This window comes from Streptomyces sp. NPDC014891, from assembly GCF_043081085.1.
Taxonomy (GTDB): Bacteria; Actinomycetota; Actinomycetes; order Streptomycetales; family Streptomycetaceae; genus Streptomyces.
On record NZ_JBIBWF010000006.1, the window covers coordinates 397762 to 454106 of the forward strand.

Sequence of the window (56345 nt, forward strand, 5' to 3'; positions counted from 1 at the left end):
CTCGGCCTTCTACCTCGTCGTCGGCTGGTGCGTCGGCGGCTACATCTGCGCCGCGATCCTGGCGATCAGCGCCGGCTCCCGGCCCGCCAACCGGGAACGCGCGATCATCCGCCTCGGTGTGCTGGCCGTCTACTCGGTCCTCGGCGGGCTCGGCGGCGCGCTCATCGTCGGCCCGATCCTGGGCGCCCTGCCCGGCAGCGTCGCGGCCCTGTGGGGGCTCGGGACGCTGGTCGTCTTCGCCGTCGGAGCCGCCACCCTCGCCCTGCAGTCGGTCTTCGGGATCGTCGGCATCGGCCTGGCGATCCTGCTCATCGTGGTCGCGGGCAACCCGAGCGCGGGAGGCGCGTTCCCGCTGCCGATGCTGCCGCCGTTCTGGAACGCGATCGGCCCCGCCCTGCCGCCGGGCGCGGGCACCTGGGCCGCCCGCTCGATCGCCTACTTCAAGGGCAACGACATGACCGCCTCGATGCTGGTCCTCTCGGCCTGGGCGGTCGCCGGCGTGGTCGTCACCCTGGTGATGTCCTCCCTCAGGCGCAAGCCGGGATCGGAGCCGATCGCGGAGGAGGTCGGCGCCGCGGGCGGCGCGCCGACCCCCTGACCCCGCAAACCGCTGGCCCGTCCGGCCGACGGCCGCTACGTTCGCGGGGCAGACCGACCGCCCCCGAACGACAAGGCCCTCCGTGACAGTTGTGCGCCCCGCCCGTCCCGACGAACTCCCCGCCCTGGTCGAGCACCCCGACGACCCCGAGCGCAACGCCGCCACCCGCGCGTACCTCGCCCAGCTCCTCGACAGCGGGTGCACCCGGCCCGAGTGGTGCCTGGTCGCCGAGGACGGCGACGGCCGCCCCACCGGCAGCGTGGTGCTGTGGACCCTGCCGGGACAGGAGGTCCCGCTCGCCCTGGTGCTGTTCGAGGCGCCGCCGGACGCACCGGAGACGGCCGCCGCCCTGCTCGACGCGGCGGCCGCCGAGGCCGGGAAGCTGGGCGCGACGGAGCTGGAGCACGTCGTCGACTCCCCCGCCCAGGCCCCGCAGTTCCAGCGGAACCCGGAGGACCGCGGCGAGCTGCTGCGGGCGTCCGGCTTCGCGGTGGTCCGCGACGGACGCCGGTTCGTCCACCGGAGCCCCGGCGCACCGGACGCGCTGCCCGCGGACGACCCCCGGCTCACCTTCCGCTCGCTCGCCGAACTCGGCCGCGGCCCCTTCGTCGAGGCCCTCGCCGAGCTGCTCGCGGACACCGCCGACGCCCGCCTCGCGGCCGACGTGCGCCGGCACGGCGCCCGGCGCGCGGCCGAGCTGCTCTTCGAGGAGACGGCCGAGCTGAAGCACGAGCCCGGCTGGTGGGAGCTGGGTTACGCCGCGGACGGCACGGTCGCCGTGATCAGCCTGCCCGCCGAGAACCCCGCCGTCCCGGTGATCGGTTTCGTCGGCGTCACCCCCGCGCACCGGGGCAGGGGGTACGCCACCTCGGTCGTGGTCCGGGGCACGCGCATCCTGGCCGCCGCCGGGGCCACCGAGATCCGCGGCGACTGCGACGCCGCGAACGTGGCGATGGCCCGGGCCTTCACGCGCGCCGGGTACGTGAACTTCGCCGACCGCCTGGAGTTCGCCCGCGCCCTCTGAGCCGGCGTCCTCTGAGCCGACGCCCTCTGAGCCGGCGTCCCCTGAGCCCCCGCGCGCAGAGCCCCGTCTCCCGCACCACCCCTGGGCCCGGCCGGGTACACCCCGGTGCCGCCCCGCGCGTCCTCGCGCGGGGCGGCACCGTCGTACCGCGGCGCACTACCGGCCGTAGTACGCCCGGGTCATCAGCTCCTTCATCTCGTCGATCATCGGCATCCTCGGGTTCGCCGGTGCGCACTGGTCGGCGTAGGCGTTCATCGCCTGCTGCGGCAGGGCCGCGAGGAAGGCCTCCTCGTCGACGCCCTCTTCCTGGAAGGAGGCGGGGATGCCGCAGCGGGTGCGCAGCTCCTCGACCGCCCGGGCGTAGGACTCCACGCCCTCCTCGGGGGTCGCGGCCGGCAGGCCGAGCATCCGCGCGATCTCCTGGAAGCGCTCCGGGGCCCGGTAGACCTCGGCCTTCGGCCACGGCACGGCCTTGTGGGTGACGGTGCCGTTGTGGCGGATCACATGCGGGAGCAGCAGCGCGTTGGTGCGGCCGTGGGCGACGTGGAAGGTGTTGCCGAGGGTGTGGGCCATGGCGTGGACGAGGCCGAGGAAGGCGTTGGCGAAGGCCATGCCGGCGATGGTGGACGCGTTGTGCATCTTCTCGCGGGCCTCGGGCGCCCGGGCGCCCTTCGTCACGCAGGTCTCCAGGTTCTCGAAGATCAGCTTGATGGCCTGGAGGCACTGGCCGTCGGTGAAGTCGTTCGCGTAGGCGGAGACGTAGGCCTCGGTGGCGTGGGTGAGGGCGTCGAAGCCGGAGTCGGCGGTGACCGTGGGCGGCAGGTGGAGCGGCAGTTCCGGGTCGACGACGGCGACGTCGGGGGTGAGCGCGTAGTCGGCGAGCGGGTACTTCTGGGCCGCCTCCGGGTCGGAGATCACCGCGAAGGGGGTGACCTCGCTGCCGGTGCCCGAGGTGGTCGGGATCGCGACGAGCCTGGCCTTCTCGCCGAGCTTGGGGAAGCGGTAGGCGCGCTTGCGGATGTCGAAGAACTTCTCCCTGGTGTCGGCGAACTCGACCTCGGGCCGCTCGTACATCAGCCACATGATCTTCGCCGCGTCCATCGGGGACCCGCCGCCGAGGGCGATGACGGTGTCCGGGCGGAACTCCCGCATGGCGGCGGCACCGGCCCGGACGGTGGCGAGCTCGGGGTTGGGCTCGACGGAGTCGATGACCTGGACGGTGACCGGCTCGGGGCGGCCGTTCAGGATGTCGGTGACCCTCCGGACGAGGCCGATCTCGCCCATGGTCCGGTCGGTGACGATCGTGACCCGCTCCAGGCCCTCCATCTCGCCGAGGTAGCGGAGGGCGCCCCGCTCGAAGTAGATCTTCGGCGGGACCTTGTACCACTGCATGCTCGTGTTGCGCCGTCCGATCCGCTTGATGTTGATCAGGTCGGCCGCGGTGACGTTGCCGGCGACGGAGTTGTGCCCGTAGGAGCCGCAGCCGAGGGTGAGGGAGGGCAGGAAGGCGTTGTAGACGTCGCCGATGCCACCGAAGGTGGAGGGGGCGTTGACGATGACCCTGACCGCCTTGACGCGGCGGCCGAACTCCTCGGCGAGGGCCTCGTCCTCGGTGTGGACGGCGGCGCTGTGGCCGAGGCCGTGGAACTCGACCATGCGGGCGGAGAGCGCGAGGCCGTGCTCGGTGGAGTCGGCGCGGAGGACGGCGAGGATCGGGGAGAGCTTCTCGCGGGTGAGGGGTTCGCCCTCGCCGACCTCGGCGCATTCGGCGAGGAGGACCGAGGTGCTCTCGGGGACCTCGAAGCCGGCCTGTGCGGCGATCCAGTGGGGGGACCGGCCGACGACGGCCGCGTTGAGCTTCGCGCCGGCGCAGTCGGTGGCGTGGGCGGTGGTGCCGAAGACGTACTCCTCCAGCTTGGTCTTCTGGGCGGCGGTGAGGACGTGGCCGCCGAGGCGCTCGAACTCGGCGACGCCGTCCTCGTACACCTCCGTGTCGAGGATGACGGCCTGCTCGGAGGCGCAGATCATGCCGTGGTCGAAGGCCTTGGAGAGCACGATGTCGTGGATCGCCCGCGGGAGCTTCGCGCTCTTCGTGACGTACGCGGGGACGTTGCCCGCGCCGACGCCGAGGGCCGGCTTGCCGCACGAGTAGGCGGCCTTGACCATGGCGTTCCCGCCGGTGGCGAGGATGGTGGAGACGCCCTCGTGGTGCATCAGGAGGCCGGTGGCCGCCATGGAGGGCTCCTCGATCCACTGCACGCAGCCGGCGGGCGCGCCGGCGGCGACGGCGGCGTCGCGGACGATCCGGGCGGCCTCGGCCGAGCAGCGCTGGGCGGAGGGGTGGAAGGCGAAGACGATCGGGTTGCGGGTCTTGAGGGCGATGAGCGCCTTGAAGATCGTGGTCGAGGTGGGGTTGGTGACGGGGGTCATCGCGCAGATCACGCCGACGGGTTCGGCGATCTCGGTGATGCCGTCGACCTCGTCGCGGCGGATGACTCCGGCGGTCTTCAGGCCGGCCATCGAGTGGGTGACGTGCTCGCAGGCGAAGAGGTTCTTGACGGCCTTGTCCTCGAAGACGCCGCGGCCGGTCTCCTCGACGGCGAGCTTCGCCAGGTCGCCGTGGGCGCTCAGCGCGGCGAGCGAGGCCTTCTTGACGATGTGGTCGACCTGTTCCTGGTCGAGCTCCGTGAACCGGTCGAGTGCCCCGAGGGCCTCCCGTACCAGTCCGTCCACCCTCTCCTCGGTCTCCATGGCCGGCTCTCCTTTGTGGGTCCCGGTTTCTCCTGTGTCTCCATTCGACACCCGGCGACCTGCGGAAAGGGGCGGAGAAGGGCCTGAGAGGAGGGGCCGGAAGTCCATTTGCGAAAGCTTTCACAAAGGGACTTCCGGCGGCGGTGCGCGCCGCCCCGGCCAGGGTTCGGCGCAGCCGGTCAGCCCTCGGCCGGCCGCCGCTCGCCCGCCGTGACGGCGGTGTCGAGGGTGTTCCCCGGCGGGGGGAACGGGCAGATGAAGTGATCGGCGAAGGCGCAGGGCGGCAGCAGCGCGCGGTTGAGGTCGACCGTCACCGAGCCGTCCGCCGCCGGGGCCGGCGGGCGCAGGAAGCGGAAGCGGTAGCTGTCCCGGCCGCTGGTGGCGTCGGCGAAGACGGCCCACAGGGAGCCGTCGTCCTCGACGGCCACCTGGAGGGTGTGCTCACCGCCGTGCAGCTCGAAGGCCAGTTCACCGGAGAGCCCGAGGCCCCGCTCGCGGCCGTCGGCGTTCTCCACCCGTACGCTCCGCGTCGCCTCGTACGGGCGGAAGACGCCGGGCACCACCCAGCGCTCGTCGTACGGGTTGGCCTCGATGCCCCGGAAGGCGGCGCGGGCCTCGGAACCGGGGTCGAAGTCCCTTACGGCCCAGAGCCCTTCGCGGCGCAGCACGACAAGCCGCCGGCCCGCCGACTCGACGCGGGACTCGTGGATCGGGCCGTGATCGGCGGTGAGCCGGACCGTGCCGGTGAAGGGCTTGCCGTCGACGGTGATCCCGTCCTCGGCGGCGGCGCTGAGGAGCACCTCGTCGCCGTCCTCCCGCCACTCCCCCGGAACGCCCGGGATGCGGCCCTCCGGGGCGTCCGAGAGCCAGTGGGTGCCCGTGAGGGAGAGCGGGCCGTACGAGGAGGAGACCGCGGCCTCCCGCTGCTCGTGCCAGTGCCGCCACTCCTGCCGCGGGTCGGCTGCCGGGTCCGTGCCCGTGCCGCTGTCGTGGTGCGTGCTCATGGTGCTCAACCCTTCCATACGGGGTCGGGAAGCCCGAGGTGCGACCGGAGCGTCGTGCCGGAGTACTCCGTCCGGAAGACACCCCGCTCCTGGAGCAGCGGCACGACCCGGTCGACGAACTCGTCGAGCCCGCCGGGGGTCAGGTGCGGGACGAGGATGAAGCCGTCGGCCGCGTCCGCGACGACGAACTCCTCCAGGGCCGCCGCCACCGTCGCCGGGCTGCCCACGAAGGACTGCCGGCTCGTGGACTCGACGACCGTCTGACGGATCGACAGTCCCTTGGCCTCGGAGAGCGCCCGCCACTTCCGGGCCACCCCGACCGGGTCGGCGACCCGTACCCGGCCCTGGACCAGCGTCGAGTCGGGATCGGGGTCGACGTCGGGCAGCGGCCCGTCCGGGTCGTAGCCGGAGAGGTCGCGGCCCCAGACCTGTTCCAGGGCGAGGATCGCGTTCTGCGGGGAGACCTGCCGACGGCGGATCTCCGCGGCGCGCTCCTGCGCCTCGGCGTCGGTGTCCCCGAGGACGTAGGTCACGCCGGGCATGATCCTCAGATCGCCGGGCTCCCTCCCGTACCGGGCGAGCCGTCCCTTGACGTCGGCGTAGAACGCGCGGCCCGCCTCCAGCGTGGAGTGCCGGGTGAAGACCACGTCGGCGGCGGAGGCCGCGAACTCCCGGCCCTCGGCGGAGTCGCCCGCCTGGATGACGACCGGGTGCCCCTGCGGGGAGCGCGGGACGGTGAACTCGCCCTCGATCCCGAACTGCGGCCCGCTGTGGGCGAAGGGCCGCGGCCGGCCCTCCGGGGTCCAGGAGTCCCACAGCTCCCGGGCCGTGGCGAGGAACTCGGCGGCCCGGGTGTACCGGTCGGCCCGGTCCAGGAAGCCGCCGCGCCGGAAGTTCTCCCCGGTGAAGGCGTCCGAGGAGGTGACGACGTTCCAGGCGGCCCGGCCCGCGCTGAGGTGGTCGAGCGAGGCGAGCCGCCGGGCCAGTTCGTACGGCTCGTTGAAGGTGGCGTTGACCGTGCCGGCCAGGCCGAGCCGGTCGGTGACGGCGGCGAGCGCGTTCAGGACGGTGACCGACTCGGGCCGGCCGACCACGTCGAGGTCGTGGATGCGTCCGTTGTGCTCGCGCAGCCGCAGCCCCTCCGCCAGGAAGAAGAAGTCGAAGAGGCCGCGCTCCGCGGTCCTGGCGAGGTGCTCGAAGGAGGAGAAGTCGATCTGGGAGCCGGAGTGCGGATCGTCCCACAGGGTGGTGGAGTTGACGCCGGGGAAGTGCGCGGCGAGGTGCATCCGCCGGCGTCCCTCGCGGGTGCTCATGCGCGTGCTCCCGTCGTCGCGGGTGCTTCGGTGGCGTACTGGCTGACGGGGCGGACGAGCCCCAGGTGGTCGCGGAGGGTGGCGCCCTCGTAGGAGGTGCGGAAGAGGCCGCGGTCGCGCAGCGGGGCGACGGTGCCGGCGGTGAACCGCTCCAGGTCCCGCTCGGGGACCGCGGGCACGAGGTGGAAGCCGTCGACCGCTCCGCCGCCGTGCCAGCCCGCGATCAGTTCGGCGAGCGCGCCGGGCCCGCCCTCGTACGCGTCGAGGTCGACGGTCGCCGAGAGCAGGACGCGGAGCTGTCCGGGGTCCCGGCCGTGGACGCGGGCCCCCTGGTGCAGTTCGGCGCGCAGGGCGGCGGCCTCCTCGGCGGAGGAGGCCCTGATGAGGGCCACGTCGGCGTGGTGGGCGGCGGTGTCGCGGGCGGCGGGGCGGGTGGCGTCGACGACGGTGACCGGGTTGCCCTGCGGGGGCCGGGGGACGATCGAGGGGCCGGAGACCGAGAAGGTCGCCCCCTGGAAGTTCACGTGGTGGAGCTTCCTGCGGTCGACGAACCGCCCGGTCGCGGTGTCCCGTATCTCGGCGTCGTCCTCCCAGCTGTCCCACAGCCTGCGGGAGACCTCGGCGACCTCGCCGGCCTCCTGCCACAGTTCGGCCGTGGGCGGGGCCGGGCGGCGGCCGAAGAGCCGGGCCTCGGCCCCGGTCGGGGAGACCGCGATCCGCCAGCCCGCCCGGCCCCGGCTCACCCAGTCGAGGGTGGCGACGGCGGCCTGGACGTGGAAGGGCTCGGTGTGGGTGGTGGTCACGGTCGGCACGAGGCCGACCGAGCGGGTCTCGGGGGCGACCCGGGCCAGGACGGCGAGCGCGTCGAGGCCGGGCCGGGTGAAGGAGTCGTCGTGGGTGAGGAAGTCGAGCCCGGCGGCCTCGGCGAGCCGGGCGAGCGCGACCGTACGGGCGGCGGCGCCGGCGACGGCGGGTGCGGCGGTGCGGACGGCGGACGGGCCGCCCGGCCGGTCGCCGGCGCCCGGGGCGAGTTCGGCGGCGAGGTGGAGCGTTCGGCTGCTGGTCATGCGGTCTCTCTCGGAAGGGCGTGGTGCGGACGGCGGCGCGCGGTCAGTTCTTGGTGCGGGGCAGCCCCGGCGGGTTGATCTCCGACTTCGTCACGGCCTCGCTGTCGAGGCCCCACCGCTTGAGGACCTGGGCGTAGGTGCCGTTCCCGACGACGTGGTCGATGGCGGCGGCGTAGGCGGCGACGAGTCCGCTGTCCTTCTTGGTGGTGGCCGCGATCTTGCCCTGGAGGCCGGCGCCGGCACCGGAGAACTTGCCGACGATCTCGGTCTGTCCGGCGGAGAGCACGTGGTAGGCGGCCACGGGGTTGGGGCCGAGGTAGCCGTCGATGCGGCCGGACTGGAGCGCCAGGTAGTAGTCCGAGGTGTTCTGGTAGTACTTGATGTCGACCGGCTCGCGCCCGGCCTTCTCGTTCTGCGCGGACCAGTCGACGAGGATCTTCTCCTGGTTGGTGCCGGAGCCGACGGCGATCGCCTTCCCCGCCACGTCCTCGGGGCCCTTGACCGTCCAGCCGGAGCCCTTCTTCGCCTCGAAGGCGAGGTCGTCCAGGCGGTAGGTGGCGAAGTCGTACTTGTCCTTGCGCTCCTCGGTGACGGTGACGTTGGAGAAGACGGCGTCGTACTTGCCGCTGTCGAGGCCGACGAAGAGGTTCTCCCAGGAGACCGGGTTGAACTCGGGCTTCAGACCGAGGGCGTCGGCGACCAGGGTCGCGAGGTCGACCTCGACGCCGATGAGCGTCTTGTCGTCGGTGGCGTGGAAGGCCAGCGGCGGATTGCTCGTGGCGGAGACGCCGAGGACCAGGGTGCCTCTCTTGCGGACGGCCTCGGGCAGCTTGGCGGCGAGTGCGTCGACCTTGGGGGTGTGGACGCGGTTCTGCTCGGGGCTGAGGTTGATGCCGTTGCCGGCCTTCTCGCCCTCGGGCCTGATCGTCTCGGTGGCGGCGTCGCCCGAGCCGCAGGCGGTGAGGACGCCGAGGGCGGTGAGCGAGGCGAGGGCGGTGAGGAGGGTGCGACGGGTCTTCATGGCGTTACTCCTGAGAGGGAAGAGGTGGGTGGGTGAAGGGGCGTGTGGTCAGAGGACCTTGGAGAGGAAGGCGCGGGTGCGTTCGTGGCGGGGGCTGTCCAGCACCTCGGCCGGGGGCCCCTGTTCGACGATCCGGCCCTCGTCCATGAAGACCACGGTGTCCGCGACCTCGCGGGCGAAGCCGATCTCGTGGGTGACGACGATCATGGTGGTGCCGGAGGCCGCGAGGTCCTTGATGACGTCGAGGACCTCGCCGACCAGCTCGGGGTCGAGCGCGGAGGTCGGCTCGTCGAAGAGGAGCAGGCCCGGTTCCAGGGCGAGCGCGCGGGCGATGGCGACCCGCTGCTGCTGTCCGCCGGAGAGCTGCTTGGGGTACGCCTCCGCCTTGTCGGCCAGTCCGACGCGCGCGAGCAGTCCGCGGGCCGCGGCCTCCGCTTCCTTCCGGGGGCGCTTGAGCGCCGAGACCGGGGCCTCGACGATGTTCTCCAGGACGGTGAGGTGCGGGAACAGGTGGAAGTTCTGGAAGACGAAGCCGATCCGGGTGCGCTGCTTGAGGATGTCGCGCTCGCGCAGTTCGTAGAGCTTGTCGCCGGAGCGGCGGTAGCCGACGAGGGTGCCGTCGACGCTGACGGTGCCGCTGTCGACCTTCTCCAGGTGGTTGATGGTGCGCAGGAGGGTGGACTTGCCGGAGCCGGAGGGGCCGAGGACGACGGTGACCTCGCCGGCGCGGACGTCGAGGTCGATCCCGCGCAGGACGTGGAGCGGGCCGAAGGTCTTGTGGACGGCCCGGATCTCGACCTTGGCGGTGTCGGCGGCCCGGGGGGCGGCGGTCGGGTCTGCGGTGACGGAGCTCATCGGACGCTCCCCTTCGCGTAGTGGCGTTCGACGTAGTGCTGGACGACGGAGAGCGCGGTGGTGAGCAGGACGTACCAGGCGGTGGCGACCATCAGGAGGGGGACGACCCGTCCGTTGCGGCCGTAGACGACCTGGACCTGGTAGAAGAGTTCGCCGATCGCCATGACGGAGACGATCGAGGTGCCCTTGAAGAGCGAGATGATCTCGTTGGCGGCGTTGGGCAGGATCGAGCGCATCGCCTGCGGCAGGACGATCCGCCGCACCTGCCGCAGCCGCGGGATGCCGAGGGAGGCCGCGGCCTGCAACTGGCCCTCGTCCACGGCGAGTACGCCGCCGCGGACGATCTCCGCCGCGTAGGCCGCCTGGTGCAGGGCGAGCCCCAGGACGGCGGCGCTCATCTCGCCGACCAGGCCCATCGTGTCGAAGGAGAGGAAGCTCGGCCCGAAGGGGATGCCGATGCTCAGCTCCTTGTAGAGGTAGGCGAGGTTGAACCAGAAGAGCAGCTGGACGATGAGCGGGATCGAGCGGAAGGCCCAGATGTAGCCGAAGGCGACGGACCGCAGGAAGGGGCTGGCCGACAGGCGCATGAAGGCGAGCACGATGCCGATCGCGAAGCCGAGCGCGGTGCCGTAGAAGGTGAGCTGGAGGGTGACCCAGACGGCCCGGAGGACGGTCTCGGTGGTGAAGAACGCGGCGAAGACGTCCCACTCCCAGCCGGGGTTGGTGACGAGTCCGTGGACGAACTGGACGAGCAGGACGGCGGTGACGACGACGGCCACCCAGCGCCAGGGCTGCCGCACGGGGACGACCACGAGCTCGGGGGCGGCCGCCGGTTCCTTGGGGACGGCTCTGGTGGCGGGCGGATCGCTGGTGAGAGACATGGCGGTTCCTCGGGAGGGGGTCGGGCGGCCGGAGGGCGGCGGGATCAGGCGGACAGCGGGGCCGGGAGCCGACAGGCCCCGTCGCGCAGCAGCGTCAGCGCCTCGCGCGCGGCGACGTCGTTCTGCCGGAAGGCGACCCCGCCGGTGCGGGGCCGGGTGAAGGCGCTGTCCGTCCGCGCGGTGGTGTGCGGACCGAGCGCGAAGCGGCGCGGGTGGGGGCGCCCGTCGCGTTCGAGGATCCGGCCGTCGACCGGGTCGACGACGAGGAGGCCGCTGGTGGTGGCGCGGGCGCCCTCCTCGTGCAGGGCGCGCAGCAGCGGGCTGCCGGTGCGTTCGAGGCTGGGGTCGGGGAGCCGGGCCTCGACCAGGGCGCGCGCCTCGGTCCACTCCCCCGGCACGGCGGTGGACGCGGCCCGGAAGACCCCGCGCTCCTCGTCGGCCTCCACGGTGAGGCCGGGGCCGAGGAAGCGGACGACGCCCGCGCGGGAGAGGGCGAGGAGCTGGCGCAGCCGGGGGCCGGGCGGCCCGGACGCGAGGTAGCTGAAGAAGCCGTGCCACCAGTCGCCGGTGTCGACGCGGTCCCCGAGCCGGAGGAGCTGTCCGTAGACGGAGAGCAGTCCGGCGAAGACGGCGGCGTCGGCGCTGTGGGCGGGGTCGTGGCGGCGCGCGAGGTCGTCGGCGACGTAGGCGCGCAGGCCGTTCTGGAGGGCTTCCGGCGAGGCGAAGCGGATGCCGTCCAGGGGGCGGTCCAGGGCGTCCAGGTCGAGCCGGTCGGCCGGGTCGGGGACGGCCGCGGCGACGAGGGCGGCGAGCTCGGCGCTGCGCGGCGGCGCCGCGGCGTAGGCCCGTGCGAAGTCGTCGGGTCCGAGCGCGGTCCGCTCGGGGTGGGTGGAGAAGAGCCGGTGGTAGTGGGCCCAGCCGAGCTCCTTGTCGATCAGCGGCCACACGTCGCGCCGGAAGTCGACGCGGCCGGGCCGGCGGAGCAGGGCGTCGGTCTGCTCGGGTCCGAAGAACCGGGGCAGCGGGGGCCGTTCGCCGTCGAGGGCGTAGCCGAGCTTGGAGTGGTACGGGACGCCCCGGCGCGATCCGACGTGCAGCACCGGTTCCCTGCCGGAGGGCCGGTAGACCAGCGCGTCGCCCTCGCCCTCGTAGCGACCGCCGCGGCCCTCGGTGAGCAGCACCATCAGGTCGACGAAGGCGAGTCCGAAGCCGCGGACGAGGACGTCCCGGCCGGCGGGCAGGGCGGACAGGTCGGTGTCGGCGGTGAAGTCGGGCGGCAGGTGGACGAGGCCGTGGCGGGCGGCGAAGCCGGCGAGGGCCCGCTGCTCCGGGTCGGGTTCGGCGTCGAGGTGGCCGACGGTGAGGATCACGGCGTCGGCGGCGAGCGGCGCGGCGGAGCCCTCCAGCCAGACCCGCTGGCGCCCCTCGCGCGGGCCGCCGATCCGCAGCGCGGTGGTGCGGTGCTCGTGGACGGAGACGGAGGCGGGCAGCGCGGCCCGCGCCTGCTCGAACACCCAGCGCAGGTAGGCGCCCTGCTGGAGCCGGGTGGGGAAGCTGCGGCCGTCGATGCCGGCCCATTCGGCGACCGTCGGTCCGGGCCGCACGGGGCCGGTCAGGTCGACGGTCTCGTCGGTGAACATGGTGACGTCCTCGGCCCGGGAGTTCATCCAGAGCAGCGGGGACTGCGCGGTGCGCCAGATCCGGCCGGGGCCGGGCGGGTGCGGGTCGACGAGGTGCAGGTCGAGGGGGCGGTCGCCGTACAGCTCGGGCAGGTTGGCGGCGAGCCGTTCGAGGAAGCCGGTCCCCCGCGGACCGGCTCCCACGATCACCAGGGACGGGCGCGGGCTCACCGCGCACCCGCCGTGCCGCGGGCGTAGTGGCGCTCCACGTAGTGCTGGCCGAGGCTGAGGACGGAGGTGACGGCGACGTACCAGAGCGTGGCGACGAGGAGGAGCGGGATGACCTCGTAGGTGCGGTGGTAGATGAGCTGGGTCGAGTAGAGCAGGTCCTGGACGGCGATCACGGAGACGATCGAGGTGCCCTTGAGGGTGCCGATCAGCATGTTCCCGGCCGGCGGGACGATCGCGCGCATGGCCTGCGGCAGCACGATCCGGGAGAGCCGGCGCCACCGGCCGAGACCGAGGGACTGGGCGGCCTCCAGCTGGCCGCGGTCGACGGAGAGGATGCCGCCGCGCACGACCTCGGCGGCGTAGGCGGCCTCGTGCAGGGTGAGGCCGATGACGGCGACGGACACCGGGCCGAGGAGGTTGACGGTGCTGACGCCCAGGATCTGCGGGTAGAGCGCGCCGATGTTGAACCAGAAGAGCAGCTGGACCAGGATCGGGGTGGAGCGGAAGAACCAGACGTAGCCCCAACTCACCGCGCGGAGAACCGGGTTGTCGGAGAGCCTCAGGACCGCGAGCAGGGTGCCGAGGACGAAGCCGAGCACCATGACGAGGGCCGTCAGCCACAGGGTGAGGCCGAGTCCGCGCAGGACGGACGTGGAGGTGAAGTACTCGGCGACCACGTCCCACTGGAAGGCCTTGTTGCGGACGACCGAGACGAGGCCGAGCGCGAGGAGGACGAGGACGAGGCCGGCGGCCGCCCACTGTCCGGCGCGGCGGGTGGGGACGATGCGGGGCGGTGGTTCGGCCGGCGGGGCCGGCGAGGGGGTTTTCACGAGGGTCGCGGACATACGAAGACTCCGTGGATGCCAGAGGCGGATCGAACACGGGGGTGCGCCTTCACACGCGACGAGCACGGGACCGAGCCCCTCAGCCCGATCCGCCCTTCGAGGCTATGCGGTCAACAGGCCCTGTTGTCAAGGGTGTCCGCACTGTGAGCCGTACGTCTCATCGTGGTTGACGTGGGCACGGATGCCTGTTCCACTGTGGCCATGCATTCGCAGCAGCTGGTCACGCGCTCCCACATCGACTTCGGTCGCGTGTGGTCCTCCTCCTGTTGAGCCGACCCTCTGCTCGGTGAGCCGGTGGTCCGGCTCCGCCCCGTCCGCGTGCTGTCCTCCGCGGCGCCTTCACACCCAGGCCCTCTCGGCGCCTGAGCCCTCCCCTCCCCTCGTTCCGCCCTGCCGTCCTCCTTCGTTCCGGAGGGCTGCGGCTCTTTCGTCTCCTTCGTCCTGAAGGACCGTCATGACCTTCGCGTTGTCCGTGCACCGGACCACGACCACCGACCCCCTGGCGCGCCCGCTCCTCGACGAGCTGGCGTACGAGTACACGACCCGGTACGGCTCGGCGCACGATCTGAGCCGCTACCCGGCGGAGGAGTTCACCCCGCCGCACGGTGCCTTCCTGCTCCTGCTGGAGCAGGGCCGGCCGGTAGCGGGCGGCGCCTACCGCCGCTACGACGACGACACCGCCGAACTCAAGCGGATCTGGACCCACTCGGCGCACCGCAGGCGCGGACTCGCCCGCCGGGTCCTCACCGTGCTCGAACGGGAGGCCGCCGCCCGCGGCTACTCCCGCCTCTACCTCACGACCGGACCGCGCCAGCCCGAGGCCAGGGGCCTCTATCTGGCGAGCGGCTACCGCCCGCTCTTCGACGTGTCCGCCGATCCCGAGTCGATCGGCCCGCTGCCGTTCGAGAAACTCCTGGAGAGACCCAAGCCATGACCACGCGCACGCGTCCCGGCACCGCTCGCACCGCTCTCGTCTTCGCCCTGATCACCGGCGCCGCCCTGACCCTGACCGCCTGCGCGGGCGGCGATCCCGCGACGGCCCCGGCCGGCGCGTCGGGCGCTCCGGGCGCCGCGGGGGCGGCGCAGGGCGGACTTCCGACCGAGGACGTGGTGGCGGCGGTGAAGAAGAACGAGGCCGCGGCGAGGCTGCTCCCCGCGGACGTCCGGCAGCGGGGCGTCTTCACGCTCGCCGCCTCGGTGGCGACCCCGCCCAGCTCGGCCTACCTGCCCGACGGGAAGACCGTGGTGGGGGTGGACGCCGACTTCGCCGCGGCGGTGGCGAAGTCCCTCGGCCTGGAGGTGAAGCGCGAGGTGGTCGGGTTCGAGGCGATCCTGCCGGCCCTCGGCAGCGGCAAGTACGACGTCGGCACCGGGAACTTCGGGGTGACCGAGGAGCGGCGCAAGGCCATCGACTTCGTGACGTACATCAACGACGGCCAGGGGTTCGCGAGCCGTGCCGACAGCCCGTTGAAGGCGGTCACCGACCTCACGCAGCTGTGCGGCTTGAAGGTGGCCGTGAACGCGGGCACCACCTTCGAGCGGACCCTGGAGCAGAACAAGGGCCGGTGCGCGGAGGCGGGCAGGAAGCCGTACGAGGTGAACGTCTACAGCGAGACCGGGGCGATCTGGATGTCGCTCCAGCAGGGCCGCAGCGATGTCGTGATGAACACGATCAACGGGGTGCGGTACGCGGTGACGCAGCAGAAGAACGTGAAGTTCCTCAACGAGTACCGGCGGCTGGACGTCGGCTTCGCCTTCAAGAAGGGGACGCCGCTCGCGCCCGCCTTCCAGGCCGCGGTGAACGGCCTGAAGGCGGACGGCACGTACGACCGGATCCTGAGGAAGTGGGGCGTGACCGGGTCGGGCATCGCCACCTCGCGGATCTCCCCGCCGGAGATCCCGGCGCCGAAGAAGTAGCGGCGCGGGGATCCCGGCGGAAGGTCAGCAGTCGCAGCCGCAGTTGCAGTCGCCGCAGCAGCAGCCGTCGCCCTCGCAGCAGGAGGAGCAGTTGCTGCAGCAGTCACAGCAGTCGCAGCAGCTCCCGGGGTCGCACTGCTGGCAGAGCCCTTCGCGCCGCTGGCGGCTCCAGGGGTCCTCGAAGGTGCCGCAGCACATCTGGCAGGTGCAGGCCAGTCCGATCCAGAGCGCGCAGCCGGCGATCATCCCGCGGCGGTTCGGAGGGCCGGGCGGGAGCGGCCCGCCGGGACCTCCGGGTCCGCCGGGCCCGGGGGCGTACGGGTTGCCGGGGCCGGGGCCGCCCGGCGCGGCGTAGGGGTTCCCTGGGACGGGGCCGTGCGCGTGCGGGGCGCCCTGGCCCTGCGCCGCTCCGGTGTGCGAGCAGCTCGTCGTGCCGAAGGCGCGGTCGACCGAGGTGCGCAGTTCGTGGGCGAGCAGCACGTGCGCCAGCTTGCCGTCGGCGAACTCGGCGTCCCGCAGCGCGAGGCGGATGCCGTGCAGGGCGTCGTCGGCGAGCCGGCGGGCCTCCTCGCGGGAGGTGCCGGTCGCGGTGAGCGGGTTCCAGGCCCCCTTCTCGGCGTCGGCGGTCTGGTCCTCGACGGCGTCGAGGAGGTGGGCGAGGCGGCCGAAGAGCCGGCCCGCCTCGGCGAGCGGCTCCGCGTTGCCGGGCCGGCCGGCGAGGACGGCGGTGTGCGCGAAGGCGGCCGCGGTGGCGGTCTCGGTCGGTTCGGTGACGGTGAGCAGGGAGGTGCCGGGGCCGGCGAGGGCCTCGATGCCGGTCTGGCGGTCGACGGCGTCGACGAGGACGGCGGTGTCGAAGCCGAGGGCGCGTCCGGTCCTGGCTCCCGCCCGGTCCCAGGAGCGGGCGACACGGCGGGCCGCGGCGGCGGCCGGCCGCCGGGCCAACAGGCCGTCCCGGTCGTCCACGTGGTCGCGGATCTTCGCCGAGGCGAGGACCAGGGAGACGGCGGCGGCGAGCCGGGCGCCCTCACCCCTGGCCACCGGGGCGGTCCGCAGGGCGCGCAGCGCACAGGGCCCGGCCGTGCGGCGGCCCGCCTCGGTGACGCCGGTCTGAGCCTCCGTCAGGACCGAGACGATCAGCCCGTCGTAGTTGGTGACGATCCGGGCGAACTGCCCGTGGTCGGCGCGAAGTGCCAGGCAGAGGCCGCAGAGATGGGCCATCCACGCGGTCTTGAGCCCGTCGGTGAGCCGATGCGTGCAGGGTCTGACGATTCCGAACATGGTCTCCCCCGTGGAGCGTGGATCTGCGCCTGGCTATGGACCGCCGGGCGGCCTCGCGGCATCGTAACGAGCGGGCCCGTTCACCCGTACGCGCCCATCGTCACCCTTCCGGCACGACTTTCATATTTTCAGCTACATGGCCCTCCCTCAGGCCCCGCATACCGCATGATTCCTGACGAATCGCCAGAAAACGGTGCTCACGTTCTGCACCAGTACCGTCACGAATCCCCTGCGCGCCGACTATCCACTTGGCGCGCGATCCGCATCATGAAGGACGATAGGGAAATGCGGAACCACAAGTGACCGCGCTGAAAGGAGGCGTCCATGGGATCGGTGCGCAAGGCGAGCGCCTGGCTGGGCCTCGTCGAGGACAACGACGAGCGTTACTACGACGACGAGTACGCCGACGGTGCCGAGGGCGGCGACGCCTGGGTGACGGACCCCCGCGTCCGGGTGGCCACCGACACCGCCGAGGACCGGGGCCGCCGGATCGCGACCGTCTCCCCGGACGGCTTCCGGGACGCCCGCGGCATCGGCGAGCTCTTCCGGGACGGCGTCCCGGTGATCGTGAACCTGACCGCGATGGAGTCGAACGACGCCAAGCGCGTGGTCGACTTCGCCGCCGGCCTCGCCTTCGGTCTGCGCGGTTCGATCGAGCGCGTGGCGACGCGGGTCTTCCTGCTGACCCCCGCCGACACCCAGATCGTCACGGGCGAGACGGGCCGCCGCCGGCAGGACGGCTTCTTCAACCAGAGCTGAGCGGGTCCGCCGGCCGGGCACCCCCGAGCGATCGGGTCAGTGCGCCGGACGCCCCGAGCCGGCGGGCTCGATCGCCTCCCGGGTCGCGGGCACCCGCGGCTCGGACGCTTTCGCGCGCTCCGACGGCTCCGCGGCCCGCGCCTCCCCCGCCGGTTTCGACGGCACCGGCACGGACCGGCCGGGCACGGCCCCGTCCCGCTCCGGCGGTGCCGGCTGCGACGGCACCGGCCGCTCTCCCTCCACCACCCCGGCGGACACCGGCTCCTCCGGATCCACCGGGCACTCCATCACCCGCGGCAGGCGCAGTGCCATCGCCGCACCGATCAGCAGCAGCCCCGCGCTCACGAAGAGCGTGATGTGCAGCCCGTTCACGAAGGCGTGCCGGGCGGCCTGGTGCAGCGCTCCGCCGGCCTCCCCGCCCAGCCGGCCCGCCACCTGATAGGCCTCCCCCAGCGAGTTCGCCGCGGCCCGGCTCGCCTCCGCGGGCACCCCCGGGATCGCGGCGAGCCCGGGGGCGTACGCCGCGTTCATCACGCTGCCGAGCAGGGCGGTGCCCATGCCCGCACCGAGCTGGTACGAGGTCTCGCCGATCGAGGCGGCGGCGCCCGCGCTCCGCTGCGGCGCCTCGCTGAGCATCGACTCGTACGCCGAGAAGAGCGTGGTCTGCAGGCCGAAGCCGAGCAGCACGAAGCCCACCGTGAGCAGCAGCGGCCGGTCGTGCTGCCCCATGAAGGTGAGCAGCAGCACCGCGGCGGCGGTGAGGACGAAGCCCCAGCCGACCATCCGGCGCGGCCCGATCCTGCGCAGGGTGTACGAGCCGGTCGCGCCGGCGGCCATGGCGGCGAAGGTGAGCGGCAGCAGGCGCAGCCCCGTCTCCAGCGGGCTCAGCCCGATGACCAGCTGGAGGTACTGGACGGCGATGAGCTGCAGGCCGACCAGGGCCAGCATGGCGAGCACGATGCAGCCGACCGAGGTGGTGAAGGCGGCGCGGGAGAAGAGCCGCATGTCGATCAGCGGATGGGGCCGCCGGCGCTGGCGCCGTACGAAGAGGTAGAGGAGCCCGGCGCCGAGCAGCAGCGGCCCGGCGGTGGGGAACGCGAGGAGCGGTTCGCCCGCGCCCGCGCGCTTGACCCCGAGGACGCAGCCGAGCACGCCGGCCGCGGCCATGAGCGCGCCGAGGACGTCCCAGGGTCCGTCGGCGCCGCCGCGGGACTCGGGGAGGAGGCGGCGGCCGAGCGGCAGGATCAGCGCCATCAGCGGGATGTTGATGAGGAAGACGGAGCCCCACCAGTAGTGCTCGACGAGGAAGCCGCCGAGCACGGGCCCGGTGGCGGCCCCTATCGCGGCGACCGCGGTCCAGATCCCGATGGCGGTGGCCCGCTCGCGCCGGTCGGGGAAGACCGCCCGGAGGATGGAGAGCGTGGCGGGCATGATCATCGCGCCGCCGACGCCGAGGAGCACCCGGGCCCCGATGAGCACCGAGGGTTCGGTGGCGAGCGCGGCGACCGCCGAGGCGATGCCGAACAGCGCGTATCCGAGGAGCAGGACCCGGCGCCGCCCGACCCGGTCACCCAGGGTGCCGAAGAGGATCAGGAGCGAGGCGCAGATCAACGGGTAGGCGTCGACGATCCACAGCAGGGCGGTGGAGCTCGGGCGCAGGTCCTCGGTGAGCGAGGGGATGGCCACGTGGAGGATGGTCGAGTCGAGGGCGACCACGAGGAGGCTGACGCAGAGGACGACGAGGACGACCCAGCGGTTGGCTCCCCCGCCGGCTGCGGCACGGGGTCGTGCTGGGGCCGTGTTCGTCCGCGACATATACGTACCTCCCAGTGAAGCTCTCGCGCTCGGTGGGTCCCGACCAGGGCTTATACCCCCCGGGGGCCCGGCATCGACGGGCGAGTGAGCCGTCAGCGTACGCGAGTTCAAGGCCCGAGCGCGTGGTGCAGCTCTCACCCCGGCGGGCCGCGCGGTGTGGCGTACGCCACTCGGGTCGGACCCCGTGTCGCATGGAATTCCGTACGGACGGGCGTTTGAAGCGAATTCCGCGTGTTCAAACACGCTTCCGGAATCGGTCCCGTGACAATAGGGCGGAAGGTCATCGGATTTCCCGACGGACGCCGGTAAAAGGACGCCCACTGAGACCTACTCCACATCACATCAACATCACGAACAGACCGGAACGACCGGGTCTGCTTCTCACTCCCTGTAACGTCGATTGGGTGCGTACCGACATCTTTGCCCGGCTGGACCGGGAGCCGGAACCGCCGAAGATAGAGGTCCCGCGGATGACCCGCACGCGTCTCGCCCTCTTCGGCGGGACGTCGGCGTTCTATCTCGCCATGGTCGTCGCCGTGCTGCTCTCGACGTGGCTGGTGACCCTCGACTGGAAGATCATGCTCTTCCGGCCCTACCAGCAGTGGCCGGAGATCCACGGCTTCCTCGACTACTACGTCGTCCTCGGCCAGCGCGGTCCGACGGCCGTCATGGTGGCCGCCTGGCTGGGCTGGCGCTCCTGGCGCCAGCACACCCTGCGCCCCCTGCTCTGCCTCGGCGCCGCCCTCCTGCTGCTCAACGTCACGGTCGGCGCGGTCAAGCTCGGGCTCGGCCGTCTCGGACCCCACTACGCGACCGAGGTCGGATCCGCCGAGCTCTTCGCCGGCGGCGACATATTCCCTTCGGGTCACACCGCCAACGCGGTCGTGACCTGGGGCATCCTCGCCTACCTGGCGACCACCCCGCGGGCCCGGCGCTATCTGTCGGCGCTCTCCGCGGTGGTCGCGCTCGGCGTCGGACTCACCACGGTCTACCTGGGCACGCACTGGCTGAGCGACGTCCTCCTCGGCTGGGCCGCCGGCCTGCTGATCCTGCTGGCCCTGCCCTGGTGCGAGCCGGTGATCGCCGTCGCCGAGTCGTGGATCCTGGCCCTGCGCGACCGCGTACGGGACCGGCTGCGGGACCGCCGCCGTCTCGTCCCCTCGCTGCCCGTGGCCTCCGGAGGACCCCGCCCGGGGTACTTCCCGCAGCGTCCGCCCGGCTCCGAGGAGCCGGTCCGCGGACCGGCCGGAGTAGCCGGCGGCCGCGCTCCGGCGACCCGCGGCTGACCGCGGGACCCCCGCGCACGCGGAAGGGCCCCGGCCGACGATCGGCCGGGGCCCTTCCGCGTGTCCGGGTCAGGGCGTCTCCGGGCGGCGCCCGGAGGCCCGCCGCCGACGCCTCAGCCGACCCAGCAGCGGGTGACCGTGCCGTCCTCGACCTCGAAGTTGATGCGTGCGGCGAGGTACTCCATGGTGATGATCGAGCCGGGTGGAAGGGACCTGACGGTGCTCCAGCCCCGCGTCCTGGCGCGCCGTTCGGCGCTGTCCCCGTCGAGGCCCACATAGGACTCGGGGGCGTCGCGAGGCGGTTCGGGAGTGCGCGATGTGGATGCCATGGCCCTCACGTTAGTCCCTTGGCGGTCACGCTTGTGTCACAGGTTCTCGACGCGTGTTCGGCATGATCCCGGTCACTGTCGGCCAGGGATTCCGGCCGTTTCTCCAGTAATTCCGAGCGGCCTCGGGTAGTTCGCACCAAGGAACCGGAAGCGCGGATACCGGGCGGTAATTCGGCGCTTCCGGCTCCGCCCGTCCCGAATTGTCTCGGCGACGCGTACGCGAGCCGCCCACTCTTCCCTTACACCATGCTTACGTGTCAGCGGGAGCCCCGGCAGACCGGTCGAGGGAGCGGGACAGCAGGTCCCTGAGCGCCCGCACCCGGTCGACCAGCTCCGGCGGATCGAGCACCTCGAACTCGAAGCCGATCAAGGAGACGTGGATCACCATCACGTCGAGGCTGTGCGCCCCGGTCCGCAGCAAGCAGGCGTCGGGCCCGTCCGCCGTCAGGACGCCGTCGGCCGCACCGACGGCCGCGGCCGCCTCCGCGAGCGGCACGTGCAGCCGGATCGTCGCCTCGGTCGTGTACGCCGCGGTGGACACGCCCTTCGCCACATAGGCGGCGAGGTCCTCGGCGGGCGGCTCGCGGGGCGGGAAGCGGGGCCCGTGCGGCGGGGTCGGCACGATCCGGTCGGCGCGGAAGGTGCGCCAGTCGTCCCGCTCCACGTCCCAGGCGACCAGGTACCAGCGCCGCTCGCTGCACACCAGGCGGTGCGGCTCGACGTTCCTGCGTGTGCTCGCCCCGCCGTGGTCCCGGTACTCGAAGCGCAGCCGCTCGCCGTCCCGGCAGGCGTGGGCGAGCTCGGTGAGGACGGCCGGGTCGATCCGCTCGCGCGGGGTGCGGAGCATCGGGACGGTGAAGGCGTTCAGGGCGCTCACCCGGCGGCGCAGCCGCCCCGGGAGCACCTGCTCCAGCTTGGCCAGGGCGCGGACCGAGCTCTCGCCGATCCCCTCGACGCCCTGCCCTGCGGCGGCCCGGAGGCCGACGGCGACCGCGACGGCCTCCTCGTCGTCGAGGAGCAGCGGCGGGAGCTCGGCCCCGGCGCCCAGCTGGTAGCCGCCGCCCGTCCCGGGGCTGGCGTTCACCGGATAGCCGAGCTCGCGGAGCCGGTCCACGTCCCGCCGCACGGTCCGGGGTGTGACCCCGAGCCGGTCGGCGAGATCGGCACCGGACCACTCGCGGTGGGCCTGGAGCAGCGAGAGCAGACGCAAGAGCCGTGCTGAGGTCTCCAACATGGACGCGAGTCTGCCAGCCCTCGCGGACGAGTTCTGTCCTCGATGAACGAACGGCGGACGACCGGGGCGCACACACAGGCGGGGCCGGGCCGCGCGTAAAGGTAGGACCCCGGGCCGCGCACGAACAGGCGGGACGCCGGGCCGCGCACGAACGCCCGGCGGACGGCCGCCCCGCCCAGGAGCACACGGCGGGGTCGGCCCGCGCGCCGACGGACGGCGAGGCCCGGCCAGCGGCCGCACGGGCCGGGCGCCGGGCGTACCGCGAGGGCGCCGGCCGCGCGGGAGGCGTGGACCGTGCGAGCGCGGTCCCGGTCAGCGGAAGCGGCGGACCAGCCGGCCGATCCGGGCCTTCAGGCCGTAGACCGCGTCGATCGCACGGCCGGTGGCGGTGTGCAGCGCCGCCCGGCCCTGCCCGTGGGTGCGGCGGCCCGCGCCCCGCTCCACGAGGTCCGCCCAGAGCGCCTCGTGCCGGGCGGCGATCCGGGCCGGGTCGAACCGCTCGGACGCCTCCAGCGCCGCCCGGGCCGCCCTGGCCCGCAGCTCGTCGTCCTCGACCAGCCGGCGCAGCGCCCGCGCGAACGCCGCCGTGTCGTCGACCGGTACGAGGAAGCCGTCGACTCCGTCCTCGATGATCTCGCCCGGCCCGTGCGGGCAGTCGGTGGAGACCACCGGGAGACCGCAGCGCATCGCCTCGACGATGGTCATGCCGAAGGACTCGCGCTGCGAGGTCACCGCGGCGATCGAGCCCTTGGCCAGCTCCGGTTCCAGCGGGTTCGCCGACCCCATGAGGAAGACCTGCCCGGTGAGCCCCCGCTCCTCGATCTGCCGGGTCAGCGGCCCCTTCAGGTTCTGCGCGGCGTCCCCGCTGCCGTAGATCCGCAGCCTCCAGTCGGGGTGGTCCGCCGCGACCTCGGCGAAGGCGTCGATCAGCAGGTCGTACCGCTTCACCTGCGTGAGCCGGCCCGCCGCGACGACGGTCCGCACCGCGGGGTCGGCGGTCGGCACCGGGGGCGCGGGCACGCTGTTGGGCACGGACTCGACGCGTACGCCGGGCAGCCGCAGACGCCGGTAGGCGCGGGCGTCCGCCTCGGTGACGGTGGTGACGGCGTCCAGGAGCGCGTACTCGTGGCCGATGTCGCGGCGGAGCCGGAAGGTGTGGCCGTCGAGGATCAGGTGCTCCTGTCCCACGAGGACCGGCCCCCGCCGGGCCTGCCGGACGAGCTGCACGTTCAGCCCGGGGCGGGTGCCGACCAGGACGTCGGCCTCGACGCCGCGCAGGTGCTCCCCGATCCGGGCGTCGGTGAGGGCGCTGTACTGCTTCCAGCGGCCGTCGCCGCGCGGGAAGACCTCGGCGGGACGGTGGAAGTCGGGGTGGTCGCCGTCGTATCCGGGGCTGTCCTTGCGGACGTCGACGAGGTGGCGCAGGGTCACCCCGGCGGGCAGGCCGAGGAAGGGGCGGTCGCGGTGGCGGAACACCGAGACGATCTCGACCTCGTGACGTTTCGCCAGTTCCTCGGCGAGGGTGAACGTCGTCCGGATCGTGCCGCCGTAGTGGTAGCCGTTGTGGAGCAGAAAGGAGATACGCATCGCGCTGCCGGTTCCCCCCGGTCAGTTGATCGGTCGACCGACTGTAACGCCGGTCGAGGGGGCGCCGTTCGCGGGCGGTGACCGGGGAGGTTCACGGGCGGTGACCGATCCGGGGCACGGCCGCGCGGCTCCCCGGCACCTCGCCCTGGCCGGCCCGGCTCCGGCCGCCCTGTCAACCGGCCGCGGACTGACGGGTGTTCGGGGCCGCGGGCCGGCTGCTGCTCCGCCCGCCGCGCGGGTCCGCCCCCGGCCCCTTCAGAGGGGGGCGATCCGCAGCATCGTGCCGACGACGACCCGGTTCGGATCGGGGCCGATGAGGGCCCGGTTCGCCTGGTAGAGCGCCTGCCAGCCGCCCTTGATCGCGAAGCGGCGGGCGATCGAGCTGAGGGTGTCCCCCCGCTGGACGGTGTGGACGCGTCCGCTCAGCCCGTACCGCTTGGAGCAGACCGGCCAGGCCCCCCACCCCTGGGTGCGGAGCACCTCCTCGGCGACGGCGATCTGCTGGGCCCGGGTCGCCAGGTCGGCGCGCGGCGCGTACCGCAGTCCGCCGTGCTCGACCCAGGTCGGGTGCCAGAACTGGAGGCCTCCGTAGAAGCCGTTCCCGGTGTTGGTGTGCCAGTCGCCGCTGCTCTCGCACTCGGCGACGCATCCCCAGGGCCACTGGTCGCGGGCGCAGGGGTAGGCGGGCACGGCGGCGGACGCCCGCAGCCCCTCCGACACGTCACGGAGCACGGCGGACGTGTTCCGGGGCCCGTCCAGCACGTCCCGGGCCTGGGCGGGTGCCGGGGCCAGGGCCAGCAGCGCGGCGGCGGACGCCGCCACGAGCGAGCCCGTCGTCCAAAATCGGATCTTCGACATCGAGGCAGGCTAGGCAGCGGCCCGGCGCCCCCGGCCCGTGCCGCGCGGAACACCGTTCACACCCCACCCGGTCGGAGTCACCCGCCGTCGCGCCCTTCCCGCGCCGTCCGCCCGGCCCGCCCGCGACCGGTTCCGCGCGGGCCGGCGGCAAGTTGCCCCGGTTCCACGCGTGACCCCGGCCGAGCCTGACCCGTTGAACTCGTCATGAGACGACCGGGAACGGCCCGGCGTCCCCCCGTACCGAGTCCAGGGAGCCCCCCGTGCCGCGCATGCTCGACGTCAGCGAGGACGTACGCGCCGAGATCGGCGACGAAGAAGCGGACCGGCTGCTCGCCGGCGACAACGCCCCGGGCAGCTACGACTGCACGTCCTGCCGCACGCCGGGGGACTCCGACCAGGAGCGCACCAGCACGGTGCTGTTCGTCGGCGACGAGACCGCGGTCCTCGCGTTCGCCCACGCCACCTGCATCCCGTCGCAGGTGGTCCGGGTCGCCGAGGAGCAGCTGCAGGGCGCCGTCGCCTCCATCACGGCCTCGGACACCGCCGACGCGCTGTCCGCCGCCCACCCCGAGCAGGCCGTGCTCGGGGTCACCAGCGGTCTCGTCCTGATCCAGGGCGAGCTGCACCCGGCCCTCGTCGTGGAGCCGACCGCGCCGGTGGCCCGTCCGGGTTCGGACGGCCTCACCGACGAGTTCCTGCCGCTCCTGGCCGACCAGGGCTTCCACCGGGTCGTGACGCTCGACGAGAAGCCGGCCGCGCTGCCGGGCTGGTCGGTCCTGGTGGCCATGGGCCAGCTGCACTCCGTCCTCCAGCCGGGCCCCGGCGGCGCCGGGCAGGCCGCCTGGTGGCAGGCCCACCAGCCGCTCCAGGTCACCGAGGGCTGGCGCGCGGCGGCCAACAAGTCGCACACGGTGCTGGTCTTCGCCGCCCCGGTCGGCTCGATCGGCCAGCAGCCGCGCGAGGACCTGCTGCGCGACGCCCTGGAGAAGGCCGCCGCGAACGGGCGCCTGGTCGCCGCCGCGATGCCGCTGGCCGGCACCTGATGGAGGGCCGCCGGCCGGGCATGGGGTGGGCGAGGGTGCACGGCGTGCCGGCGGGGCCGACGGGCTCCGGCGGCCCCGGGGCCCCGACCGTGCCGCGTCCCCGGCGGGCCCCCCTTTCGGAGAGCCGCCCGCATCCGACGGGCGGCGGGGTCGTTGGCACCTACGTGCACGCATACGACCCCTTCCTCCAGCCGTATCCGAGTCCGATCCCGTCGATGCGCCCTGCGCAGGACGTCACGGCGGGGGCCTCGCCCACGCCGATCTACGACGCCCTGTACTCGGAGTACCTCAGGACGTTCCGCACGCTGCCGGGTGACCGCAGCGGCGAGGAGGACCTCACGTTCCGGGCGTTCGGTACGGCGGTGAGCACGGGGGTGTACGGGCAGGGCCAGGGCCACGGGCAGGGCCACCGGTACGGGACGGCGTATCCGCAGGCGTGGTCCGCGCCGTACCCGCCCGCCCCCGCCCACACCCAGGCGGCGCTGCCTCCGGGGCCCCGGAGGGGCGTGTAGCGCGGAGGGCGCACCGGGGGGGGGTAGACGGCGGAGGGCCGGGGCGCGATCGCCCCGGCCCTCCGCCGTGTACCGGCCCGACGACCGGGCCTACTTCTTGCGGCCGCGCTTCTCGCGCACGCGCACCGAGATGTGGAGCGGGGTGCCCTCGAAGCCGAACTCCTCGCGGAGGCGGCGCTCGATGAAGCGGCGGTAGCCGGCCTCCAGGAAGCCGGAGGCGAAGAGCACGAAGCGGGGCGGCTTGGTGCCGGCCTGCGTGCCGAAGAGGATGCGGGGCTGCTTGCCGCCGCGGATCGGGTGGGGGTGCGCCGCGACGATCTCACCGAGGAAGGCGTTGAGCCGGCCGGTGGGGACGCGGGTCTCCCAGCCGGCGAGGGCGGTCTCGATGGCCGGGACCAGCTTCTCCATGTGGCGGCCGGTCTTGGCGGAGACGTTGACGCGGGGCGCCCAGGCGACCTGCTGCATCTCCGTCTCGATCTCGCGCTCCAGGTAGTAGCGGCGCTCCTCGTCGAGCTCGTCCCACTTGTTGTAGGCGATGACGATGGCGCGGCCCGACTCGACCGCCATCGTGATGATGCGCTGGTCCTGGACCGAGATCTTGTCGGTGGTGTCGATGAGGATGACGGCCACCTCGGCCTTCTCGACGGCGGCGGCCGTCCGCAGGGAGGCGTAGTAGTCCGCGCCCTCCTGGAGGTGGACCTTCTTGCGGATGCCCGCGGTGTCGACGAACTTCCACGTCACGCCGCCGAGCTCGATCAGCTCGTCGACCGGGTCGCGGGTGGTGCCGGCCAGCTCGTTGACGACGACGCGGTCCTCCCCCGCCACCTTGTTGAGCAGCGAGGACTTGCCGACGTTCGGGCGGCCGATGAGGGCGATGCGGCGCGGGCCGCCGACGGTGTTGCCGAAGCGCTGCTCGGGGGCCTCCGGCAGCTTCTTCAGGACCTCGTCGAGGAGGTCGCCGGTGCCGCGGCCGTGCAGCGAGGAGACCGGGAACGGCTCACCGAGGCCCAGGGACCACAGCGTGGCGGCGTCGGCCTCGCCGGACTGTCCGTCGACCTTGTTGGCGGCCAGGACGACCGGCTTCCCGGCGCGGCGCAGCAGCTTGACGACGGCCTCGTCGGTGTCGGTGGCGCCGACGGTGGCGTCCACGACGAAGAGGCAGGCGTCGGCGGCCTCGATGGCGAACTCGGCCTGGGCGGCGACGGAGGCGTCGATGCCGAGGACGTCCTGCTCCCAGCCGCCGGTGTCGACGACCTTGAAGCGGCGCCCGGCCCATTCGGCCTCGTAGGTGACGCGGTCGCGGGTGACGCCCGGCTTGTCCTCGACGACGGCCTCGCGGCGGCCGATGATGCGGTTCACCAGGGTCGACTTGCCGACGTTCGGACGGCCGACGACGGCGAGGACAGGAAGCGGGCCGTGACCGGCCTCCTCGATCGCGCCCTCGACCTCTTCGGCGTCGAAGCCTTCTTCGGAGGCGAGCTCCATGAACTCCGCGTACTCGGCGTCGCCAAGTGCCCCGTGGTCGTGCTGGTCGTTCATGAAGTCCGTTCCTTGATCATTCGTGGTCGGTGGGTCCCCGGGCCGCGGGGCCCACTACTGAAAGTCTCGCTCAGCGCCCCGTGAGGCGCCTGGCGTTTTCCAGGTGGTCGGTGAGCTTCCCCTGGATCCGTACGGTGGCCTCGTCGAGCGCCTTGCGCGTGCGGCGGCCGGAGCCGTCACCCGCGTCGAAGGCGTCGCCGAAGACGACGTCGACGCGGCCGCGCAGCGGAGGCAGTGCCTTGACCAACCGTCCTCGGCGCTCGGTGCTTCCCAGCACGGCCACCGGGACGATCGGCGCGCCGCTGCGGACGGCGAAGTACGCCAGGCCCGAGCGGAGCGAGGCGAAGTCGCCCTCTCCCCTGGTGCCCTCGGGGAAGATCCCGAGGACTCCGCCCTGCTCCAGGACGCCCAGGGCGTTGCCTATCGCGGTGCGGTCGGTGCTGTCGCGGTCCACCTTGAGCTGCCCGATGCCCTCCAGGAAGCTGCCGAGCGGGCCGACGAACGCCTCCTTCTTGATGAGGAAGTGCACGGGCCGCGGCGCGGTGCCCATGAGCATGGGGCCGTCGATGTTGTGCGCGTGGTTGACGGCGAAGATCGCGGGGCCGGAGGCCGGCACCCGCCAGGCGCCGAGCACGCGCGGCTTCCAGAAGCCGTACATCAGCCCGATCCCGATGCGTCTGCCGACGGCGGCGCCCCTCTCCGAGGGCAGCGTCACTTGGCGGCTCCGCGCTTCTCGTCCACCAGGGTGACGACGCACTCGATGACCTGGTCGAGGGTGAGCTCGGTGGTGTCGACCTCGACGGCGTCGCCGGCCTTGGCGAGCGGCGAGGTCTTCCGGCTGGAGTCGGCGGCGTCCCGCTTGACCAGGGCCTCCTTGGTGGCCTGCACGTCGACGCCCTTGAGCTCGCCGGAGCGGCGGGCGGCGCGGGCCTCGGGCGAGGCGGTGAGGAAGATCTTGAGGTCGGCGTCGGGCAGGACGGTGGTGCCGATGTCCCGGCCCTCGACGACGATGCCGTGCTCGGCGCCGCGGGCGATGGACCGCTGGAGCTCGGTGATGAGGCTCCGCACCTCGGGGACGGCGCTGACGGCGCTGACCTTGGAGGTGACCTCGTCGGTCCGGATGGGTCCGGCCGCGTCGAGGCCGTCGACAGTGATCGTGGGCCGCGCCGGGTCGGTGCCGGAGACGATCACGGGCTTGGCGGCGGCGTTGGCGACGGCCTCGGCGTCGTGGACGTCCACGCCGTTGCTGATCATCCACCAGGTGATCGCCCGGTACTGGGCACCGGTGTCGAGGTAGCTCAGACCCAGCTTGGCGGCGACCGCCTTCGAGGTGCTGGACTTGCCCGTGCCGGAGGGCCCGTCGATGGCGACGATCACGGATTCCACGGTGGGAACACCTTCCTGGGGTGAGTGGCGGGCCCGGCGGAGTGCGGGGGACCCCCACAAGGTTACCGAGTCCCCGGCACCCGTTCGGCCCCGCCCGCGGGGGCGGTCCCGCCCGGCGGCCCCGCCCGCCCCGCGGGTCCCGCCCGTCGCGGGCGGGATGCGCGGGCGTGCGGGGTGGGGCGGGCACCGCGGCCCGTGCGGGGCGGGTGCCGCGTCAGCTCGTCCGCAGGGCCCAGCCCCGCTCCTGCAGGGCCGCGCCGAGCCCGGGCGCCGCCGAGGGCTCCACCATGAGCTGGACGAGACCGGCCTGCTGGCCCGTCGCGTGCTCGATGCGGACGTCCTCGATGTTGACCCCGGCGCGGCCCGCGTCGGCGAAGATCCGGGCCAGCTCGCCCGGCTGGTCGCTGATGAGGACGGCGACCGTCTCGTAGGCGGTGGGCGCCGCGCCGTGCTTGCCGGGGACGCGGGAGCGGCCGGCGTTGCCGCGGCGCAGCACGTCCTCGACGCCCGAGGCGCCGTCCCGCCGCTTGTCCTCGTCGGCGGACTGGAGGGAGCGCAGGGCGCGGACGGTCTCGTCGAGGTCGGCGGCGACCCCGGAGAGGACGTCGGCCACGGGGCCCGGGTTGGCGGAGAGGATCTCGACCCACATGCGGGGGTCGGAGGCAGCGATCCGGGTGACGTCCCTGATGCCCTGCCCGCACAGGCGGACGGCCGACTCGTCGGCCTCCTCCAGCCGCGCGGCGACCATCGACGAGACGAGCTGCGGGGTGTGGGAGACCAGGGCGACCGCGCGGTCGTGGGCCTCGGCGTCCATGACGACGGGCACGGCCCGGCACAGCGCCACGAGCTCCAGGGCCAGGTTGAGGACCTCGGTGTCGGTGTCCCGGGTCGGGGTGAGCACCCAGGGGCGTCCCTCGAAGAGGTCGGCGGTCGCGGCGAGCGGGCCCGAGCGCTCCTTGCCGGACATGGGGTGCGATCCGATGTACGCGGAGAGGTCGAGGCCCAGGGCCCGCAGCTCGCGCTGGGGGCCGCCCTTGACGCTCGCCACGTCCAGGTAGCCACGGCCGAGCCCGGCGGTGAGGGCCTCGGCGAGGGTGGCGGCCACGTGCGCCGGGGGCACGGCGACGATGACGAGGTCCACGGGGCCCTCGGGCGCCTCGTCGGTGCCGGCGCCGAGCGCGGCGGCCGTGCTGGCCCGCGCCGGATCGTGGTCGCGCAGGTGGACGGTGACGCCGCGGCCCGCGAGCGCGATCGCGGCGGAGGTGCCGATCAGTCCGGTGCCGATGACGAGGGCTGTTCTCACGGGGCGATGTCCTTGCGCAGAGCGGCCGCGGCGCCGAGGTAGACGTGCGCGATCCGGGACTTGGGGAGGTCGGTCTCGACGTGGGCGAGGAGGCGGACGACCCGCGGCATCGCGCCCTCGATGTCGAGCTCCTGTGCGCAGAGCAGGGGGACGTCGACGATGCCGGTGCGGCGGGCCGCGGCGGCGGGGAAGTCGCTGTGGAGGTCGGGGGTGGCGGTGAACCAGATGCTGATGAGGTCGTCGGCGTCGAGTCCGTTCCGTTCGAGGACGGCGGTGAGCAGTTCTTCGACCTGCTCGCTCATGTGCCCGGCCTCGTCCCGCTCCAGCTGGACGGCTCCTCGGACCGCTCGTACCGCCACGTCGTCTCCTTCGCCTGCGTCAGTGCTCCGTTCAGCCTAGTCAGCGGCCGGACGGCGTGCCGGGGCGCCCGCCCTCCGAGACGGAGGGCGGGCGCCCGTGGGCGTGTCCGGGGCCGCCGGGGCGCCGGGAGCGCCGTCAGAGGCGCTGCTCGCGGATGATGTCCTCCAGCGAGCCCTGGGGCACGGAGCCCGCCGGAGTCAGCTTGTCGACGGCCTGCGGCAGCGACCGGGCGATCTCGTCGGCGGCCTCCTGGGGGCTGACGCCGGCGTCCTGGGCGACCTTCTGCAGGGTCTCGTCGGGGAGGGCCTCGGCGATCTGGGCGCCGCTGACGGACTGGTTCTCGCCGGTGCCGACCCAGGAGCGGGTCTGGTCGGTGAGGCCCGACTTGGTGAGCATGTCGAGGAGCCCGCCGAGCGGGTTGGACGCACCGCCCGCGCCGCCGCCCTGCGCACCGCCCTGGCCGCCGGCGAGGGCGCCGATCAGGGCGCCGAGGATGTTTCCGGCTCCGCCGCTCTGCCCGCCGCTGCCGCCGCTGCCGCCGCTGCCGCCGAGGAGGCTTCCGAGGAGACTGCCGAGGTCGTTTCCCGCCATGGTCCTGCCTTTCGTCCGGTTCGGAACAGCCTCAATGTCACCCGAACCGGTACGTTCTGCCACTCGGGGTAGGGGCCGGACCGGTGGTCCCGCGCGGTAGAACTGTCGGCATGCTGCTGCACGTCGTACCGCTGGCCGACTGGTCCGCCGCCCCCGATGCCCCGTACGCCCCGCCGTCCCTCGCCGCCGAGGGCTTCGTCCACTGCTCGCCGGACGAGGCGGCTGCCCTCGTGATCGCCGACACCCGCTACCGGGACGTGCCGGGCCCGCTCCTGGTCCTGGTGATCGACGAGGGGCGGCTGGCCGCGGAGGTCCGCCGGGAGGGGGCGGGGGCGACGCTCTTCCCCCATGTGTACGGGCCGATCGAGCGGGAGGCGGTGACCTCTGTGCTGGAGGTGCGGCGGGACGCGGACGGCCGTGCGAGGGAGCTGACGGCCCGGGTGTAGGCGTGTTGCCCGGCCCGGCGGTGCCGCGGCGCCAAGGTGGCCGTATGACTTCACGCCTCACCCACCCGACCGCACTCGCCACGAGCCGCCGTGCCGTCCTGGTCGCCGCGGCGGCCCTGACGGCGGGCTGCGGCTCGGACGACGGAGGCGACGGCGGTACGGCCACCGACGCCCCGGCCACCCCCGACGCGACGGCGGGCACGAGCGCGCCCGCCGCGCCGAGCACGCCCGTCGGCACCAGCGCCTCCCCCGCAGGCGAGCGCCTGGCCGCGACGGCCGACATCCCGGTGGGCGGCGGCAAGGTCTTCGCCGCGGAGAAGGTGGTCGTCACCCAGCCCTCGGCCGGTGACTTCAAGGCGTTCTCCGCCGTCTGCACCCACCAGGGCTGCCTGGTGAACAAGGTCGCGGACGGCACCATCGACTGTCCCTGTCACGGCTCCCGGTTCAGCGTCACGGACGCCGCGGTGGTGACGGGACCGGCGACGCGCCCGCTGCCGCCGGAGCGGATCACCGTCTCGGGGGACTCGATCACCCTGGCGTAGGCCCGCGCCACCGGACCCCGCCCAGGACCCGCCCAGGGCCATCCAGGACCCGTCCAGGACCCACCCCGGGCCCGTACCACCCGCCCCCGTCCCCCTGACAGAGCCCTGTCACCGCCCTGACGTAGCCTGACCGGCATGACTCCGGACGAGCTGGTGCGCGAGCACACGATCTACTCCTGTGTGATGGGCTCGCGCGCCTTCGGTCTCGCGACCGAGGACAGCGACACGGACGTCCGGGGCGTGTACCTCGCCCCGACGCCGCTGTTCTGGCACTTCGACAAGCCCCCCGCGCACGTGGAGGGCCCCGGCGAGGAGCAGTTCAGCTGGGAGCTGGAGCGCTTCTGCGAGCTGGCCCTGCGCAACAACCCGAACGTCCTGGAGTGCCTCCACTCCCCCGTGGTCGAGCACGTGGACGACCTCGGCCGCGAACTGCTCGCGCTCCGCGACGCCTTCCTCTCCCGGCAGGCCCACCAGACCTTCGTCCGCTACGCCGGCGGGCAGCGCCGCAAGCTCGACGCGGACGTCCGCCAGTACGGCCACCCGCGCTGGAAGCACGCCATGCACCTGCTGCGGCTGCTGACGAGCTGCCGGGACCTGCTGCGCTCGGGCGAGCTGCGGATCGACGTCGGCGAGGACCGCGAGCGCCTCCTCGCGGTCAAGCGCGGCGAGGTGGCCTGGAGCGAGGTGGAGTCCTGGATGAACCGCCTCCAGGAGGAGGCCGACCACGCCCTCGACGCGACCCCGCTCCCGGCGGCGCCGGACCACGCGCGCGTGCAGGACTTCCTGATCCGCGCGCGCCGCGCCTCCGCGACGGCCGAGCTCCGGGCCTAGGGGTGTCGTTCGACGACAGGGCCTGGCCCCGCGCCCGGTCCTAGGGCGCGGTCGTCCTCGCCCGGACGACCAGGTCGTGCAGCTGGGCGTGGGCCCGTTCCGACGTCTCCACCAGGCCCGACGCGGCCTGCGCCTCGTCCAGGACGGCGTGCAGGGCCTCGGTCTCGGCCCGTACGTCCTCGACCGCCGCCTCCGCGAGCCCGTGTTCGGCGGCCGCCTTCGCCTCGACGAGGTCGGGCAGCCGGGCGGGTGCCTCGGCGACCTCCCCGACAAGGGTCGGCAGGTGCGCCTGCACCTCACCCGACCGCATGAGGTGGATGCCGGTCAGCAGCGCCCGGTAGGTGTAGAGCAGCGGCTTGAGCTCGCCGCTGCGCTCGAAGAGCCGCCACTGCGTGCCGGCGAACCCCCGGTAGTGGTGGGCGTGGTGCGAGGTGAGCACCTCGGGCACGAGCGAGACCAGCTCCGCGTGGACCTCCGTGGTGTGCGCGACGAGCGGGGAGGTGAGCTGCTCCAGGACGTAGCCGTTGCGGCGCAGCATCAGCCGGGCGAACTTCCGCAGGTCGTGGGTGACCAGGTCCATCTCGACGCCGTCCCGGTCCCACATACGGCTGCGGGTCTCCTCGGGCTCGCGCAGCCCGACCAGCGCCTCCACCGGCAGCAAGTGCGCGCCGCGCAGGTCCACGTCCGAGTCGCGGGACGGGAAGCCGTACAGGTGGGCGCCGGAGACGGTCGCGAAGAGCAGGGGGTCGGGCTGTTCGGCCACGACGGCGGCGAGGTCGGCGTCGAGCGCGGATGCGAGGGAGAGCGTCATCGGTCAAGCGTCCCAGAGGGCGCCGAAGGTCAGGAGGTCGCTCCGGTACTCGACGCGCTCCTCCCACTCCTCGGGCCAGGCGTCCGCGCCGAGGTGGGCCCCGGCGAAGGCACCGGCGAGGGCCGCGATCGAGTCGGAGTCGCCCCGGGTGCAGGCGGCCCGGCGCAGCGCGGTGAGGGGTTCGCCGGGGAAGAGGAGGAAGCAGAGCAGGGCGGTCGCGAGGGCCTCCTCGGCGATCCAGCCGTCTCCCGTGTACGTGCAGGGGTCGAGTTCGGGGTCGGCCGTGCGCTGGACGGCGTCGAGGCGCTCCAGGACGGCCAGGCACTCGTCCCAGCCGCGCTCGACGAAGTGCCGGGCGGACGGGTCCTGGGAGCGGGTCCAGAGGTCGCCGAGCCAGTCCTGGTGGTAGCGGGAGCGGTTCTCGTACGCGTAGGAGCGGAGCTGTCCGACGAGTCCGGCCGGGTCGACGCCCTGGGCGAGGAGGTACACGGCGCGGGCGGTCAGGTCGGAGGCGGCGAGCGCGGTGGGGTGACCGTGGGTCAGCGCCGCCTGGAGCTGCGCGGCCCCGGCCCGCTGCTCCTCGCTCAGCCCGGGGACGAGCCCGACGGGGGTGACCCGCATGTTGGCGCCGCAGCCCTTGGAGCCGATCTGGCTGGCGTCCTGCCAGGGCCGGTCGCCGTCGAGGAGGCCGCAGGCGCGGAGGCAGGTGTTGCCGGGGGCGCGGTTGTTGTCCGGGGAGTGGTACCAGTCGACGAACTCGGCCCGGGCGGGCCCGGCGAGCGCGTGCGGGGACAGCGGCCCCCGGTCCATGGCCGTGCGGATGCCCCGGGCGAGGGCGAGGGCCATCTGGGTGTCGTCGGTGACGTACGCCGTCCCGCCGCGGACCGGCAGGGGCATCTCCCGCCAGGGTCCGACCTTGGCGAGGATCGCGGGCACGTCGTTGAACTCGGTCGGGAAGCCCAGCGCGTCGCCGAGCGCCAGCCCGACCAGGGAGCCCGTCGCGGCCCGCTTGACCGCGGTGCGGTTCGGGTTCATGTGGATCGTCCTTCCGGTCGCAGGAGGGGCGGGTGGAGGGTGACGGCCTCGCCCGCCCGGTAGAGGGCGGCCGGTTTCCCCCGTCCGCCGGTGAGGCGCGGCGGGCCTTCCACGGCCCGGACGAAGCCGGGCGTGGCGAGGACCTTGCGCCGGAAGTTGGGGCGGTCGAGTTCGACGCCCCAGACCGTCTCGTAGACCTGCCGGAGCTCGCCGAGGGTGAACTCGGGCGGGCAGAAGGCGGTCGCGAGGCAGGTGTACTCCAGCTTGGCGCCGACCCGTTCGTGGGCGTCGGCGAGGATGCGGTCGTGGTCGAAGGCGAGCGTCCCGTGCGTCCCGTACGGCACCCACCGGGCCTGGGCCGCGTCCCCGCCGCCGCGGGGTTCGGGGGCGTCGGGCAGGAGGGCGGCGAAGGCGACGGAGACGACCCGCATCCTCGGGTCGCGGTCGGGTTCGCTGTAGGTGCGGAGCTGTTCGAGGTGGAGTCCGGCGACGGTGGCTCCGGAGAGTCCGGTCTCCTCGGCGAGTTCGCGGCGGGCGGCCAGCTCGGCGGACTCGCGGGGCAGGACGAAGCCGCCGGGGAGCGCCCAGGACCCGGCGTACGGTGCCTGGCCGCGTTCGACGAGCAGGACGTGGAGGCGCTCCTCGCGGAGGGTGAGGACGGCGAGGTCGACGGTGACGGCGAACGGTTCGAAGGCGTGCGGGTCGTAGTCCTCGGGCACGGCCCCGGGCGGGCCGGCCGGGCCCGCGCCCGCCGCCCGGTGCCCGGTCACCGGCGCTCCGGCAGCGGGTCGGCGAGGTCCCAGCCCTCGGCGAGCAGTCCGTCGACGGCGGCGACCGCGGCCGCCAGCCGCTCCTCGTGCGGCCCGGTGAGGACCGCGGTGCGGCGCCCGCTGTGGGCGAGCTGGGTGAGGAACCGCGCCGTCATCCAGGGCCGCAGGTGCTCCCCGTCGCGCAGTCCGTCGTCCTCGAAGTCGACGCCCCGGTGGTCGGTGAGCAGCCAGAGGTGCTGCCGTCCGCGGGCGGCGATCTCTCCCGTGGCGGCGCTGGTGGTGCCCATGTAGCGCTCGTGCCAGATGGTGGTGGCGAAGGCGTCGGTGTCGCAGAAGAGGACGGGTGAGCCGTCGCGGGCCGCCTCCTCCTCCAGTTCGGCCTGGCGCTGGGCGATGACGGGGAAGTCGGAGGAGTGGAAGGCGACGTCGGACCAGGTGGCGCCGGGGCGTTCGGCGCGGAGCTCGGCGAGTTTGAGTGCGCTGTACTCGCGCCCGTACTCGGGCACGTAGCGGGTCCGGGCCCAGACTCCGCCGCGCCGCCGGTAGTGGTCGGCGAGGGCGAGGGCCATGGTGGTGGTGCCGGTGGACTCGGCGCCGAGGACGACGACGCGGCGGGTGAGCGCGGCGCGTACGGGCGGCTCCAGGAAGTCCCAGGTGCCGGTGGGGTCCGCGCGGACGGCGGTCCCGGAGACGGGGTGGCGGACGCGTCCGGGGTCGACGCAGACGGACGCGGCGCCGAAGCGGCGGGCGAGCTCCTCCCCGTACGGCTCCGAGGTGAAGACGGCGTCGACGGGCTCGGGGACGGCGGCGCGGAAGACCGCCATGTGGGCGTCCCAGACGTCGGGGTCCTGGAGGTCGACGGGGTGGTCGTCGACGGCTCCGACGACGAGGGCGTCGGGATGGACCTCCCGCATCCAGGCGACCCGGTCCTCCAGCGCGATGCTCTCCACGGAGGAGGCGCAGACGAGGACGGTGAGGCGCTCGCAGCGGTCGAGGGCCGTGTCGACGAGGTGGTGGTGGCCGGCGTGCGGCGGATAGAACTTGCCGAGGACCAGGCCGTGTCCGTAGCGGGTCACGCCGCCACCTCCATGCCACGGGCGGGGCGGGCGGCGAGGTCCCTGGTCCAGCCGCGCAGGCCGAGGACGCAGAGGGTCATGAAGCCGACGTACAGCAGGGAGGTCAGGTAGAGCTCCTTGTACGCGTACAGGGGGACGTAGACCAGGTCGGCGGCGATCCACAGCCACCAGGACTCCAGGCGCTTGCGGCACTGGCCGTAGGTCGCCATGAGGGAGAGCGCGGTCGTCAGGGCGTCCCAGAAGGGGACGGTCGAGTCGGTGGCGCGGTCGAGCAGCAGGGTGAGCGCGAGGGTCCCCACCACCCCCGCCGCGAGCAGCCACGTCCACTCGGTGCGCGTGGTGCGGCGCACCGGGAGGGTGTCGGAGCCTGGTCCACCCCCGTGGGTCCAGGTCCACCAGCCGTACACGGCGAGGGTGATGAAGACGATCTGGAGGCCGGCGTCGGCGTACAGCCCGGCCTGCGTGAAGAGCAGGACGAAGAACAGGTTGTTGGCGATGCCGATGGGCCAGTTCGCGAGGTGCTGGCGGGCGACGAGCCAGACGCAGAGCGCACCGCTGCCGAAGCCCAGGACCTCGGTCCAGCTGACCGGGGTGTCCAGGATCGTGAAGAGCGGCTGCTGCAGGGGTTCGAGAATGCTTGCGAGGCTCACGCCCGCCTCCTTTAGAGTCAGGTTGACTATAAAGGGCGGCGGCCTTCGGCCACAAGCCCCGTCGTTCCGGGACCCGGACCGTTCCGGGACCGGACCGTTCCGGGACCGGACCGTTCCGGGACCGGACCGTTCCGGGACCGGACCGTTCCGGGACCGGACCGTTCCGGGACCCGGACGCGGAAGAGCCCGCGACCGACGGGCGGTCGCGGGCTCTCTCGTACGGCGGCGCGGGGCCTTACATGCCGACTTCCTTCATCAGCATGCCGACCTCCGTATTGGTGAGGCGGCGCAGCCAGCCCGACTTCTGGTCGCCCAGGCCGATCGGGCCGAAGGCCGTGCGGACCAGCTTCTCGACCGGGAAGCCCGCCTCGGCGAGCATGCGGCGCACGATGTGCTTGCGGCCCTCGTGCAGCGTGACCTCGACCAGGTAGTTCTTGCCGGTCTGCTCGACCACGCGGAAGTGGTCGGCGCGGGCGTAGCCGTCCTCCAGCTGGATGCCGTCCTTGAGCCGCCGGCCGACCTCGCGGGGCAGCGGGCCGGTGATGGCGGCCAGGTAGGTCTTCTTCACGCCGTACTTGGGGTGCGTGAGGCGGTGGGCCAGCTCACCGTGGTTGGTGAGCAGGATGATGCCCTCGGTCTCCGTGTCGAGCCGGCCGACGTGGAAGAGCCGCGTCTCGCGGTTGGTGACGTAGTCGCCGAGGCACTGGCGGCCGTCCGGGTCCTCCATCGTGGAGACCACACCGGCCGGCTTGTTCAGCGCGAAGAACAGGTACGACTGGGTGGCGACGGTCAGGCCGTCCACCTTGATCTCGTCCCGCTCCGGGTCGACGCGCTTGCCCTGCTCCAGGACGATCTCGCCGTTGACCTCGACGCGGGCCTGCTCGATGAGCTCCTCGCAGGCGCGCCGCGAGCCCATGCCGGCGCGGGCGAGGACCTTCTGCAGCCGCTCGCCCTCCTGCTCGGCGCCGGGGAAGGTCTTGGGGGTCCTGATCTCGGGCCGGTTCTCGTACCGCTCCCGGTTGCGCTGCTCGATCTTGGCGTCGAGCTCGCGCGAGCGGGCCGGGGTCTGACGCTGGCCGTGCGGGCCGCGACGGGGCGGGGTGCCGCCCTGCGGGGCCTTGGGGCCGCCCTTGGCGCCGCCGCGGGCCGCGGAGCCGCGGCCCTTCTTCGGGGCCTCGGGGGGGCTCACGTCGTAGGTGCGCTCCTCGGGGCGAGGCCGGCGCGGGTTGCTCTGGCTCTTCTGGCCGTCACGGCCGCCGCCCTGGTACCCGCCGCCGGAGCCGCTGCCGCCGCGGTAGCCGCCGCCACCGCCGCTGCCGCTGCCGCCCCGGTATCCGCCGCCGCTGCCGGAGCCGCCACCGGACCCCCGGTAGCCGCCACCGCCGCCGCCGTTGCCACGGCCGCCACCGCTGCTGCCGCCGCGGCCGCCGCTGTTGCCACCACGGCTCCCGCCGTTGTTTCCGCTGCTGTTCCTGCCGCTGCTGCTTCGCATCAAACTTCCGTCTTGTCGTCGTCGTCCTCACGATCCGGGGCATCCGGATCGAACGACGGGACCCCTTCCAGTGAGTCCGGCTCGACCGCCTCGGCCTCGGGGAGGAAGGGCGCGAGCTCGGGGAGCTCGTCCAGGCCGCGCAGGCCCATCCGCTCCAGGAAGTAGTTCGTCGTCCTGTACAGGATCGCACCTGTTTCAGGTTCCGCGCCCGCCTCCTCCACCAGGCCCCGCTGGAGCAGGGTCCTCATGACGCCGTCGCAGTTCACTCCGCGCACCGCCGAGACCCGGGAACGGCTGACCGGCTGGCGGTACGCGACGACCGCCAGGGTCTCCAGGGCCGCCTGGGTGAGACGGGCCTGCTGCCCCTCCAGGACGAAGGCCTCGACGGCCGCGGCCTGGTCGGCGCGGGTGTAGTAGCGCCAGCCGCCGGCGACCTGCCGCAGCTCGAAGCCGCGGCCCTGGACGGTGTACTCGTCGGCGAGCTCGCGCAGGGCGTCGCCCACCTCGCGGGGGGTGCGCTCCAGGACCCTGGCGAGGTGCGCCTCGGTCGCGGGCTCGTCGACGACCATCAGGACCGCTTCGAGCGCGGGCTTGAGGGCGGGCTTCACGTCGCTCATACGGCGGTCTCCTGGTCGAACTCGTCGGTCACGGCCCCCGCGGGATCCGCCTCCCCGCCGGTCCAGGAGACCGTGAGGTCCCCCAGGGCGGTCTCCTGGTCCAGGGCGACGGCCTTCTCCCGGTAGAGCTCCAGGAGGGCGAGGAAGCGGGCGACGACGGTGAGGGTGTCGTCGCCCACGTCCTCGACGAGCTCCCGGAAGAGCGCCGTCCCGCGCTCCCGCAGCAGCGCGACGACGACGGCGGCCTGCTCGCGGACGCTGACGAGAGGGGCGTGGATGTGGTCGACGTACACCTGCGGCTCGGCCTTGGGCTGCATGGCCTTCACGGCCAGCCGGGCGAAGCCCTCGGCGCCGATGGAGATGACCACATCGGGAAGCAGCTCGGCGTGGTGGGGTTCGAGTCCGACGGTACGGGGACGGCGTCGGCCCTCGGCCTCCCACCGCTCCTCGAAGATCGCCGCGATGCGCTTGTACGCGCGGTACTGGAGGAGCCGGGCGAAGAGCAGGTCGCGGGCCTCCAGGAGCGCGAGGTCGGCCTCGTCCTCGACCTCGGCGGCGGGCAGCAGCCGGGCGGCCTTGAGATCGAGCAGGGTGGCGGCGACGACCAGGAACTCGGTGGTCTGGTCGAGGTCGCCGTCGGGCCCGAGGGCCCGGAGATGCGCCATGAACTCGTCGGTGACCTGCGAGAGCGCGACCTCGGTGACGTCGAGCTTGTGCTTGGTGATCAACTGCAGCAGCAGGTCGAAGGGCCCCTCGAAGTTCGCGAGCCGCACGGTGAACCGGCCGTCGCCGCTGTCGGCGGCGGCCGCGGGCTGGAGCTCGGGCTGAGGCGCGGGCGCGGGGCCGGCCGCGGGCTCCCCCTGGGGCGCGTGCTCAGGCCCGGGCTCAAGCCGAGGGACCGGCTCGGCCGTGGGCGCGGGAGCCCCCGCCGCGGCCCCGGTCGCCGGTGTCGGTGCCGCCGCCGGGGTCGGTGCCGCCGCCGGAGTCGGTGCCGCCGCCGGAGTCGGTGCCGCCGCCGGAGTCGGTGCCGCCGCCGGTGTCGGTGCGGCCGCCGGAGGCCGTGCCGCCGCCTGCTCGGGCCCGGTCGCAAGAGGCCGTGCCTCCGCCGCGGGCGCTGCCGTGACCACAGGCGGTGCCATCGCCGCGGGCGCTGCCGTCACCACAGGCGGTGCCGGCACCGGTGCCGCCGCCGGCCCCTCGGTGCCGTCCTCCCCGAGCGGGGCCGCGGCGGAATCCTCCGGTGCCTCCTCAGGCGCGGCCGGCGGGTCGCCCGGGCCCCGCCCCAGGGCGCGGCGGCGTGGGGGGCGGGACGTTTCGTCAGGGGCGTGGTGCATGGAGGTCCAGGGGAGCGGGGGCGCGGCAGCCCGCAGGCTACCGTCAGCGGCCGCGCAGGCGGCGCACGAGGATGCTCGCGTCGCCGCGGGACTCCAGGTCCGCCAGGACGACCGCGACGGCCTCCCGGACGATCCTGCCCCGGTCGACGGCGAGGCCGTGCTCACCGCGGAGCACCAGCCGGGCGTGCTCCAGGTCCATCAGCTCCTCGGCGGAGACGTAGACCGTGATCTTCTCGTCGTGGCGCTCACGGCCGCTGGGCCGCCGGTTCGGGGTACGGCCGCCGCGCCGCCGGGCCGCCGCCGGGGCGGGCGCCGCGGCGGGGGACGTCGCGGGCTTCGGGACGGCGGCGCCCTCGGGCTCCGCCGTCCGGGCCCTCGGCTCCGACGCCTCGGAGTCCGCGGCGGTGTGCTCCGCGGAGCCCTCGGCCGCCGTCGTGTCGCTCTCGCCCGCGGGTGCCGGGACGGCCCGGCGGGGTGCGGACGCCTGGAGCGCCGTCCCCCCGGTCGTACGGAAGAGTTCGTCGGCGCCGGGCAGACTCACTCGGCGTGACACCGGGCGAGCACCTCCCTGGCGAGCTGGCGGTAGGCGGCGGCGCCCACGGAGTTGGAGGCGTACGTGGTGATGGGCTCGCCGGCGACCGTGGTCTCCGGGAAGCGCACCGTCCGCCCGATGACCGTGTGGTACACGTGGTCGTCGAAGGCCTCGACGACCCGCGCGAGGACCTCGCGGCTGTGCACGGTGCGGGAGTCGTACATCGTGGCGAGGATGCCGTCGAGCTCCAGCTCGGGGTTGAGCCGCTCCTGGACCTTCTCGATGGTCTCGGTCAGCAGCGCCACTCCGCGGAGCGCGAAGAACTCGCATTCCAGCGGCACGATGACCTTGTGAGCCGCCGTCAGGGCGTTCACGGTCAGCAGGCCGAGCGAGGGCTGACAGTCGATCACGATGTAGTCGTAGTCGTTCATCAGCGGCTTCAGGGCGCGCTGGAGCGTCGACTCGCGCGCGACCTCGCTGACGAGCTGGACTTCGGCGGCCGAGAGGTCGATGTTGCTCGGCAGCAGGTCCATGTTGGGCACGGCGGTCTTGAGGAGGACCTCGTCCGCCGACATGCCCCGCTCCATGAGCAGGTTGTAGACGGTGAGGTCGAGCTCCATCGGGTTCACGCCGAGGCCGACCGACAGGGCTCCCTGCGGGTCGAAGTCGACGAGCAGGACCCGTCGTCCGTACTCCGCGAGCGCGGCACCCAGGTTGATGGTCGACGTGGTCTTGCCGACGCCGCCCTTCTGGTTGCACATCGCGATGATCTTCGCGGGTCCGTGGTCCGTCAGCGGACCGGGGATCGGGAAGTACGGCAGGGGCCGTCCCGTCGGGCCGATCCGCTCGCGGCGCTGCCGGGCGGCGTCGGGCGCGAGGGTGGCCGCGTACTCGGGGTCGGGCTCGTACTCGGCGTCGGGGTCGTAGAAGTGCCCCTCGGGCACCTCGTCAAAGGCGGCGAAGTGGGTGGACTCTCGGCCCATCTCGTTGCCGGCCGTGGCGTTCACGTGTAGGCCGTCCATCGTCTTCATCGTGTGGGCTGTCGTCATGGGCTGGTGCGTCGCGAAGGTCCGCACCGCGACGGAGCCGATCGGAGCACCTGGCGCACCGCTCCCGGGAGTAATTGTCGACTCATTCACAAGTCGTCTTACCTCCTTGGATGTCACCAGGAACATTTATCGATAGGTCAGCGTGGCACCATGCCGACGGTTGGCGACTCTATGGCGTGTCACCGCTCCGCAGCAACACAATCCGCCGGACCCGGCCCGATGTGTCGGCAACCGAACACCTCTCTGTCAAGGGTGCGCAGGCATGCATCCGCACGTTTCAGGGGTGCGCGAAACGGTTAAAGGGTTACGTTCGAGGCGAGTTGCCCGAACGTTCCTCCGGGTGCCGAGACGCGTCCGGCCGGACCTTGTCGAACAAGGTCCGGCCGGGGGTGCGGCATTGACGGCACGCGTTGACGGCGGTGCCGCGGGGGTCAGGCCAGGAGGGTGCTCAGCTCGACGTGCTCGAGCCCGTGCGCCTCGGCGACCTCCTTGTAAACCACCTTGCCGTCATGGGTGTTGAGGCCCAGACCGAGGGCGGCGTCGCGGCGCAGCGCCCCGACCCAGCCGTTGTTCGCCAGCGACACGATGTAGGGCAGCGTGGCGTTGGTGAGGGCGTAGGTGGAGGTGTTCGGGACCGCGCCCGGCATGTTGGCGACGCAGTAGAAGACCGAGTTGTGGACCTGGAAGGTCGGCTCGGCGTGGGTGGTCGCGTGGGAGTCCTCGAAGCAGCCGCCCTGGTCGATCGCAATGTCGACAAGGACACTTCCGGGCTTCATCTTGGCGACGAGCTCGTTGGTGACCAGCTTCGGGGCCTTGGCGCCCGGGATGAGGACGGCGCCGATGACGAGGTCGGCCTCGATGACGGCCTTCTCCAGCTCGTAGGCGTTGGAGACGACGGTCTTCACCTTGGTGCCGAAGATCTTGTCGGCCTCGCGGAGCTTGTTGATGTCGCGGTCGAGCAGGGTCACGTGGAAGCCCATGCCGACGGCGATCTGGGTGGCGTTCCAGCCGGAGACGCCGCCGCCGATGACGACCGCCTCGCCCGCGTGGGTGCCGGGGACACCGCCGGGGAGCACGCCGCGGCCGCCGACCGAGCGCATCAGGTGGTAGGCGCCGACCTGCGGGGCCAGGCGGCCCGCGACCTCGGACATCGGGGCGAGCAGCGGGAGCGCGCGGTTGGCGGTCTCGACGGTCTCGTACGCGATGGCGGTGGTGCCGGACGCCAGGAGCGCGTCCGTGCACTCCTTGGAGGCGGCGAGGTGCAGGTAGGTGAAGAGCGTCTGGTCCTTGCGGAGGCGGTGGTACTCCTCCGCGATGGGCTCCTTGACCTTGAGCAGCAGGTCGGCGGTGGCCCAGACCTCGTCGGCGGTGGGGAGGATCTCGGCGCCGGCGGCGACGTACTCCTCGTCCGTGATCGAGGAGCCGACACCGGCGTTCTGCTCGATGAAGACCTGGTGGCCGTGGCGGACGAGCTCGTGGACACCCGCAGGGGTGATGGCCACGCGGAACTCGTTGTTCTTGACCTCGCGGGGGATGCCGACCTTCATCGTCGATCACGGTCCTTGAATCATGGGGGATACATGGGGCACTGCGATACATACCCGGATGCACTGCGGCGCACCGGGGCAGACCACGTTCGAACGCGGCGCACCCAGTCTAATGAAGGAGTTCCCGCTGTCTAGCCTTTCAAAGTACTAATCTTCGATGGACCCACTGCGGATTTCGTAGGCTGATCGTTCCGTTTCCAGCAGTCTCTCCGCTGCGGCACGGTGCAGCCGGGCGGCGGCGGGGTCGCCGAGCCGGTCGAGGGTGTCGGCGAGCCGGAGCTGGAGCGCGGCCTGGAGCCGGGTGTCCTGGGCACGCCGGGCCCACTCGACGGCGTCCTCGCAGGTCCGGAGGGACTCCTCGGGGCGGCCGGCGTACTCCTGGACCCTGGCCGCCTCGCTCAACGCCCGCGCGTAGCCCGGCAGATCGTCGAGCCTCCGGTGACCCGCGGCGGCGGCCCGCCAGTTCCGCAGGGCCTCGCCGTACCGGCCCGCATAGGTGTGCACGGCGCCGAGGCGGCCGTACAGCCTGGCCTGATCGGCCCGCTCGTCCCGGGCGAGACGCTGCGCGAGCGCCCGCCCGTACCAGTCGCCGGCCCGCTGCCAGTCCCCCAGCTCCTGATACGAGCCACCTACGGATTCCATTGCCCGACCGGTCGCGTACGGGTCATTTGCTGCGCGTCCGGCATCCAAAGCCGACCGATATCGCAGCAGAGCCTCCTTCGTCCGACCGGTGCGGGCGTCGAGGTCGGCCAGGTTCAGCAGGGCCGCGGCCCGCTCCCGGTGCAGCCCGCGCCGCTCGGCCACGTCGAGGACCAGCTGGTGGAGCCCGTACAGCTGGGGTGCGGCCGCCTCGGCGCCCCGGTGCGCGGCCAGCGCCCGGACCAGCGAGGCGACCAGTCGGCGGGCGAGCGTGTCGAGCTCCCCGTCGGCGACGGCGAGCCGGGCGGCGGCCAGCAGGAAGGCCTGCCGGGAGTCCAGCCACTGTGCCGCGGCGGCGGTGTGGGGGAAGCGCAGGGCGCGCGGCAGGCCGGCCAGTTTCCGGCGGGCCGGCGAGCCCTCGGGTTCGGTGACCGCACGGCAGGACTGGAGGAGCCGTACGGTCCGCTCCAGCATCCGGGCCCGGGCGAGCTGCACCTCGGCGGGCCGGTCGCGCTCCTCCAGCTGGGCGCGAAGGAGGGGGACGAGGTGGCCGGGGACCTGGTACTGCCCGTCCTCGCCGCCTTCGAGGAGCCCCAGGGCGGCGAAGTCGGCGAGGGTGGTCGCCGCGGCCGAGACGGAGCAGCCGGCCAGCGCGGAGGCCGTGTGGGCGTCGGCCCGGCCGAGCGGGGCCAGGCAGAGGAATCGCAGTATCCGGGCGGCGGTCGCGGGCAGCCCCTCGTGCACGAGCAGGAAGGCCCGGGTCAGCGGGTCGCCGGAGAGGGCGCGGAGCCGCTTGGCGAGGTCGGCGACGGAGGCCTTGGGACGGGAGGAGAGCCAGCCCCCGGCGAGCACGACCGCCGAGGGCAGCCCGCCGCACTCCTCGACGAGGGTCTCGGCGGCCTGCGGATCGACCGTGACGCGCACGGAGCCGGTGAAGGCGGTGAGCAGTTCGATGGCCGACTTGGGGTCGAGGCCGCCCAGGGTGCAGGGGCGCACGTCCGGGATGCCGGTGAGCGGTCCTCGGGCGACGCCGATCACCAGGGAGTCGGGGTTGTCGGGGATCAGCGGGTCCGCCTGCTCGGCGTCCACGGCGTCGTCGAGGACCAGCACGGCGCGGCGCTCGCCGAGCGCCGCGCGGACCAGCTCGGTCAGCTCGTCCTCGGCGGCGCCCGGGGGCTCGGCGACGCCGAGGACGGCGAGGAGCTCCTGCGCGACGCGGGCGGTGGGGACGGGGTCGCCGCCGGGCTCGGTGAGCCGGGCGCGGAAGATCCCGTCGGGGTACCGGTCGGAGAGTCCGGCGGCGAGTTCCTCGGCGAGCGCGGTCCGTCCGGAGCCGGGCTTGCCGGCGACGAGGAGCACGCGGGCGCGGGGGGCCTTGCGGCCGGTGAGGGTGTCGAGGCCGGTCCGCTCGATGTCGGCGCGCAGGGCCTTCAGCTCCCGCTGCCGGCCGAAGAACTGCCGGCTGCCGGCCGCCGCCACCGCCTGATCCGTCACGGGCCACGCTCCCGTCCACCTGCGCACGAGCCGATCCCGCGGGGGGCTCCGCACGGGCGATCCCGAGCGTAGTTCAGGGCACGTGCGGGACCTGGCGGAGCACGACCAACACGTCCCCCGATCGGATCAGCGGATCTTCACACCAACCCTTTGCCCACCCCCCGAACCCACGCCCGCCACGACGGACCGCGCCCGCCGCCCCCACGGCGGGGGAACAGGCTCGGCCGGTCAAGACCCCGGCCCAGCCCCCCGCCCGCACAGGCGCCGCTCCGGGCCCCTACGCCACGAACGGTCGCGCCGGCCACCCCGCGTCCGCCGCCCGGAGCGCCGCCACGCCGCCGCTCGACGCCCGCGCCGCGGCCAGCGACAACACGCCCACCACCAGGCAGTTGTTGTGCAGCTCCCCCGCCAGCACCCCCCACACCAGCTCGTCCAGCGGCACCCGCGCCAGCTCCATGTCCGCCTCCTCCTCGGAGACCGCGTACCGCTCCCCCTCCGCCTCGGAGAGCCCGCGCGCGAGGAAGATCCGTACGGCCTCGTCGCAGCCGCCCGGCGTCGTGTAGACGTCCGTCAGGACCCGCCAGTCCTCGGCCTTGACGTGCGCCTCCTCGTACAGCTCCCGCTGCGCCGCGTGCAGCGGGTTCTCGCCGGGCACGTCGAGGAGCCCCGCCGGGATCTCCCAGAGCTTCTGCCGCACCGGGTGCCGGTACTGCTTGAGCAGCAGGACCCGGTCCTGGTCGTCGAGGGCCAGGACGGCCACCGAGCCGGGGTGCACCTGGTAGTCGCGGCGCGCGACCGTCCCGTCCGGCATGACCACGTCGTCCGTGCGGACACTCGTCTTGTTTCCCTGGAACGGGGTCGTCGTCGCGACGACCCGCCACTCCTCCGGGGTGTCCTGCAACTCCATCTGCGTCCTCCCACGAACCGCACACGAAAACACGAAAACCACGAAAAACCGGGGTACGGATCCGTCAGGACCCGTACCCCGGCAACGTTAACGCGCGACGACTACTGCGCCGGCTTGCCCGTCTTGCGCTCCACGGCCGCCTTCACCAGACCGGCGAAGAGCGGGTGCGGACGCGTCGGGCGCGACCGCAGCTCCGGGTGCGCCTGGGTGGCGACCAGGTAGGGGTGGATCTCGCGCGGGTACTCGACGTACTCGACGAGCTTGTTGTCCGGGGAGGTGCCGGAGAAGACCAGGCCGGCCTTCTTCTCCAGCTCCGCGCGGTAGGCGTTGTTGACCTCGTAGCGGTGACGGTGCCGCTCGTCGACGTACGGCTGGTCGTCGTAGACCTCGCGGACGATCGAGCCCTCGGCGAGCTTCGCCGGGTACAGGCCCAGACGCATCGTGCCGCCCAGGTCGCCCGCGCCCTCGACGAACGCGAGCTGCTCCTCCATCGTCGAGACGACGGGGTGCGCGGTGGCCGGGTCGAACTCGGTGGAGTTGGCCTCGGGGATGTCGGCCAGGTTCCGGGCCGCCTCGATGACGATGCACTGGAGGCCGAGGCAGATGCCGAGGAGCGGCACCTTGTTCTCGCGGGCGTACTGGATCGCGCCGACCTTGCCGCTCACGCCGCGGTCGCCGAAGCCGCCGGGGATGAGGATCGCGTCGACGTCGCCGAGCTGCTTCCTGGCGTCGGCCGGGGTCTTGCAGTCGTCGGAGGTCACCCACTTGACCTTGACGCGGGCCTTGTTCGCGAAGCCGCCGGCCCGCATGGCCTCGGTGACCGAGAGGTACGCGTCGGGCAGGTCGATGTACTTGCCGACCAGCGCGACGGTGACCTCGTGGTCGGGGTTGTGGACGCGGTCGAGCAGGTCGTCCCAGGTCGACCAGTCCACGTCGCGGAACGGCAGGTCGAGCTTGCGGACGACGTACGCGTCCAGGCCCTCGGTGTGCAGGACCTTGGGGATGTCGTAGATCGACTTGGCGTCGATCGCGGCGACGACCGCGGCCTCGTCGACGTCGCACATCAGCGAGATCTTGCGCTTGATGGAGGTCGGGACCTCGCGGTCGGCGCGCAGCACGATCGCGTCGGGCTGGATGCCGATGTTGCGGAGCGCGGCGACCGAGTGCTGGGTCGGCTTGGTCTTCAGCTCGCCGGAGGGGCCGATGTAGGGCAGCAGCGAGATGTGCACGACGAAGACGTTGTCGCGGCCGACCTCGTGGCGGACCTGGCGGACGGTCTCCAGGAACGGCAGCGACTCGATGTCGCCGACCGTGCCGCCGACCTCGGTGATGACCACGTCGACGTCGTCGGTCGCCATGCGGCGGATCCGGGACTTGATCTCGTTGGTGATGTGCGGGATGACCTGCACGGTGTCACCGAGGTACTCGCCGCGCCGCTCCTTGGCGATGACCTGGGAGTAGACCTGGCCGGTGGTGACGTTGGCCGAGCCGTCGAGGTCCACGTCGAGGAAGCGCTCGTAGTGGCCGATGTCCAGGTCCGTCTCGGCCCCGTCGTTGGTGACGAAGACCTCTCCGTGCTGGAACGGGTTCATCGTGCCCGGGTCGACGTTCAGGTACGGGTCGAGCTTCTGCATCGTGACCCGCAGGCCCCGGGCCTTGAGGAGCGCACCCAGGCTGGAGGCGGTCAGGCCCTTGCCGAGGCTGGAGGCGACACCCCCGGTGACGAAGATGTGCTTGGTCGTCGTGGTTTTGGGCGGCATCGCCAAGAGGGGGCTCCCGTGGTCGCGTTCTGGAGGTGCGTACCGGCGTCCCCTCCGGAAGAATCGGGGGGTGCCGTCGCTGCGGTTTCGGGGTCCTCGGCTGTCGCCGTTTCCCACCGGTCCACGGGGTACCAGGGTATCAGCGACATCGGGAGACCGCTTCCGGCCACACGCGGGAGTCGGGTGTTCACGGACCGCGACGCGAGGGCATGCGGAGTCTCCCGGAGGGTGGGGGAAACACCCTCACCGGGTGGGGGGGAGGGACCTCCCGCCGAGCCGGAAGGGAGGAGTCGCCACGTCACTCACCTGCGACGCACCGCACGGCCGCCGGGCCCGCCGGCCGGCGCTCCCCCGGGTCCGCCTGTCACGGACGGCGGACCTTCACCAGACGAACCGGACTCGTTCACCTGATCGGAGCAACGTCGTCACCGACGTGATCACCGGGTCCCTGGAGTGCGACGTATCCTGCTCGGACACAGCCCGCCGAGCCGGCCGGCCAGCGGCACCACCCCGCCCGTCATCCGGACCAAGAGCTCGTCGAAGATCCCTTGACCGCTGACACACGCAGATCCGGCTGACAACCAGCCGGCGCATCTGAGCAAGCGCCCCGCGGGGCGAACGTGGCCGTTCGACTGGAGTGAAGCACGTGGCCGGGCGCATCGAGGATTACGCACTCATCGGAGACATGCAGACCGCTGCCCTGGTCTGCCGGGACGGCAGCGTCGACTGGCTGTGTCTCCCCCGATTCGACTCCCATGCGATCTTCGCCGGGCTGTTGGGGACCGAGGAGCACGGCTTCTGGCGGGTGGGACCGGCAGGGCCCGCCGACGCCGAACCGGCCCCCGCCGACCGGCGCCGCTACCGCGGCGACTCGCTGATCCTGGAGTCCGAGTGGGACACCCCGCGCGGCACGGTCCGGGTGACCGACTTCATGCCGCCGCGCGACGGGGCACCGCAGCTGATCCGCATCGTCGAGGGCGTCTCCGGCCGGGTCCGGATGCGCTCCTCGCTGCGCATGCGCTTCAGCTACGGCCGGATCGTGCCCTGGGTCCACAAGGTCGGGGAGCGCACGGTGGCCGTCGCCGGACCCGACTCGGTGTGGCTGGACACCGACGCCGAGACGCACGGCAAGGACCTCACGACGTACTCCGACTTCACCGTGAACCCGGGCGACCGGATCACGTTCACGCTGTCCTGGCAGCCCTCCCACAAGGAGCCGCCGGCCCTGCCGGACCCCGAGGGCTCCCTGGAGGCGACCGCCGACTTCTGGCGCGAGTGGGTGGACCACTGCACCTATCACGGCCCCTACCGGGAGGCCGTGATCCGCTCCCTGATCACCCTGAAGGCGCTGACGTACGCGCCGACCGGCGGGATCGTGGCCGCGCCGACCACCTCGCTGCCCGAGGAGATCGGCGGCGTCCGCAACTGGGACTACCGCTACACCTGGCTGCGCGACGCGGCCATCACCCTGTCCTCGATGCTGCGCACCGGCTACCGCGAGGAGGCCCGCGCCTGGCGGGACTGGCTGCTCCGCGCGGTCGCCGGCGACCCGGAGAACCTGCAGATCATGTACGGGATCGCCGGCGAGCGGGAGCTCGGCGAGGCGGAGCTCGACTGGCTCCCCGGCTACGAGAACTCCGGCCCGGTCCGGGTCGGCAACGGCGCCGCCAACCAGCTCCAGCTGGACGTCTACGGCGAGGTCACCGAGGCCCTCCACCTCGCCCACATGACGGGCCTGTCCCGCAACGACTACGCCTCGCTGCTCCAGATCAAGCTGATCAACTACCTGGAGAAGCACTGGGACCAGCCCGACGAGGGCATCTGGGAGGTCCGCGGCCCGCGCCGGCACTTCGTCCACTCCAAGGTGATGGCCTGGGTGGCCGTGGACCGCACGATCAAGCTCATCGAGTCCGGGGACGCCGACGGCCCGCTGGAGCGCTGGCACGCCCTGCGCGACGACATCCACCGGGACGTCTGCGAGAAGGGCTACGACCCGGAGCGGAACACCTTCACGCAGTCGTACGGCTCCAAGGAGCTGGACGCCTCGCTCCTGCTGATCCCGCAGATGGGCTTCCTGCCGCCGGACGACAAGCGGGTCATCGGCACGATCGAGGCGATCCAGCGCGAGCTGTCCACGGAGGACGGTTTCGTCCTCCGCTACCCCACCTCCGGCGAGGAGGCGGGCGTCGACGGCCTGGAGGGCGACGAGGGCGCGTTCCTCGCCTGCTCGTTCTGGCTGGCCGACGACCTGGCGATGATCGGCCGGGTGGACGAGGCCCGCTCGCTCTTCGAGCGGCTGCTGGCCCTCCGGAACGACCTGGGGCTGCTCGCCGAGGAGTGGGACCCGCGCCTCCAGCGGCAGGTCGGCAACTTCCCGCAGGCCTTCAGCCACGTGCCGCTGATCGACACCGCGCTGCGGCTGACCGCGAGCGGGGCCTACGGCGGCTGAGCCGGCGTCCGCCCGCGGACCGGGCGTGCCGGAGGGGCTCACTCCGGCACGCGCGGGAGGGGCCCCGGACCTACGATGAAAGGGTCCGGTCCCCCCGCACGGAAGGGGGGTTCCCATGGGCCCCCACATCTCCGAGAGCGCGCTGTCCGGCCTCGTCGAGGACCTGGCGGGCGACGTGATCGTCCCCGGTGACCCGGGCTACGGCGAGGCGCGCGCCCTCCACAACGGCATGATCGACCACCGACCCTCGGTGATCGCCCAGTGCGAGAGCCAGGCGGACGTGTCGAACGCCGTCCTCTTCGGCCGCTCGTGCGAGCTCCCGATCGCGGTCCGCGGCGGCGGCCACAGCGTCGCCGGCACGTCGGTGATCGACGGCTCGCTCGTGGTCGACCTGCGGCGGATGCACACGGTCGTGGTGGATCCCGAGGACATGACCGTCCGCGTCGGCGGCGGGACGACGATGGGGCAGATGGACCACGCCTGCCAGCCCTTCCACCTGGCGACCACCGGCGGGCGGGTGTCCACCACCGGGATCGGCGGCTTCACGCTGGGCGGCGGATCCGGCTGGCTGGAGCGGAAGTTCGGGCTGGCCAGCGACAACCTGCTGGCCGTCGACCTGATCACGGCCGAGGGCCGGCACGTCCACACGGACGCCGAGGAGCACCCGGACCTGTTCTGGGCGCTGCACGGCGGCGGCGGGAACTTCGGGGTGGCGACCTCGCTGACGCTGCGGCTGCACGAGCTGCCCCGGATGAGCATCGTGATGCTGTTCTTCCTGCCGGACGACGCGCCGGAGGTCGTGCGCGCCTTCCGGGACATCGCGGAGAGCGCCCCGGACGAGGTGGGCGGCGGGGCGATCTACCTGCCGGCGCCGCCGGAGCCGTTCGTGCCGCCTGGAGCTGGTCGGCCGGCTGCTGTGCGGGACCCTGCTGACGTACGCGGGCCCGGTCGAGGAGGTACGGGAGCTGTCGTCCGCGCTGTTCGGCCTCAGGCCCGTGATCGAGATCGTGGCGGACCTGCCGTACGCGGAGCTGCAGTCCATGCTCGACGACCCGCCGGGGCTGCGGAACTACTGGTCGGCCGAGTACCTCACCTCCCTCCCGGACGAGGCCGTGGACGTGTTCTGCGACCGGGGCGCGGGGATTCCGCTGCCCGCGGCGACCCAGCACGTGCTGTTCATGCAGGGCGGCGCGGTGGCGGCCGGGGCGGACTCCTACCCGCAGCCCTGGCGCGTCGCGCCCTGGGCCGTGCACCCGTTCGCGACCTGGGAGGACCCTGCGATGGACGAGGCGGAGATCCAGTGGGTGCGGGACGTCCGGGCCGACGCCCGGCCCTGGGCGATCGACTCCGTCTACCTGAACTTCGTCGGCGCCGAGGGTGAGCACCGGGTGGTCTCCTCCTTCGGCGAGGAGAACTACCGCCGGCTGGCCGCCGTGAAGGCCGTCTACGACCCGGAGAACGTGTTCCGCTTCAACCAGAACATCGTCCCGGCCGGCTGAGCGGCCGGGGTGACGCAGGACACAGTCGGCAGGTGGTCGGGCAAGTGCCTCCGCGACTGGACGAGTTGTCGCCTGCGTGGACGAACCGTCCGGTTCCCGTGACCGTGGGGTGATGTCGTCGGCCCACGGACGCGGGTAGCGTCCGGCCCCATGGACAATCAGGGCGGGATCACCGTGCAGCGGGCGCTCGAACTCCCCGGGCTGCGCAGCGGGCTCCCGGAGGTGATCGCCGGCGCGGACCGGCTGCACCGCACGGTGCGCTGGGTGCACGCGGGCGAGGTGCCGAACATCGCGTCGCTCCTCAAGGGCGGTGAGCTGCTGCTGACCACCGGCCTCGGGCTGGGCACCCGGCCCGCCGAGCAGCGTGCCTTCGTGCGGCGGCTCGCCGACCGGGGCATCGCCGCGCTCGTGGTGGAGCTGGGGCCGCGCTTCGCCCGCCTCCCCGCGACCATAGTGGAGGCCGCGCGGGCCGCCGGCCTGCCCCTGGTGCAGCTGCACCGCGAGGTCCCCTTCGTGGCGGTGACGGAGGAGATCCACACCGAGATCGTCAACGGCCACTACGCGCTGCTGCGGCAGGCCGAGGAGGTCCACCGGCAGTGCACGGAGGCGCTGCTGGGCGGCGGCGGCATCCCGCAGGTCCTGCGCATCCTGTCGGACTTCGCCGCCAACCCCGTCTTCCTGGAGACCGCCGACGGCCAGCTGCTGTACGCGGCGGGCACCGAGTCGGGGCCCGCCGACCCGCTCCAGGTCTGGGACGGGCTGCGCGGCGGGCGGGCGGCCCGCGAGTCCGGCCCGCCCAGCGGCACGGTCCTGGTGGACGTGCCGGGCGGCGGTCCGGGGACGGCGTCGGTACGGGCGCGCCTCGTCCTGCTGTCCGTGTCCGGCGCCCTCTCCCCCGTCCACCGGATGGCGGCGGAGCGGGCGGCGGGCCTCCTCGCGGTCGTGCTCATGCAGGCGCGTCAGGAGGAGGAGCTGGCGGCGCGCGGCCGGGGCGACTTCCTGACGGATCTGGCGGAGGGCAGGATCACGGCGGAGGACGCGCCGGCGCAGGCGCGGGTCCTCGGCTTCAAGCCGGGCGACGGGCCGCTCCTGCCGGTGGTGATGCGCCTGGCGTCCGAGCTGTCGCCCTCCGGGAACTGGGCCCTGCTGGCCCGCGCGGTCCTGGAGGAGCTGTCCTCCGTCGGCGTGCCGGTCCTGCTGGGCGTCCGCCCGGTCGAGGGCCGGGTGCCGCTCCTGCTGGGCCTGCGTTCGGAGTCGGAGCGCACGGCGGTGGCGGACCGGGTCGCGGCGGCGCTGCGCGCGGGCGTGGAGCGCGCCGGCCTCGAACGCGCCGGGGTGCATCCGCCGGTCGTCGTGGTGGGCGTCGCCGGCAGCTGGGCGGCGGCGTCCGCGGGGCTGCGGCACGCGGCGGAGACGGCGACGGCCGCCCAGGGCCTCTCGGACCGGCCCTGGTACGACGCCCGGCGCCTGGACATCGACCTGCTGCTGTGGCGGCTCCACTTCCACGGGGACACGGTCCTCGCGGCCTTCGTCGACCGGGCGATCGGCCCGCTGCGCGACCATGACCGCACCTCCCGCCCGCCGCTGCTGCCGACGCTGGAGACGTATCTGGCGCACGCGGGCCGCAAGGCGGAGACGGCCCGCGAGCTCCACCTCAACCGGCAGACCCTGTACAACCGGCTGGCCCGCATCTCCGAGCTCCTGGGCACGGACCTGGACGACCCCCAGACCGTGCTGGCCCTGTCCCTGGCCCTGAGGGCCCGCCGCCACACGCCGTAGGACGCGCGCCCGTTCCCCGGTGGGAGGGGCGGGCGCCTACCGCCCCGCCAGTTCGTCGTACACGCTCAGCACGTGGGCCACCGTCTCGTCCTCCGTGGGCCAGGTCCGGGCCTGCACCCGTCCGGCCGCCGCGAGGTCCATCCGCCGCTCCACGTCCTCGAGGAGTCCCCGCACGGCCCCGGCGAGCGCCTCGGCGTCCCCGTAGGGCACCAGCTCGGCCGCGTCGCCGACGAGTTCGGGCACTCCGCCGACGGCCGTGGCGACCAGCGGCACGCCGAGCCGCAGCGCCTCCTGGGCGAGCAGGGACCGGGCCTCCCACCGCGAGGGCAGGACGGCGACATCGGCCGCTGCGAGCAGCTCGGCGACGTCCTCGCGCCGGCCGATCAGGCGTACGGGCAGGTCCTCGGCCGCGATCTGCCGCTGGAGGGCGGCCCGTTCACGGCCCTCCCCCGCGACGACGAGCAGCGGCTGCGGGTCCAGGTCCCGCCACGACCGGGCCGCGGCGAGCAGCGTCCGGTAGCCGCGGCCCCGTTCCAGCGCTCCGACCGCCATGATCAACGGCCTCTCGACGGCGCCCAGTTCGGCGCGGGCCTTGCCGTCGTGGAGGCAGACGGGCCCTCGTGCGGGCGGGACGGTGACGGGCGCGAGCCGGGCGTCCCGTGCCCCGCGCCGACGGGCCCGGTCGACGAGTTCGGAGGAGGTGCCGAGGACGACGGTCGCGGCCCGCACGGTCCGCCGCTCCAGCAGCCGGAGCATTCCGTTCTGCGCGGCCCCGCGGGCCCGGGGGCGGCTGTCCCAGGTGGTCACGAGCGGGGCGCGGTCCCCGCCGCCGGAGAGGGCGAGCGCGGCCCGCACGGAGGCCTCGAGACCGTGTGCGTGGACGACGTCGGCGCCGATGCAGGCGTCGCGGAGCGCGGCGACGGTCGCGGGGTCGCCGAGGCGGGGCAGCGGCACGAAGTGCGCGCCGGCCCCCAGGTAGTCGTAGACGCGGTCGAGTTCGGCCGGGGCGCACACGGTCACCCGCACGCCCCTCGCCACCAGCCCCGAGGCGAGTGATCGGACGTGAGCGCTGCTTCCCGCGCCGCCGCCGCCCAGCACTTGGACCGTACGGAGCTGTGTCACGCGCCCAAGAATGCCAGCCCGTGCCACCGACCGTACGCACGTTCCGGCACCGAAGTGGCGTCGTTCCCCTGTACGGGAGGCGTACGGCCCCGGCACCCGATCCACGGGTTCACCCACTTGAGGGAGCGCACGCTCGACACCGCGCGCCCCCAGGTGTGCGCGGGCCGCACCGGGGCGCCGGCGGCCCGCGCCCGTCCCGGCGCCGGGCGGCCCGCGCCGGGCGCCCGGCCGCCCCGGCGCCCGGTCGCCTCCGGGCGGGGTCAGCCGTCCGCGCGGGCGGTGGCCAGCAGTTCCTCCGCGTGGGCCCTGGCCGTCTCGGAGTCCTCCTGGCCGGCGAGCATCCGGGACAGCTCCCGTACGCGCTCCTCGCCCTCCAGGACGGTGACGCCGGACCGGGTCACGGACCCGTCGTTGGTCTTCTCGACGAGCAGCTGACGGTCGGCGAACGCCGCGACCTGGGGCAGGTGGGTGACGACCACGACCTGCGCGGTCCTGGCGAGCTTGGCGAGCCGGCGGCCGATCTCGACCGCCGCCTTGCCGCCCACGCCGGCGTCGACCTCGTCGAAGAGGTACGTGGGCACCGGGTCGACCCCGGCGAAGACGACCTCCACCGCCAGCATCACCCGGGACAGCTCGCCGCCGGACGCGCCCTTGGCGATCGGCCGCGGCGGCGCCCCGGGGTGCGGCGCGAGCAGCAGCTCGACCTCGTCGGCGCCGGAGGGGCCGTAGGCGACCCGGCGGCCGCCGACCTCGACGCCGTCGGCGTCCTCGGTCTGCCGGATGTCGAAGGACACGCGCGCGTGGGGCATGGCGAGCGAGGCGAGTTCGGCGGTGACGGCGTCGGCGAACCGGTCGGCGGCCTCCGTGCGCGCGTCGGTCAGCCGCTGCGCGAGCACCGACAGCTCGTCGCGGAGCCGGTCGCGTTCGGCCGTGAGTTCCCCGATGCGGTCGTCGT

General features: G+C 73.4%; 50 protein-coding genes and 1 pseudogene (2 of these 51 only partly in view). 14 read left to right on the top strand and 37 right to left on the bottom strand.

What is annotated here, in order from left to right; translation table 11 throughout:
• Positions 1-598: the 3' portion of a DUF3533 domain-containing protein gene (locus ACF09E_RS20245; RefSeq protein WP_392206370.1), read on the top strand. 452 nt of this gene lie to the left of the window's left edge; only the last 598 of its 1050 coding nucleotides appear in the window; its start codon lies off the left edge, out of view; the stop codon is at positions 596-598.
• Positions 599-680: 82 nt separating this feature from the next.
• Complete coding sequence (locus tag ACF09E_RS20250; RefSeq protein WP_392206371.1) at positions 681-1622, top strand: GNAT family N-acetyltransferase; 942 nt, start codon at positions 681-683, stop codon at positions 1620-1622.
• Positions 1623-1778: 156 nt separating this feature from the next.
• Here the strand turns inward: ACF09E_RS20250 and adhE are convergent, their stop codons facing one another.
• From adhE to ACF09E_RS20295, 9 genes are all read right to left on the bottom strand, one after another.
• Positions 1779-4481, bottom strand: a complete 2703-nt coding sequence (gene adhE / locus ACF09E_RS20255; protein ID WP_392206372.1) for a bifunctional acetaldehyde-CoA/alcohol dehydrogenase — start codon at positions 4479-4481, stop codon at positions 1779-1781.
• 71 nt (positions 4482-4552) lie between these two features.
• Positions 4553-5377 (bottom strand): DUF1684 domain-containing protein, encoded by an 825-nt coding sequence (locus tag ACF09E_RS20260; RefSeq protein WP_392206373.1) that lies wholly within the window; start codon positions 5375-5377, stop codon positions 4553-4555.
• A gap of 5 nt (positions 5378-5382) precedes the next feature.
• On the bottom strand, positions 5383-6663 hold the full coding sequence (locus ACF09E_RS20265; protein ID WP_392206423.1) for an NtaA/DmoA family FMN-dependent monooxygenase: 1281 nt from the start codon (positions 6661-6663) through the stop codon (positions 5383-5385).
• Positions 6664-6686: 23 nt separating this feature from the next.
• A complete protein-coding gene (locus tag ACF09E_RS20270) occupies positions 6687-7757 on the bottom strand; it encodes an LLM class flavin-dependent oxidoreductase (RefSeq protein ID WP_392206374.1) in 1071 nt (356 codons plus the stop codon).
• A 43-nt stretch (positions 7758-7800) separates the two neighbouring features.
• Complete coding sequence (locus ACF09E_RS20275) at positions 7801-8778, bottom strand: ABC transporter substrate-binding protein (protein ID WP_392206375.1); 978 nt, start codon at positions 8776-8778, stop codon at positions 7801-7803.
• A 48-nt stretch (positions 8779-8826) separates the two neighbouring features.
• On the bottom strand, positions 8827-9633 hold the full coding sequence (locus tag ACF09E_RS20280) for an amino acid ABC transporter ATP-binding protein (protein WP_361852275.1): 807 nt from the start codon (positions 9631-9633) through the stop codon (positions 8827-8829).
• Positions 9630-10514: an amino acid ABC transporter permease gene (locus tag ACF09E_RS20285; protein ID WP_392206376.1), complete on the bottom strand. Its 885-nt coding sequence runs from the start codon at positions 10512-10514 to the stop codon at positions 9630-9632. The genes ACF09E_RS20280 and ACF09E_RS20285 overlap by 4 nt, the downstream gene beginning before the upstream one ends.
• Positions 10515-10558: 44 nt before the next feature.
• Positions 10559-12364, bottom strand: coding sequence for an FAD/NAD(P)-binding protein (locus tag ACF09E_RS20290; protein ID WP_392206377.1), 1806 nt, complete (start codon positions 12362-12364; stop codon positions 10559-10561).
• Positions 12361-13209 (bottom strand): amino acid ABC transporter permease, encoded by an 849-nt coding sequence (locus tag ACF09E_RS20295; protein WP_392206378.1) that lies wholly within the window; start codon positions 13207-13209, stop codon positions 12361-12363. Before ACF09E_RS20295 ends, ACF09E_RS20290 begins: the two co-directional genes overlap by 4 nt.
• A 454-nt stretch (positions 13210-13663) precedes the next feature.
• Here ACF09E_RS20295 and ACF09E_RS20300 point away from each other — a divergent pair, with 454 nt between their 5' ends.
• Together ACF09E_RS20300 and ACF09E_RS20305 are read left to right on the top strand one after the other, a co-directional pair.
• Positions 13664-14143, top strand: a complete 480-nt coding sequence (locus ACF09E_RS20300; protein WP_392206379.1) for a GNAT family N-acetyltransferase — start codon at positions 13664-13666, stop codon at positions 14141-14143.
• On the top strand, positions 14140-15126 hold the full coding sequence (locus tag ACF09E_RS20305; RefSeq protein WP_392206380.1) for an ABC transporter substrate-binding protein: 987 nt from the start codon (positions 14140-14142) through the stop codon (positions 15124-15126). The genes ACF09E_RS20300 and ACF09E_RS20305 overlap by 4 nt, the downstream gene beginning before the upstream one ends.
• Before the next feature lie 24 nt (positions 15127-15150).
• Here ACF09E_RS20305 and ACF09E_RS20310 read toward each other — a convergent pair whose 3' ends face one another.
• Entirely contained in the window at positions 15151-16407 is a 1257-nt protein-coding gene (locus ACF09E_RS20310; RefSeq protein ID WP_392206381.1) for a DUF5685 family protein, read from the bottom strand.
• Positions 16408-16731: 324 nt separating this feature from the next.
• Here ACF09E_RS20310 and ACF09E_RS20315 point away from each other — a divergent pair, with 324 nt between their 5' ends.
• The gene (locus tag ACF09E_RS20315; protein ID WP_392206382.1) at positions 16732-17166 is read left to right on the top strand and encodes a cell division protein SepF; all 435 of its coding nucleotides are present in this window, start codon (positions 16732-16734) and stop codon (positions 17164-17166) included.
• Between the two features lie 36 nt (positions 17167-17202).
• Here the strand turns inward: ACF09E_RS20315 and ACF09E_RS20320 are convergent, their stop codons facing one another.
• Positions 17203-18981 (bottom strand): MFS transporter, encoded by a 1779-nt coding sequence (locus ACF09E_RS20320; RefSeq protein WP_392206383.1) that lies wholly within the window; start codon positions 18979-18981, stop codon positions 17203-17205.
• A gap of 470 nt (positions 18982-19451) precedes the next feature.
• Here ACF09E_RS20320 and ACF09E_RS20325 point away from each other — a divergent pair, with 470 nt between their 5' ends.
• Entirely contained in the window at positions 19452-20267 is an 816-nt protein-coding gene (locus tag ACF09E_RS20325) for a phosphatase PAP2 family protein (RefSeq protein ID WP_388804272.1), read from the top strand.
• Positions 20268-20380: 113 nt separating this feature from the next.
• On the opposite strand, the gene ACF09E_RS20330 is transcribed toward ACF09E_RS20325, so the two are convergent.
• From ACF09E_RS20330 to ACF09E_RS20345, 4 genes are all read right to left on the bottom strand, one after another.
• A complete protein-coding gene (locus ACF09E_RS20330; protein WP_361863551.1) occupies positions 20381-20596 on the bottom strand; it encodes an I78 family peptidase inhibitor in 216 nt (71 codons plus the stop codon).
• A 250-nt stretch (positions 20597-20846) separates the two neighbouring features.
• Entirely contained in the window at positions 20847-21830 is a 984-nt protein-coding gene (locus tag ACF09E_RS20335; protein ID WP_392206384.1) for a helix-turn-helix transcriptional regulator, read from the bottom strand.
• Between the two features lie 312 nt (positions 21831-22142).
• Positions 22143-23417, bottom strand: a complete 1275-nt coding sequence (locus ACF09E_RS20340; RefSeq protein WP_392206385.1) for a glycosyltransferase family 4 protein — start codon at positions 23415-23417, stop codon at positions 22143-22145.
• Positions 23418-23672: 255 nt separating this feature from the next.
• The gene (locus ACF09E_RS20345; protein ID WP_361862007.1) at positions 23673-24275 is read right to left on the bottom strand and encodes a transglycosylase family protein; all 603 of its coding nucleotides are present in this window, start codon (positions 24273-24275) and stop codon (positions 23673-23675) included.
• Between the two features lie 260 nt (positions 24276-24535).
• Here ACF09E_RS20345 and ACF09E_RS20350 point away from each other — a divergent pair, with 260 nt between their 5' ends.
• Both ACF09E_RS20350 and ACF09E_RS20355 read left to right on the top strand, forming a co-directional pair.
• Complete coding sequence (locus ACF09E_RS20350; RefSeq protein ID WP_361862009.1) at positions 24536-25318, top strand: hypothetical protein; 783 nt, start codon at positions 24536-24538, stop codon at positions 25316-25318.
• Between the two features lie 215 nt (positions 25319-25533).
• Positions 25534-25830: a hypothetical protein gene (locus ACF09E_RS20355; RefSeq protein WP_388804261.1), complete on the top strand. Its 297-nt coding sequence runs from the start codon at positions 25534-25536 to the stop codon at positions 25828-25830.
• 90 nt (positions 25831-25920) lie between these two features.
• Here ACF09E_RS20355 and der read toward each other — a convergent pair whose 3' ends face one another.
• The 6 genes from der to ACF09E_RS20385 form a co-directional block, all read right to left on the bottom strand.
• The gene (gene der / locus ACF09E_RS20360; RefSeq protein ID WP_388804258.1) at positions 25921-27369 is read right to left on the bottom strand and encodes a ribosome biogenesis GTPase Der; all 1449 of its coding nucleotides are present in this window, start codon (positions 27367-27369) and stop codon (positions 25921-25923) included.
• Positions 27370-27439: 70 nt separating this feature from the next.
• Entirely contained in the window at positions 27440-28027 is a 588-nt protein-coding gene (locus ACF09E_RS20365; RefSeq protein WP_392206424.1) for a lysophospholipid acyltransferase family protein, read from the bottom strand.
• A 53-nt stretch (positions 28028-28080) separates the two neighbouring features.
• Positions 28081-28755, bottom strand: a complete 675-nt coding sequence (cmk, locus tag ACF09E_RS20370) for a (d)CMP kinase (protein WP_361862018.1) — start codon at positions 28753-28755, stop codon at positions 28081-28083.
• A 214-nt stretch (positions 28756-28969) separates the two neighbouring features.
• Positions 28970-30058: a prephenate dehydrogenase gene (locus ACF09E_RS20375; RefSeq protein ID WP_392206386.1), complete on the bottom strand. Its 1089-nt coding sequence runs from the start codon at positions 30056-30058 to the stop codon at positions 28970-28972.
• Positions 30055-30417, bottom strand: a complete 363-nt coding sequence (gene aroH, locus ACF09E_RS20380; RefSeq protein ID WP_361858376.1) for a chorismate mutase — start codon at positions 30415-30417, stop codon at positions 30055-30057. Before aroH ends, ACF09E_RS20375 begins: the two co-directional genes overlap by 4 nt.
• 136 nt (positions 30418-30553) lie before the next feature.
• The gene (locus ACF09E_RS20385; protein WP_392206387.1) at positions 30554-31009 is read right to left on the bottom strand and encodes a YidB family protein; all 456 of its coding nucleotides are present in this window, start codon (positions 31007-31009) and stop codon (positions 30554-30556) included.
• A 110-nt stretch (positions 31010-31119) separates the two neighbouring features.
• Between ACF09E_RS20385 and ACF09E_RS20390 the strand changes: the two genes are divergently transcribed.
• The 3 genes from ACF09E_RS20390 to ACF09E_RS20400 all read left to right on the top strand — a co-directional run bounded on the left by ACF09E_RS20390 (position 31120) and on the right by ACF09E_RS20400 (position 32828).
• Positions 31120-31455, top strand: coding sequence for a DUF952 domain-containing protein (locus ACF09E_RS20390; RefSeq protein WP_392206388.1), 336 nt, complete (start codon positions 31120-31122; stop codon positions 31453-31455).
• Between the two features lie 44 nt (positions 31456-31499).
• Positions 31500-31997 (top strand): Rieske (2Fe-2S) protein, encoded by a 498-nt coding sequence (locus ACF09E_RS20395; protein ID WP_392206389.1) that lies wholly within the window; start codon positions 31500-31502, stop codon positions 31995-31997.
• A gap of 135 nt (positions 31998-32132) precedes the next feature.
• Positions 32133-32828 (top strand): DNA polymerase beta superfamily protein, encoded by a 696-nt coding sequence (locus tag ACF09E_RS20400; protein ID WP_392206390.1) that lies wholly within the window; start codon positions 32133-32135, stop codon positions 32826-32828.
• A 40-nt stretch (positions 32829-32868) separates the two neighbouring features.
• Here the strand turns inward: ACF09E_RS20400 and ACF09E_RS20405 are convergent, their stop codons facing one another.
• From ACF09E_RS20405 to ACF09E_RS20470, 14 genes are all read right to left on the bottom strand, one after another.
• Entirely contained in the window at positions 32869-33639 is a 771-nt protein-coding gene (locus ACF09E_RS20405; RefSeq protein WP_392206391.1) for a DNA polymerase beta superfamily protein, read from the bottom strand.
• A 3-nt stretch (positions 33640-33642) separates the two neighbouring features.
• Positions 33643-34674 (bottom strand): ADP-ribosylglycohydrolase family protein, encoded by a 1032-nt coding sequence (locus tag ACF09E_RS20410; protein WP_392206392.1) that lies wholly within the window; start codon positions 34672-34674, stop codon positions 33643-33645.
• Positions 34671-35444 carry an NUDIX domain-containing protein gene (locus tag ACF09E_RS20415; protein WP_392206393.1) on the bottom strand — a complete coding sequence of 258 codons (774 nt, stop codon included), beginning with the start codon at positions 35442-35444 and terminating at the stop codon, positions 34671-34673. The genes ACF09E_RS20410 and ACF09E_RS20415 overlap by 4 nt, the downstream gene beginning before the upstream one ends.
• Positions 35441-36520, bottom strand: coding sequence for an AAA family ATPase (locus ACF09E_RS20420; protein WP_392206394.1), 1080 nt, complete (start codon positions 36518-36520; stop codon positions 35441-35443). Before ACF09E_RS20420 ends, ACF09E_RS20415 begins: the two co-directional genes overlap by 4 nt.
• Positions 36517-37170, bottom strand: a complete 654-nt coding sequence (gene pnuC, locus ACF09E_RS20425; RefSeq protein ID WP_392206395.1) for a nicotinamide riboside transporter PnuC — start codon at positions 37168-37170, stop codon at positions 36517-36519. The genes ACF09E_RS20420 and pnuC overlap by 4 nt, the downstream gene beginning before the upstream one ends.
• A 235-nt stretch (positions 37171-37405) precedes the next feature.
• Positions 37406-38662, bottom strand: coding sequence for a pseudouridine synthase (locus ACF09E_RS20430; RefSeq protein ID WP_392206396.1), 1257 nt, complete (start codon positions 38660-38662; stop codon positions 37406-37408).
• Entirely contained in the window at positions 38662-39279 is a 618-nt protein-coding gene (scpB, locus tag ACF09E_RS20435; RefSeq protein ID WP_392206397.1) for an SMC-Scp complex subunit ScpB, read from the bottom strand. Before scpB ends, ACF09E_RS20430 begins: the two co-directional genes overlap by 1 nt.
• On the bottom strand, positions 39276-40613 hold the full coding sequence (locus tag ACF09E_RS20440) for a segregation and condensation protein A (RefSeq protein WP_392206398.1): 1338 nt from the start codon (positions 40611-40613) through the stop codon (positions 39276-39278). Before ACF09E_RS20440 ends, scpB begins: the two co-directional genes overlap by 4 nt.
• Before the next feature lie 43 nt (positions 40614-40656).
• On the bottom strand, positions 40657-41166 hold the full coding sequence (locus ACF09E_RS20445; RefSeq protein WP_392206399.1) for a hypothetical protein: 510 nt from the start codon (positions 41164-41166) through the stop codon (positions 40657-40659).
• Positions 41151-42176, bottom strand: coding sequence for a ParA family protein (locus tag ACF09E_RS20450; RefSeq protein WP_037637819.1), 1026 nt, complete (start codon positions 42174-42176; stop codon positions 41151-41153). Before ACF09E_RS20450 ends, ACF09E_RS20445 begins: the two co-directional genes overlap by 16 nt.
• A 449-nt stretch (positions 42177-42625) precedes the next feature.
• Positions 42626-43741, bottom strand: coding sequence for an alanine dehydrogenase (gene ald, locus ACF09E_RS20455; RefSeq protein ID WP_392206400.1), 1116 nt, complete (start codon positions 43739-43741; stop codon positions 42626-42628).
• A 147-nt stretch (positions 43742-43888) separates the two neighbouring features.
• Positions 43889-45874 carry a tetratricopeptide repeat protein gene (locus tag ACF09E_RS20460; RefSeq protein ID WP_392206401.1) on the bottom strand — a complete coding sequence of 662 codons (1986 nt, stop codon included), beginning with the start codon at positions 45872-45874 and terminating at the stop codon, positions 43889-43891.
• Between the two features lie 277 nt (positions 45875-46151).
• Positions 46152-46781 carry an NUDIX domain-containing protein gene (locus tag ACF09E_RS20465; protein WP_392206402.1) on the bottom strand — a complete coding sequence of 210 codons (630 nt, stop codon included), beginning with the start codon at positions 46779-46781 and terminating at the stop codon, positions 46152-46154.
• Positions 46782-46882: 101 nt separating this feature from the next.
• Positions 46883-48541: a CTP synthase gene (locus ACF09E_RS20470; protein ID WP_361856040.1), complete on the bottom strand. Its 1659-nt coding sequence runs from the start codon at positions 48539-48541 to the stop codon at positions 46883-46885.
• 646 nt (positions 48542-49187) lie between these two features.
• On the opposite strand from ACF09E_RS20470, the gene ACF09E_RS20475 reads away from it, so the two are divergent.
• The 3 genes and pseudogenes from ACF09E_RS20475 to ACF09E_RS20485 all read left to right on the top strand — a co-directional run bounded on the left by ACF09E_RS20475 (position 49188) and on the right by ACF09E_RS20485 (position 54268).
• Positions 49188-50990 (top strand): glycoside hydrolase family 15 protein, encoded by a 1803-nt coding sequence (locus ACF09E_RS20475; RefSeq protein WP_148005071.1) that lies wholly within the window; start codon positions 49188-49190, stop codon positions 50988-50990.
• A gap of 115 nt (positions 50991-51105) precedes the next feature.
• Positions 51106-52489, top strand: a pseudogene (locus tag ACF09E_RS20480) (FAD-binding oxidoreductase).
• 150 nt (positions 52490-52639) lie between these two features.
• Positions 52640-54268 carry a PucR family transcriptional regulator gene (locus ACF09E_RS20485; RefSeq protein WP_361856033.1) on the top strand — a complete coding sequence of 543 codons (1629 nt, stop codon included), beginning with the start codon at positions 52640-52642 and terminating at the stop codon, positions 54266-54268.
• A gap of 36 nt (positions 54269-54304) precedes the next feature.
• On the opposite strand, the gene ACF09E_RS20490 is transcribed toward ACF09E_RS20485, so the two are convergent.
• Together ACF09E_RS20490 and recN are read right to left on the bottom strand one after the other, a co-directional pair.
• The gene (locus tag ACF09E_RS20490; RefSeq protein WP_392206403.1) at positions 54305-55390 is read right to left on the bottom strand and encodes a glycosyltransferase family 4 protein; all 1086 of its coding nucleotides are present in this window, start codon (positions 55388-55390) and stop codon (positions 54305-54307) included.
• A 260-nt stretch (positions 55391-55650) separates the two neighbouring features.
• Positions 55651-56345 carry the final stretch of a DNA repair protein RecN gene (gene recN / locus ACF09E_RS20495; RefSeq protein WP_392206404.1) on the bottom strand. The gene runs 1048 nt beyond the window's last position, so the window shows 695 of its 1743 coding nt (coding positions 1049-1743); its start codon lies beyond the right edge, outside the window; it ends in the stop codon at positions 55651-55653.

Bases quoted from the DNA above. Each gene is read 5' to 3' on its own strand.
- adhE (WP_392206372.1), bottom strand. From the start codon at position 4,481: ATGGACTTCCGGCCCCTCCTCTCAGGCCCTTCTCCGCCCCTTTCCGCA.
- ACF09E_RS20260 (WP_392206373.1), bottom strand. From the start codon at position 5,377: ATGAGCACGCACCACGACAGCGGCACGGGCACGGACCCGGCAGCCGAC.
- ACF09E_RS20265 (WP_392206423.1), bottom strand. From the start codon at position 6,663: ATGCACCTCGCCGCGCACTTCCCCGGCGTCAACTCCACCACCCTGTGG.
- ACF09E_RS20270 (WP_392206374.1), bottom strand. From the start codon at position 7,757: ATGACCAGCAGCCGAACGCTCCACCTCGCCGCCGAACTCGCCCCGGGC.
- ACF09E_RS20275 (WP_392206375.1), bottom strand. From the start codon at position 8,778: ATGAAGACCCGTCGCACCCTCCTCACCGCCCTCGCCTCGCTCACCGCC.
- ACF09E_RS20280 (WP_361852275.1), bottom strand. From the start codon at position 9,633: ATGAGCTCCGTCACCGCAGACCCGACCGCCGCCCCCCGGGCCGCCGAC.
- ACF09E_RS20285 (WP_392206376.1), bottom strand. From the start codon at position 10,514: ATGTCTCTCACCAGCGATCCGCCCGCCACCAGAGCCGTCCCCAAGGAA.
- ACF09E_RS20295 (WP_392206378.1), bottom strand. From the start codon at position 13,209: ATGTCCGCGACCCTCGTGAAAACCCCCTCGCCGGCCCCGCCGGCCGAA.
- ACF09E_RS20300 (WP_392206379.1), top strand. From the start codon at position 13,664: ATGACCTTCGCGTTGTCCGTGCACCGGACCACGACCACCGACCCCCTG.
- ACF09E_RS20305 (WP_392206380.1), top strand. From the start codon at position 14,140: ATGACCACGCGCACGCGTCCCGGCACCGCTCGCACCGCTCTCGTCTTC.
- ACF09E_RS20310 (WP_392206381.1), bottom strand. From the start codon at position 16,407: ATGTTCGGAATCGTCAGACCCTGCACGCATCGGCTCACCGACGGGCTC.
- ACF09E_RS20315 (WP_392206382.1), top strand. From the start codon at position 16,732: ATGGGATCGGTGCGCAAGGCGAGCGCCTGGCTGGGCCTCGTCGAGGAC.
- ACF09E_RS20320 (WP_392206383.1), bottom strand. From the start codon at position 18,981: ATGTCGCGGACGAACACGGCCCCAGCACGACCCCGTGCCGCAGCCGGC.
- ACF09E_RS20325 (WP_388804272.1), top strand. From the start codon at position 19,452: ATGACCCGCACGCGTCTCGCCCTCTTCGGCGGGACGTCGGCGTTCTAT.
- ACF09E_RS20330 (WP_361863551.1), bottom strand. From the start codon at position 20,596: ATGGCATCCACATCGCGCACTCCCGAACCGCCTCGCGACGCCCCCGAG.
- ACF09E_RS20335 (WP_392206384.1), bottom strand. From the start codon at position 21,830: ATGTTGGAGACCTCAGCACGGCTCTTGCGTCTGCTCTCGCTGCTCCAG.
- ACF09E_RS20340 (WP_392206385.1), bottom strand. From the start codon at position 23,417: ATGCGTATCTCCTTTCTGCTCCACAACGGCTACCACTACGGCGGCACG.
- ACF09E_RS20345 (WP_361862007.1), bottom strand. From the start codon at position 24,275: ATGTCGAAGATCCGATTTTGGACGACGGGCTCGCTCGTGGCGGCGTCC.
- ACF09E_RS20355 (WP_388804261.1), top strand. From the start codon at position 25,534: ATGCGCCCTGCGCAGGACGTCACGGCGGGGGCCTCGCCCACGCCGATC.
- der (WP_388804258.1), bottom strand. From the start codon at position 27,369: ATGAACGACCAGCACGACCACGGGGCACTTGGCGACGCCGAGTACGCG.
- ACF09E_RS20365 (WP_392206424.1), bottom strand. From the start codon at position 28,027: ATGTACGGCTTCTGGAAGCCGCGCGTGCTCGGCGCCTGGCGGGTGCCG.
- ACF09E_RS20385 (WP_392206387.1), bottom strand. From the start codon at position 31,009: ATGGCGGGAAACGACCTCGGCAGTCTCCTCGGAAGCCTCCTCGGCGGC.
- ACF09E_RS20390 (WP_392206388.1), top strand. From the start codon at position 31,120: ATGCTGCTGCACGTCGTACCGCTGGCCGACTGGTCCGCCGCCCCCGAT.
- ACF09E_RS20395 (WP_392206389.1), top strand. From the start codon at position 31,500: ATGACTTCACGCCTCACCCACCCGACCGCACTCGCCACGAGCCGCCGT.
- ACF09E_RS20400 (WP_392206390.1), top strand. From the start codon at position 32,133: ATGACTCCGGACGAGCTGGTGCGCGAGCACACGATCTACTCCTGTGTG.
- ACF09E_RS20405 (WP_392206391.1), bottom strand. From the start codon at position 33,639: ATGACGCTCTCCCTCGCATCCGCGCTCGACGCCGACCTCGCCGCCGTC.
- ACF09E_RS20410 (WP_392206392.1), bottom strand. From the start codon at position 34,674: ATGAACCCGAACCGCACCGCGGTCAAGCGGGCCGCGACGGGCTCCCTG.
- ACF09E_RS20430 (WP_392206396.1), bottom strand. From the start codon at position 38,662: ATGCGAAGCAGCAGCGGCAGGAACAGCAGCGGAAACAACGGCGGGAGC.
- scpB (WP_392206397.1), bottom strand. From the start codon at position 39,279: ATGAGCGACGTGAAGCCCGCCCTCAAGCCCGCGCTCGAAGCGGTCCTG.
- ACF09E_RS20440 (WP_392206398.1), bottom strand. From the start codon at position 40,613: ATGCACCACGCCCCTGACGAAACGTCCCGCCCCCCACGCCGCCGCGCC.
- ACF09E_RS20450 (WP_037637819.1), bottom strand. From the start codon at position 42,176: ATGAAGACGATGGACGGCCTACACGTGAACGCCACGGCCGGCAACGAG.
- ald (WP_392206400.1), bottom strand. From the start codon at position 43,741: ATGAAGGTCGGCATCCCCCGCGAGGTCAAGAACAACGAGTTCCGCGTG.
- ACF09E_RS20465 (WP_392206402.1), bottom strand. From the start codon at position 46,781: ATGGAGTTGCAGGACACCCCGGAGGAGTGGCGGGTCGTCGCGACGACG.
- ACF09E_RS20470 (WP_361856040.1), bottom strand. From the start codon at position 48,541: ATGCCGCCCAAAACCACGACGACCAAGCACATCTTCGTCACCGGGGGT.
- ACF09E_RS20485 (WP_361856033.1), top strand. From the start codon at position 52,640: ATGGACAATCAGGGCGGGATCACCGTGCAGCGGGCGCTCGAACTCCCC.